The following is a 57671-nucleotide window of genomic DNA, read 5'->3' as shown; positions in this document are numbered from 1 at the left end:
ACGGCGACGGCCTCCAGGAGCGCGACCCAGGCCTCGCCCAGCGCCGCCACCGTATCCGCGTCGAAGAGGTCCGCGCGGTAGTCGACGCGGAAGTCGATTCCGCCGGGGGCGCCGTCACCGGCGTGCCGCTCGACGGCGTTGAAGAACAGGTCGAACTTCGCGGTGGCGGTGGCGTACGGCTCAAGCGTCAACGCCTCCTCCCCGAGCCGGAGTTCGGCGTCCGCGTTGTTCTGCAGCGCCAGCATCACCTGGAACAGCGGGTGGCGGCCGGGCACGCGGGCCGGGTTCAGCTCCTCCACCACCCACTCGAACGGCAGGTCCTGGTGGTCGTAGGCCGCGAGGTCCGCGGCCCGGACCCGGTCGAGCAGTTCACGGAAGGCGGGGTCGCCGGAGGTGTCGGCGCGCAGCACCAGCGTGTTGGCGAAGTGCCCGATCAGCCCGTCGAGCGCGCTGTCCCCCCGGGCGGCGACCGGCGTCCCGAGCGGGATGTCGCTGCCCGCACCGGACCGGGTGAGCAGGGCGGCGAGGGCCGCGTGCAGCACCATGAACAGGCTCGCCCCGGACTCCGCGGCGAGCCGCCGCAACGCCCCGTGCAGCCGCGCGTCGACGGCCACCGCGAGGTTGCCTCCCGCCTCACCGTCACCGGCTCCGCCACGCGGCCGGTCCACGGGCAACGCGATCTCCTCCGGCAGCCCGTCGAGCGCCCGCCGCCAGAAGCCCCTCTGCGTCTCCGTCAGCGCCGTACGGTCGAGCACCTCCCGTTGCCACAGCGCATAGTCGGCGTACTGCGCCGCGAGCGGCTCCCACTCCGGCGCCCGCCCCGCCGCGCGCGCCTCGTACGCGTGCCCCAGCTCCCGTGCCAGCGGCGCCAGCGACCAGCCGTCTCCGGCCACATGATGGAGTACGAGGACCACGACCCGCCCGCCGATCACGGCACCCCACAGCGGGGTGTCCCGCTCCAGGTCGAACCGGCGGTGGGCGGCGGCGGCCACGTGCGCCTCGATCTCGTCCCGCGGGCAGTCCACGACCGCCGGCTCGGGCCGTACGCCGCCCACTTCGGCGATCTCCTGATACGGCGTGCCGTCGACCACACGCACCCGGGTGCGCAGGATCTCGTGCCGGTCGGTGAGGTCGGCGAGCGCGGCGCGCAGCGCGGCCACGTCCGGCGCCCGCCGGGGCCGCAGCACGAGCGGCATGTTGTACGCGGCCCCGCCGCCGCCCATCCGGTCCAGGAACCACAGGCTCGACTGCGCCGCGGACAGCGGGATGCGCACGGGCCGGGGGCCGACGGTGAGCGGCGGCCGGGCGGCCGGGGCGTCGTCGAGGCGTACGGCGAGCGCGGCGGGGGTGGGCCGCTCGTACAGGTCGCGGAGCGACAGCTCGACGCCCAGGACCGTACGGACGAGCGTCGACAGGCGGGCGGCGGTCAGCGAATGCCCGCCCAGGTGGAGGAAGTTGTCGTGCGGCCCGACCCGGTCCAGGCCGAGGACACGGGCGAACAGGGCGCACAGGGCACGTTCGCGTTCGGTACGCGGTTCCTCGGCCTCCCCGGCCTCCCCGGCCTCGTGGCTCCCGGGGGAGGTGACGGCCGTCGAAGGCGCCGGGAGGGCCGCGCGGTCCAGTTTTCCGTTGACGGTGGTCGGCAGCCGGTCGAGCGTGACGAAGGCGCTCGGCACCATCGCGTCCGGCAGCAGCCCCGCCAGGTGCTCCCGCCAGACCCCGGGCCCGCCGTCGCCGAAACCCTCGGCCGGGACCACGTAGGCGGCGAGATACGGATGCCCCGGCCGGTCCTCGCGCAGCAGCACGGCGGCGGCCCGGACGCTCGCGTGGGCGACCAGCGCCGCTTCGACGCCGGCCGGTTCGATCCGTACCCCGCGCAGCTTGATCTGCTGGTCGGCCCGGCCGAGGAACTCCAGCTCGCCGCCCGCCAGGTGCCGTACGAGGTCGCCGGTCCGGTACATGCGATCACCGGCGGATCCGAACGGATCCTCGACGAACCGTTCCGCCGTCAGCTCCGGCTGCCCCAGGTATCCCAGCGCGAGCTGGTCACCGGCGAGGTACAGCTCGCCCACCGTCCCCGGCGGCACCGGTCGCAGCGCCGCGTCCAGGACATGGGTCCGGGTGTTCCACACCGGCCGCCCGATGGGCACCGTGGGGGTGGTGTCGGCCGCCGAGTGGGCCCACGCGGTGACGTCCACGGCGGCCTCGGTGGGCCCGTACAGGTTGTGCACCTCGGCGCCGGTGACCGTCACGGCCCGGGCGGCGAGTTCGGTGGGCAGCGCCTCGCCGCTGCAGATGATCCGCCGCAGCGCCGTACCCCGCCAGGGCGCGGGGTCCTGCAGACAGACCTGGAGCATCGACGGCACGAAGTGGGCGAGTGTGACGCGTTCACGCCGTACCAGCTCCGCGAGGCGCATCGGGTCCTGGTGCGCCCCGGGCGGCGCGACCACCATCACGGCACCGCTGATCAGCGGCAGGAACAGCTCCCACACGGACACGTCGAACCCGACCGGCGTCTTGTGCAGCACCCGGTCGTGCGCGCCGGTCGCGTACTCCTCCCGCATCCACAGCAGCCGGTTGCAGATCGCCCCGTGCGAGACGACCACGCCCTTGGGACGGCCCGTGGTGCCGGAGGTGTGGATGACGTAGGCGGGGTCTTCGGGACGGAGGGGACCGGTGGTCAGTTCGTCGGGGTGGAGGGGGGCATCGGAGGTGCGGGCGAGTTCGGCGAGGAGGTCGGGACTGTCGAGGTCCAGCACGCGCACCCCTTCTCCTCCCGATCCCGCCACTCCGATCGCCGCTCCGGAGCCGCCCGCCGCGATCACCGCGACCGGCCGGGTGTCCTCCAGCACCGCCGCGATCCGCCCCGCCGGATGATCGAGATCCAACGGCACATACGCCGCACCGGACTTGAGTACGGCCACGAGGGCCGTCGGCAGCCGGGCCGACCGGGGCAGCGCGACCGCGACCGTCCGCCCGCGACCGGCGCCACGGGCGATCAGGAGCCGGGCGACACGGTTCGCCTCCCCGTCCAGACGCGCGAAGTCGAGGGCGCCGGCCTCGTCCCGTACCGCCTCGGCGTCGGGCGTACGCGCCGCCTGCTCCTCCATGAGCCGTACGAGGGTGGTCACGGGCACGGGGTGCGCGGTGTCGTTCCACGCACGGAGCCGCTCCAGCTCCTCGGGGTACGCCAGATCCACCTGGTCGACGGGTACGTCGGACTGCCCGGCGAGCCGTTCGACGAACAGCGCCAACCGGTCGAGGTCCACGTCGAGTTCGATACCGGCTCCCGGCACCACGCCGAGCCCGGCGCCGAGTTCCCGCACCCGGGCGGTCACCTCGCGGAAGGTCAGCCCGGGGTCCAGGGTCAGCTGCCCGGCGCCGTCGAGCTCGATCTCCCGGGCCCCGGTGCGCCGATGCACCGCGACGGCCACCGCGGCCGTCAGTTCCTCGTCGCCGAGGGCGGTCTCCGGGCCCGCGCCGCCGAACCGGTCCCGCAGAGCTTCCATCACGTCGTCCACGCCGGGTGTCCTTCCAGAGATAGTCGTCCGACCAGAACCAAGGCGCCAAACAATACCTTCACGAACGAATTTTATGGAAGACCGCCCGTGCGACGGATTCAAGCCAGGTGCAAATTGTTGACGATTTTGTCTAACCGACCTACGGTCGGTAACCATCTCCCAGAACTATCAAGAGGAGTACGCAACGTGTCCCCTGCAACCGGCAGTGCCAAAGGCAGCGGCGCCGCGGCCAAGGAACAGGCCCTGGTCGCACTGCGCCAGGCCATCCTCGCCGGTGACATGGTGCCGGGACAGCGTCTGGTCGAGGCCGAGCTGGCCGACCAGTTCGATGTCACACGCGCCAGCGTGCGCGCCGCGCTCGTCGATCTGGCGGCGGACGGGCTGGTGGAGCGGATCCGCAACCGCGGGGCCCGGGTACGGACCGTCTCCGTGAGCGAGGCCGTCGAGATCTACGAGTGCCGCATGGTCCTCGAGGGCCTGTGCGCGGCCAAGGCCGCCGAACGGGTCACCGACGCGCAGATCGAGCAACTCTTCGCACTCGGCGACCAGTTGCGTGCCGCGGTCCAGGCGGGCGAACCCCTCAAGTACTCCGAGCTCAACCGCCAGCTCCACGACTTCGTCCGCGACATCTCCGGCCAGGACACCGCCGCCGAACTCCTCACCCGGCTCAACGCACAGATCGTCCGCCACCAGTTCCGGCTGGCCCTGCAGTCCGGCCGCCCCCAGGTCTCCCTGGGCGAACACCTCGCCCTCGTCGAGGCCATCGCCGACCGCGACCCCCAGCGCGCCGAGGCCGCCGCCCGCGGTCACGTGGCCAGCGTCATCGACGCCCTGCGCGCCATCGAGGGCCCGGGCCGCGCCTGACTCGTACTCGTACTCGCACTCCGGAGAACAAGGCGGCGACCGCGTCAAAGTCGCCGCCTCACTCGTGCGTCGCTGACTAGTTCTGGTACTCCTTGTCGGTGCCCGGCCCGCCGGACAGGAAGTCCTTGCCCGCACCGCCGTGCAGGACGTCGTTCCCGCTGTTGCCGTACAGCTTGTCGGCGCCCGTGCCGCCGTACAGGGTGTCGTTGCCCTTGCCGCCCTGGAGCAGGTCGCTGCCCGCGTTGCCGTACAGCTTGTCGTTGCCGTCGTCGCCGTACAGGGCGTTGCCGTAGTCGGTCTGCTCGGCGTTGGACTCGCTCACGCCGCCGTACAGGGTGTCGTTGCCCGCGCCGCCGTGGCAGGTGTAGCCGCAGTTCGTGAGGGTGTCGTTGCCCGGACCGCCGTACGCGCCCTCGCTGTAGACCCCGCCGCCTCCGGAGAGGTGGTCGTCGCCGCCCTGGCCGTAGAGGACGTCCGCGCCGTGGCCGGTCAGGGTGTCGTTGCCCGGGCCGCCGTAGATCCTCGCGTACCCGTTGTTGTTGGCATTGACCGTCGCGGTGTCGTCGCCGTCACCGAGGTCGACGATCAGGGAGTCGAGGTCGGACGCCTCGGAGTCGGGCTCCGTGACCGTGCAGACCGCCTTGGTGTCGTCGCCGCCGTCCGGACGGACACAGCCCGCGCCGAGGGAGATCTTGACGGTGTCGTCGAAGGTGTAGATGTAGTCGGCCAGCTGGGATGCCGGGTCGGTCGCGCCGAGCGCCCAGGAGATGGTCAGGTTGTTCTTCTGGCCTGCGGCCGCCGTGTAGTAGAGCTTTTGGCCGACGACGACCGCGGTCGCGCTCTTGGCGGTGGCGGCGTGTGCCGTCGGGGCGGTGACGGCTACGGCCACGGCGGCGGTGGCGAGCGCCAGCACTCCCGGCAGAGCGGTGATACGGCGACTGAACATGGTTCTCCTTGATGAGGCCCGAAGGGGCCCTAAGGGGCCCGATGAGGTCTGTGCGCGTGTCCGTGCGCGTGTGGTCATCTCCTTCGACCGCGGCTCCCAAGGGGTAGTTGTGGCTCTGATTGCACAACCTTTCGGGGTTCAGAGGGCGTTCACTTCTGATTGCTCTTCCCGCGATGCGGACACCTCCAGGTGTTGGCGGTAGCCCGAAAGCGACAGCGTCACGGCGACCGAGGCGGTCGCCATCACGGTCATCGCCGTCCCTGGAGAGGTCAGCTGAGCCACCGCTCCCGCCAGCGCCGCGCTCACCCCCTGCATCGTCAGCATGCCCGCGGAGTGCAGCCCCAGGGCGTGGCCGCTCAGTTCGTCCGGGGTCAGGGCCATCAGCCGTTCCTGCTGGATCAGACTCGCGCCGAAGCCCACGGAGGCGACCGCCACGGCCACCGCCGCCACGCCCACCCCCGGACGAAGGGCGAACAGCAGGTACGGGGCGGCCAGGAGCAGCAGGAAGGGGATGCCCAGGCGGCGACGGACCACCGGCGGGACGAAGCGGCCCGTCGTCACATCGCCGACGAACATGCCGAGCGCCGCGCTGGCGAAGAGCAGACCCGCCCGGTCCGGGGCGTACGACACGTACAAGGACTCGCAGCCGACGATCAGGCCGTTCGGAATCCACAGCAGCAGATACGTCGTGCGGCGCGCGGGCGAGGACCACAGCAGTCCGTTCGTGCGCCAGGTCCGCGCGATCGAGGGGCGGCCGCCGGCCCTCGGCGCCCGGCGGGACATGCCGAAACGTGCGACCAGGGCGGACGCCAGGTACAGGACCGCCGCGATCGCCAGGGTGCGCCTCGGCGAGAGCAGGGCCACCAGGACGCCGCCCGTCGCGTAACCCGTGATCTGCATGAGGCCGTTGACCATGTTGAAGACCGAACGGCCCAGCAGATAGCCGTCCTTGGACAGGATCTCGTTCAGCAGGCCCCACAGGACCCCGCCGCCGAGCGACGAGACCAGGCCGAGGAGGGCGATCAGGGCGAAGACCGCCCCGACCGGAAGACCGGGCACCGCCATCACCGCCGTACCGACCGCGAAGGACAGCGCGATGCCCGCCGTCGTCGCGCGCGGTGCCAGCCGGTCCGCCGCCGACAGCAGCGTGGTCGCGCCGACCACCTGCGCCAGCTGCGGGCCGAACATACTCACCGCGGACAGCAGGGGTGAGTCGGTCGCCTTGTAGACCAGCGTCCCGATGGCCAGACCGCCGATCGTCGAGGCCGCGGCCTTGAGCGCGGAAGTAAGGAAGAGGGGGGTGAACTCGGGGGTGCGGAAGAGGTCGGAGTAGCTGCGCATGCGCGGAGTCTCCGGGGCCGTACGAGAGGGTCGTTATTGTTTCGCGGGGAGGCGAAACCAACAGGGCAAGCACGGGCGAGGAGGGACGCGGATGGGCTGGTGGCAGGTCAACGCCGACACCCTCGCCAGCAGCCGCTTCGTACTGTCGCCGCTCGCCGAGACCTTCGCGAGCCTGAAGCTGCTGCAGACGGGGCCCGCCACCCACCCCGGTGAGCGGGCTTGGCTGCACGCCCACCTGCCCGCGTACCGGAGGCACCTCGCGGCCGATCCCGTCACCGCGCTGCTCATCCGCTCCGGGCTCGGGCGGGACTGGATCGCCGACTTCCTGACCCCCACCACGTACGGCGACGAGTCCTTCGAGGAGGAGGTCGCCCGGGTACGGGAGACGAAGCCGGCGGACGCGCACGCCCACCTCGCCGTCTCCCTCCGCGGCCCCCTGCCCGCCGAACTGGCCGACCGCGACGACCTGCCGCGGCGCGCCGCGGAGCTCCTCAGCTATGTCTGGGAGGAGTCCGTACGCCCCTACTGGGACCGGCGGCGGCGCATCCTGGAGGCCGATGTGGTCGCGCGGACCGCGCAGTTGAGCCAGGGCGGCTGGGCGGCGGCACTGGACGCGCTGCGGCCGGGGACGCGGTGGCTCGGCGGGAACCGGCTGCAGGTGAACCTCCACGAGTACCCGCCGCGCGAGATCTCCGGCGCCCAGCTCCTCTTCATACCCGTCACCCCCAAGGCCGGATGGGTGTCCTGGGATGAGCCGCACCGGTACGCCGTCGTCTACCCGTGCACGGGCGTCCTGGCCGACGTACGCGCCGCGCCGGTGCCCGAGAGCCTCGGCGCGCTTCTCGGCGCCGCCCGCGCCGGCGTCCTCGTCCTCCTCGACTCCCCCATGTCCACCAGCCAGCTGGTCGCCGTGACCGGGCAGGGGCTGGGCTCGGTCGGGCGGCATCTGAAGGTGCTGCTGGACGCGCGGCTCGTGCGGCGGCGGCGGGCGGGCCGGGCGGTGCTGTACTCGCGGACGGCGGCCGGTGAGGTACTCGTCACAGCCCAGCGCGACTCACGCGGCTGATACGGCTGACGCGACTCACGCGGCTGTCAGACAGCTGACGGGCGGCTGACAGGAATGTCGGGTAGCGGAGTTAGCATCCGCTTATGACTACTGACAACTCTGTGCTTGACGTCGAAATCGGGGCCCTCCAGGGTGGTTCCGCCGATCTCGGGCAGTACCGCGGCAAAACCGTGCTCGTCGTGAACGTGGCCTCCAAGTGCGGGCTGACCCCGCAGTACGCGGGCCTGGAGCGACTGCAGGAGCGGTACGCCGACCAGGGCTTCACCGTGCTCGGTGTGCCCTGCAACCAGTTCCTGGGGCAGGAGCCCGGCACCTCCGAGGAGATCGCCGAGTTCTGCTCCGCGACGTACGGCGTGACCTTCCCGATGACCGAGAAGGTCGAGGTGAACGGGGACGCACGGCACGAGCTGTACCGGCGGCTGGTGAACACCGCCGACGCCGAGGGCCACAGCGGCGACATCCGCTGGAACTTCGAGAAGTTCCTGATCGGACCGGCGGGAGACGTGCTGGCACGGTTCTCGCCGAAGACCGAGCCGGAGTCGGCGGAGATCGTGACGGCGCTGGAGAAGGCGCTCGCATAGCGCCGACCTTTCCCTCGGCTGGTTATCCCTCGACTGGTTGTCCCTCGGCGGGTTGTCCCTCGGCTGATTGACCTTGCCCCTGGGGCAGGGACCAGCCTCCTTTCTCGCCGGGCGGAAGGCGTCCGGCGACGGAGGATGGGCTCGTGCATCAGGAACTGCTCACCATCGGCGCGTTCGCCGCCCGCGCGCGGCTCTCGCCGAAGGCACTTCGGCTGTACGACCGGCTCGGACTGCTCGCCCCCGCGTACGTCGACGAGGTCAGCGGCTACCGCCACTACCGCGCCGACCAGGTCGACCGCGCCCGCACGGTCGCGCTGCTGCGGCAGCTCGACATGCCGCTCGCGCGGATCGCCGAGGTGGTGGAGGCGGACGGAGCGCAGGCGGCTGCGCTCCTCACCTCCTACTGGGCGGCTGCCGAGTCCCGGTTCGCTTCCCAGCGGACGCTCGCCGAGTACCTCCGTGGACGGCTGTCGGGAAGGAGTTCCGAAATGTACGGGAAGTTCGTGGTCGAGACGGTGGACGTACCGGAGCGGGTGGTGCTGACGGAGAAGCGGCACACGCTGGCGGACGAGCTGCCGATCTGGATTCCGGCCTCGCTGGGCCGGCTGGAGGACGGAGCCCGGGAGTGCGGAGGGGTGACCGGCGCCCCCTTCGTCGTCTACTACGCCGAGGTCAGCATGGAGAGCGACGGCCCCGCCGAGTCGTGTGTACCCGTCGCGGACGGGGAGGCCGCCCGGGTGTGGGCCGAGAAGCGGGGGCGGGCGTCCGGGATCGAGGTCCGCGTCGAGCCGGCCCACCGCCTCGCCTACGCCCGGATCACCAAGGCGCAGGTCGCCCATCCGCAGATCCACGCCGCGTTCGAGGCCGTCGAGGCGTGGATCGCCGAACAGGGGCTCTCGTACGACGGTCCCTGCCGCGAGGTGTACTTCGCCGACTGGGATGCGGCGGGGCCTGAGGACCCGGTGTGCGACGTGGCGTTCCCGGTGAGCTGAGCCCCCCGGGGGGGCGCGGACGCCGGCTTCCTCGCCCCCGCCGCCGCTGCAACGGGATTCCGCCCCCAGGCCCCCGACGCTGTTGGCGCATCCGCTGCGGCCGGGTAGGCGGCCGCGGGAATGTGACACTCGCCGCGCAAGTGTCACATTCTCCGGGCCACACCCCCATGGCCCCGGGGCACCGGCCGGACCGCCCACCACGCCGACCGGGATGCGCCGACAGCGCCCCAGACCCCCGGTGGGTCCTTTGGCTTCGGGTGAGTGGGGGCTGATCGCGCGGTTTCCCTCACCCTTGAAGACCCGGGGCGAGGGAAGCCGGGTCAGCGGAGTTCATCGGGGCAGGGGGTTCCCCGGGGGAGTTGGTACGGGGCCGCCAGGCGGTACGTGCCGGGGGCCGGGGCCAGGAGTTCTGTCCACTTGTCGCCGGAGGCGTTCTCCGGGGTCTCCATGACGCAGCCGTTGAGGTTCTTGTACGTCTTCGGAGTCCCGTCCGCCCGGTGCTTCGACTTCTCGGTCTCCTGCGGCGGCTTCACGCTCTTCCCCTTGGCGTCGACGAGACCTAGCCACGGGGAGTACGGGATACGGATCAGGACACGGCCCGCCTTCTTCACCTCGATGGTCAGCTCGCCCTGTTCGGCACGGTCGACGACCGCGGGCGGATCGGCCAGCGGGGTGGGGTCCGTGACCGCGAACAGCTGCCAGTTCGCGTCGCCCCAGATCTGGCGGAGATACGGCATGCCACGCTGCACCAGCTTGCGTTCGCGTTCGCCGCCGTCCCCGTCCGGTTCCCCCTTCGGCAGCACCACGTAGTGGACGGCCCAGCGCTGCAGCCACTCGTGATAGTTCGCCGAGTTGAGGGTGTCGTCGTAGAAGAGCGGGTTGCGCTCCATGTCGGCCTGCCGGTTCCAGCCCCGGGCGAGGTTCACATACGGGGCGAGCGCGGACGCCTCGCGGTGCGAGCGGGCGGGGACCACTTCCACGCGGCCCTTCTCGGCGCCCACCACCTGGAGCTGGTTCACCAGCGGGGCCAGCTCCCGCGCCCAGGACGCCGCCGGAGTCGTATGCACGATGTCGTCGACCGACTTGAAGCCGATCCACCCGACGAACCCGGCGAGGGCGACGACGGTGACGTACCACTTCCGCGACTTCGGCACGGTGAAGGGGAGCGCGGCGAGGAGCACCACGCCCGTGAACAGCATCGCCAGGCGTGAGATGTTGGAGCCGATCTGCGAGCTGATCAGCCAGACGAGGAGTACGGCGAGGCCGTACACGGCCGCCGTGATCCGGACCGTCTTCCACGCCTTGGGCACGAGCGCGAAGACCAGCCCGGAGGAGAGCAGCGGCAGCGAGGCCGAGCCGAAGGACATCGGCTGGGTGCCCGAGAAGGGGAACAGCCAGGCCGACAGCGCGACGACGATCGTCGGCGCGATACCGAGCGCGTACGCGCCGGGGCGCCGCTTCTGGAGGAAGAGGGCCACCGCGAGCAGACCGACGAACAGTCCGGCCACCGGCGACCCGGCGGTGGCGAGCGCGGCGAGCGACGCCGCGCACAGGGCCTTCGCCCAGCGTTTGTGGCGCCAGCGGTAGGGCCAGCAGAAGACCACGGCGGCCGCCCCGAGCCCGAAGGCCATGCCGAGGCCGTACGTCACCCGCCCCGACACCGCGTTGCACAAGAGCGCGAAAACACCCGCGAGGGCCGGCCACAGCGGCTCGCGCACCGCCCGGCTGCGGATCAGGATCATCGTGATCAGGCCCGCCGAGATCGTCCCGGCGATCATCATCGTCGTACGGACGCCGAGGACCGACATCAGATACGGCGACACCACGCTGTAGGACACCGGGTGCATACCGCCGTACCAGGCGAGGTTGTACGCCGAGTCCGGGTGCCGTCCGACGAACTCCGCCCACGCGTCCTGCGCCGCGAGGTCCCCACCACTGTTCGCGAACGTGAAGAACCAGATGATGTGCAGGACGCCGGCCAGAACAGTGACGAAGGCGACGGGGTGCCGGAGGGCGAAACGCTTCAGACGGGCACCGCGCGCCGTTCCGCGCGCCATGGACTCCTGGGACTCGTCGCCCGCGGATCTGCCACCCGTGGGTTTGTCGCCCATGGGTTTGTCGCCCATGGGTTTGTCGCCCTTGAGGCCGTCGAGGGCGCGTGCGGGCAGCCGTATTCGTGAGCCCGGTCCAGGATCTGGTCCAGGGCCCGGATCGGCGTCGTCGGCGTGTGTCGGCTCCGCTGTCGCCACTGCAAGGCTCCCGTGTCCCGTTTTCTCGTGCTCGGCCGGGACCCGCGGCCCGCGACCTGCCCCGATCTCGCGACGCTAGCACGCGCCCCGCCGGGGAGCGCCCGGGTGGGGCGCCCCCGACAGGGCGCGGGGCGTTCGCGCCGCGCTCACAGCGCGTTCGCGTGGCGTTCGGGGCGCTACCGGCGTACGAGGGATACGCCACCCGCCGTAAGTGCGCCCCCTCGTACGCCTGCACGCCCTTACGGCGCTCTTACTTCACTCTTACGTACGTCCGCTCAGCTCAGCTCACGCGGGTCAGCTTGGCGCCGAAGCCCGGCTCGACGAGGTCCTTCTGGAGCTCGACGGGAACCTGTACGGCGCTGCTGCTGCCGCCGTCGCCCACGGTGAGCGTGCCCACCTTGGTGCCGGCCGTCGCCGAGTGCGGCAGCTCCGCGGAGACGAAGGACAGTTTCACCTTGAGCCCGGCCCAGCCGACCGCCGTGACGTCCTTGGTGATCACGACCGGCGTACGGCCGCCGAGCCCGTCGTCCACGTACCCGACGACATCGCCCTTCTTCAGGATCGTCGCGGACTTCAGCGAAGCCTGCGCGGCGCGGATCAGCTTGTCGGCCGCGGACAGGGCGCCGCTGAGGATGGTGTTGTCGGAGCCGCCGGGGCCCTGGCTGATCACCGCGCCAACGATGGTCCTGATCTCGCCGCCGACCTCCTTGGTCGCCGCGAAGACGAGGTTGCCGCCGGCCGCGGTGGTGGTGCCGGTCTTGATCCCGATGACGTTGTTGGAGCCGACGAGGTGGTTCCAGTTGCTGTGCTTGGTGCCCTTGTAGTCGGTGTACTCCATCATCCGGGCGACCTCGCGGAAGGCAGCGTCCTTCATCGCGGCCTTCGCCAGCTTCACCTGGTCCGCGGCCGTGCTCACGGTCGTCTTCGTCAGGCCGGACGGGTCGGTGTACGTCGTGTTCTTCATCCCGAGGTCCTTGGCGGCGGCGTTCATCTTGGCGACGAAGGCCGTCTCGGAACCGGCGTCCCAACGGGCCAGCAACCGGGCCACGTTGTTCGCGGACGCGATCAGGACGCCCTCCAGGGCCTCCTTCTGCGTGATGGTGTCACCCGCGTGCACCTTGACCGTCGACTCGTCGCCCGCGACCGACTGGTCCTCGGCCTTCTGGTCCACCTTGATCTTCGCGCCGTCGCCGGACTTGATCGGGTGGTCGCGCAGGATCAGGTACGCCGTCATCACCTTGGCGACGCTCGCGATCGGCGCCGCCTTCTGCGCGCCGGACGTGCCGTAGGAACCGATGCCCTGGACGTCGAGCGCGCCCTGCCCCGCGGACGGCCACGGGATGGAGGCGTCGCCGCCTTCGAAGGTGTACGTCGAGTCGGCGGTGAGGTCGAGCTTGGGGGCGGGCAGCGGGCGCAGCGACTGTACGACCGCGAAGATGATCGCGAGCAGCGCGACCAGCGGGGTCCAGATCTTCACCCGGCGCGCGATCGTCCGCACCGGGGTCTGCGCGGGCGGCGGCGTGTTCGTCAGCTCGGCCAGGAGGTCCAGCGGTGGCTTCGGCGGAAGGGGCTGCTGGGTGGTGCGCTCGGGGCCGACCTGGGGGAGAGCGGCGGTGGCATCGGCCGGTGCCGTGCCGGAGGTTGCGGTGGTCTTCGGCTTGGGAGCCGGCTTCGGCTTCGCCGCGGGTTCGTCGAGGGGCTTGAGGGCGACGAATTTGCTGGTGCGTTCGGCTGCGGACTCGGACTTCTTGTCCGCGGTGTCCTTGTCCGCGGGCTTGTTATCCGCGGGCGACTTGGCGTCGGCAGGCTTGGCACCGCCCAGCTTGAGCATGGTGGTGGGCTGGTCCACCGCCGGGCGCCGGGGCGCCTTGAAGACGGCGGTGGGCTGGTCGACAGGGTGCGGCTTGTCGGCGTCGGCGTCGTCGTCGTCGTCCAGGGAATCCTTGGTGCCCTTGGGATCCGTGGAGTCCTTGGAGGTCGCTGAACCCTCGGAGCCCTCGGAGCCCTCGGAGCCCTCGGAGCCCTCGGAAGCGTCCCCTTGGGAGTCCTTCCGGGCGCCCTTCGAGGAGTCCTTCGGAGTGGGCTCGGAGTCGGAGTCGGCCGCCTTCGGCTCGTCGGCGGTATTCGTCTCGGCGTCCGCCTCGGGGTCGGCACCCGACTCCGACTCAGCGTCCGGCTTCGGCTCTGCATCCGTCTCGGGCCCGACGTCCGACTTCGACTCGACGTCCGACTTCGGCTCAACGTCAGACTTCGACTCTGCATCCGACTTCGGCTCAACGTCCGACTTCGACTCTGCATCCGTCTCGGACTCGACGTCCGTCTCGGACTCGACGTCCGACTTCGACTCGACCTCCGACTTCGACTCGACGTCGGCATCGGCGTCGTCCGCCACCGCGCTCTCGGCTTCAGCCTCAGCCTCGTCATCGTCATCGTCATCGGCATCGGACGCGGCCTCGGACGGGGCCTCGGACGGGGCCTCGGTGTCAGACCCAGACTCCGAAGCCGACGCCCCGTCAGCCGCCCCGTCCTCAGCCGCCGTACCCGCATCCTCGGCGTCCTCGGCGCCCTCCGCGTCCTCCGCGCCCTCGGCGTCCTCCGTGGCGCTCCCAGAGCCTTCCGGAACCTCCGGCTCCTCCTGGGCCTTCTCCTGGGCCGCGTCCTGGGACTTCCCCTCGGGGTCCCGGTCCTCGTCTTCGTCCTCGCCCGTCCCCGCCACCCAGGCGGCCACCGCCGCCCGCAGTCGCGCATCCCCGCCGGAGCCGTTGGTCCCCGACCCGTCGGAGCCATTCGTGCCGGACCCGGTCGCGGCCTTCTCTCCGGACCCGGCGGAACCTTCCGCCACCGCCCGCGTCGAGAACACGGCCGTCGCCTGATCCACCCGCACCGTGGCGGCCCGTTCACGGGCCACCGCCAGACGGGGATCGGCCGTCGCGGCCGCGGCGGCCCGGTTCGGGCCCGGAACCGCGGCCGGGGTCCCCGACGTCGCTTCTACCGACGACGCCGACGACTCGTGCTGCTTCGACCTGTCGGGGGACTCGCCCGCCACCGATGCCTCCTCCGTGCGCCAACCACCGGGCGCCCAACGAACCGTGAAACCCTTGACCCGCCGCCCGGACATCGCTGTCCGAACCATGTACCAGTGTCCTGTGTGCGGGCTTAACCCCTGCGGTAGACGAGAACGACATACCTGCCGGTTCCATCACGAACCGGTCAGGCACTCTCGACAGACCAATGTGAGAGGGGTCACCCTGTCATTCATCCACGCGGGGAGGCATGGATGGGCAGGAGCCGCAGAACACTTCCGGAAGAGCTTCTGCTGCTGGCGCTGGACCCGACCACGGGTACCACCGCACAGCCGCAGTCGCTCGACCTCGGTCTGGCCGGAGCACAGCTAGTAGAGCTGGCGCTGGCCGGACGGATAGCCCCAGACGGGGATCGTATCGCCGTGGTGCAGCCGCGGCCGACTGGAGATCCAACACTGGACTGTGCGTTGGAACTGCTTCGCCGACGCGGAGCACCCGTACGCGCGGTCAACTGGATTGGCGGACCCCGACTGGGACTTCGCCAGACCTACCTCTCGCATCTGGAGAGGTGCGGCATGGTCCATGCCGTGGCCGGCCAGATGTGCGGGGTGCTTCCGACGACTCGCTACCAAGCGACGGACACGGAGATCAGCCGGGAGATCAGGTCCCGGCTGGACAGCGCGATCCGCACCGGCGTACCGCCGGACCCGCGGACCGCGGCGCTCGCCGCGCTGGCCCATGCGGTCGGTCTCGGCAAGCACCTGTACCCGGGCAATGAGGGACGCTCGTCCCGCTCCCGGCTACGGGACCTGATCAGGCATGACCCGATGGGCGGCCTCGTGGCCCACGCGGTCATGGACGTGCAGAACGGTGTGGCCGCACAGCCACGCCGCAGCCCGGCACCGGCAGGCCGTCCGGCCACCGCCGGAGTCAGGTCCGCACCGGAACCCGCCCGCGGTGTTCCGATGCAGTCGCACCACAGTTCCATGGCGCGCGCCGTGGTCCACTGAGCCGCAGCCCCAGGGCGCCACCGGCACCGTACGCACCACCAACGCACCACCCTCAGTACCAGCACCACGAGCACCACAAGTGCCATACACCGCAGTACCAGCACCGCCGGCACGACCTCAGCGCCGCACCGCAGTCCCCAAGACCCGGTTCGGGAGCCGCTGGCTCGCGCGGGGCGGTGGGGCCGTACGTCCGGACGACGACACGGCTCCACCGCCCCGCGCGGCCGCATCTGCGGGCGCCGCGCATATGCGCGCGGTCCAGGCGGAGGTGACGTATGCGTACGCGATCCGCGCAACCCGCCCGCCGACGCTCCGAACTGGCGCGTACCCAGCGCATATCCGCCGTTTTCCAGCGGTAGAACGCACCTTGGTGGCAGTCTGCTCAACAGCAGATACGCAAAGTAGAGGCCCGCAGCCGGAGGTGCACGTCCCGTGGCGTCCAATGTCAATCCCACCGTCCGGCGGCGTCGGCTGGGCCAGGAGCTGCGTCGGCTCCGTGAGCTCAAGGGCATGACGGCCGAAGAGGTCGCCGAGCGGCTGCTGGTCTCACAGTCGAAGATCAGCCGGCTGGAGAACGGCCGGCGCAGCATCAGCCAGCGCGACGTCCGCGATCTGTGCGGGGTCTACGAGGTCGAGGACCACCGGATCGTCGACTCCCTGATGCAGATGGCCAAGGACTCGCGCCAGCAGGGCTGGTGGCACTCCTTCGGCGACATCCCGTACAGCGTCTACATCGGGCTGGAAACCGACGCGGCCTCACTGAGGGCCTTCGAGCCGCAGATCGTCCCGGGTCTGCTGCAGACCCGCCCCTACGCCGAGGCGCTCATCCAGGGGGCACTGCCCGAGACCTCGACAGCCGACATCGAGAAACGCGTCCAGGTGCGGCTGCGCCGGCAGGAACGTGTCTCCACCGAGGACAACCCGCTTCGCCTGTGGGCCGTCCTGGACGAGGCCGCCCTGCATCGCGTCGTGGGAAATCGCCAGGTGATGCGCGAGCAACTGGAGCACCTGGTCGAGATCTCCCAACTCCCCCACATCACCGTGCAGGTGCTGCCGTACGAGGTGGGGGCGCACCCCGGCCTGAACGGTCAGTACGCGATCCTCGAGTTCCCCGACGCGGCTGATTCGAGCGTCGTCTACATCGAGGGCGTCACCAGCGACCTCTACCTGGAAAAGGCCGCGGATGTCCAGAAGTACAGCGTGATGTACGAACATCTCCGGGCCCAGGCCCTGAATGTGGATCAATCGCGCCAATTCATCTCGGACGCCGCGAAAGAGTACGCGCGCTGACGGTCAAAAGCCCGTCCCGCACCCGAAGGTGCGGGAAGATACACCGCCACCGCACCAGAACGGAAGACCCAGTGGAATATGCCATCCGGTCGAGTGAATCACCGCTTCAGGCCGGGATGTTGGCGAGTAGCGTCGATCACGCCATCGAGCAACAACGTTGGCGCAAACCGCACCGCGAGTTCCGGAACGAACCCGTAGTGCGGTGACAGCAACTCAACAACTGGTCACCGGAGCAAAAATGGCAATTCTGCAGGGCATCACGGAAACGTGGACGAAGTCTTCGTACTCGGCCGGAAACGGCGCGTGCGTCGAGGTCAGGTCCGCCCTTCCGTCCGCGTTGGCCGTGCGGGACTCCAAGGTCCCCGCGGGCCCCACCCTGGCGTTCCCCGCGGACTCATGGAACGCGTTCGTGGCAGAGGTGGGCCGAGGGGCTTTCGACCCCTCCTGACACATGATCACTCACAACTTCATACGCACCACCGATAGAGCCCTCTCGACTGGCCCGCCGTCCCGGCCGAGGGGGCTCAGCCGTGGAGTCCTCACCCCCGTACCCTCAGCGGAGCTTGTCGACGTACTGGTCCGTCCCCGGCACCGTCGGGACAAACGGTGCCACCAACTCGACCACCCCCAGACCCGCTTCGGAGGCAGCGGCGTCCAGGCCCGTGAAGTGCCCTTCCCAGCACTCCCGTGGATCCGCCTCCAGGAACCACAGCAGGGTCAGCCGGGTGTCGACCCCCTCGACCTGTTTGACGTACGTCATACGGTCGCCGGGGAGCGGGGTCGGGCGGAAGATCGTGACCATCGCGGCCGGGGAGCCCGCCAGCCGCTTGGGAAGGTGTCGCGACCTCAGCCGCTCCAGCAACTCGGCCCGCCGTTCGGCGGACTCGGCGTCGATAACCTCGAGGACCAGCCCGGCATACGGGTGGTCGAGGGCGTGGAAGTCACGCGGCCCGGCGGCCCCGTCGCGGTACACCGTGGCCTCGTGATCCTGGAAGGCCGTGAAGACATGGGTCCGGTCCTGGTACACCCGGCCGTCGCGATTCAGCCGTTTGTTGATGCCGACGGTCCACCTCATGTGGTCGTCGTAGCGGCCCTCGGTGACCCAGTACGTCGAGAGGTAGCACCCGGCGGTGACCGGCTGGGCGATCGCCGACTTCTCCGGGTAGCGCAGGAGTTGGAGGTCGCGGGTGGCCACCCAGCGTCGCCCCGCGTACATCCAGGGCATGGCCATCGCTCCCGCGATGAAGTGATCATCCTCGTACCAGCGGTTGTACGCGTACTCGTGGCCCGGGTGCGGCTCGACCATGGTGATCAGGGCGTGGCCCGGGTGGACGCCGTACGGGCCGAGGGCGGCCAGTTCCGCGTACACCTCGCTACGGGTCTCCTCCGACATGACGATCCCCTTCCTCGCTCTTCCTTCCTCCGCCGGACGCCCATACTCTGACGCCCCGTCAGGCAATGCGCCAGAGCCGGGGAGGCCGCAGATGTCACTGCTCGCGGGGAAGACCGTCGTCGTCTCGGGGGTCGGGGCCGGGCTCGGCCATCAGGTCGCGGCGGCCGTCGTGCGCGACGGGGGCAACGCGGTGCTGGGGGCACGCACGGAGGCGAATCTCGCCAAATCCGCGGCCGAGCTGGACCCCGACGGCGCGCACACGGCGTACCGGGCGACGGACATCACGGACGAGGGGCAGTGCGAGGCGCTGGCGGGACTCGCGAAGGAGCGGTTCGGGCGGATCGACGCCGTTGTCCATGTGGCGGCCTGGGACAGTTATTTCGGCGGTCTGGAGGATGCGGATTTCGTCACCTGGCAGTCGGTCATCGACGTGAATCTGCTGGGCACCCTGCGGATGACCCGCGCCTGCCTGCCCGCGCTGAAGGTGTGCGGCGGCTCGGTCGTCATCATCGGGACGCAGTCCTCGGTGGCCGCGCCGAGCCAGGTGCGGCAGGCGGCGTACGCGGCGTCCAAGGGTGCGCTGACGAGTGCGATGTACTCGCTGGCGAGGGAGCTGGGCCCGCATCGCATCCGCGTGAACACCGTGCTGCCCGGCTGGATGTGGGGTCCGCCGGTCGAGGCGTACGTCCAGTTCACGGCGCACACCGAGGGCGTACCGGAGGCGGACGTCCTGAAGCGGCTCACCGAGCGGATGGCCCTGCCCGAACTGGCCACGGACGGGGATGTGGCGGACGCCGCGGTGTTCCTGGCGTCCGACCGGGCACGGGCGATCACCGGGCAGTCGCTGCTCGTGAACGCCGGCGAACTCATGCGGTAACCGTGGGGATCGCGCTCCCTTCTCGGCCGTACGGGACCCGCATCCCGTACGCCCGTGCCTTGATCCCGTACGCCCGTGACTTGTCGGTGCCATGCTGACGAAGTGCCCGCTCATGGTGTGGTCCACGTCACGAACACGACAACAGCCGTACGGGTAAAGTGGAGGCAAAATCGTTCTGCTTTCTGATCTGCGTTCATATGCATGACCACGAAGGTCTTGACCGTTCCGTCTGAACGGCGGTTCAATCCCCGAAGTCCCCGCTCCCGCACGGGGGCGCCGCCCATGTGCGTACTGGCGAAGTGCCGTCCGGTATCTGCAGGTTCACAAGGCGGACCCCTGGAGGGGGCACATGAACGGCTTCGACTGGGCCGTCCTGGTCGCGTACTTCGGCGTCATGACCGCGATCGGCTTCTGGTCCCACAAGCGTGTGGACGACGTCAGCGACTTCTTCACCGCGGGCGGCAAGATGCCGTGGTGGCTGTCCGGCATCTCGCACCACATGTCGGGCTACAGCGCGGTGATGTTCACCGGGTACGCCGGCATCGCGTACACGTACGGCATCACGTCGTACGTCACCTGGGCGCTGCCGATCGCCATCGGCGTGCTCCTCGGCGCCAAGCTCTTCGCACCGAGGCTCAACCGGCTCCGTTCCCGGCTGCACGTGGCCTCGCCGCTCGAATACCTCAAGGACCGCTACAACGTGCCGACGCAGCAGGCGCTCGCCTGGTCCGGCATCCTGCTGAAGATCGTGGACGTCGGCGCGAAGTGGGCGGCCATCGCCACCCTGCTGAGCGTCTTCACCGGGGTCACGATCACCCAGGGCATCCTCATCACGGGCAGCATCACGGCGGTGTACTGCACGATCGGCGGGCTGTGGGCGGACGCGCTCACCGAACTCGGCCAGTTCGTGATCCAGTTGCTGGCCGGACTCTCGATGCTGATCATCGTGCTGAACAAGATCTCCGATCAGGGCGGCCTGTCCAAGGCTCTCGATTCGCCGAAGCTGCACGGTCACGCGAACGGATTCGCGGGCCCGTACCTCACCGTCTTCTTCATCGCCTATCTCTTCATCAAGCTGTTCGAGTACAACGGCGGCATGTGGAACCAGGCCCAGCGCTACATGGCGACGGGCAGTGCCAAGGAGGCCACGCGCTCGGCCTTCCTGTCCGCGTCCCTCTGGTTCGTGTGGCCGGTGATCCTCTTCATCCCGATGTGGCTGTCGCCGCTGCTCGTCACCGCGAAGAAGCCGGACGGCTCGGACGCGTACGGCCTGATGACCGAACAGCTCCTCCCCCACGGGCTGTTGGGCCTGGTCGTCGTCGGATTCTTCTCCCACACGATGGCCATGTGCTCCTCGGACGCGAACGCGATCGCCGCCGTGTTCACGAGGGACGTGGTCCCGGTCCTCTCCAAGGCCGCGCGCACCTGGGACACCCGAATGGCGCTCATCGCGGGCCGCGTCACGACCGTCGCCTTCCTCGGCTTCTCCATGGCGGTGGCGACGCAGGTCAACTCCCCCACCTTCAAGGACATCATCACGGTGGTCATCAAGTGGGTGGCGGGACTCATGGGCCCGATCGCGATCCCGTTCATCCTGGGCCTGCTCCGTCCGTTCCGTAAGTCCGGCCCGACGGCGGCCCTCACCAGCTGGGCCTGCGGCCTGCTCGCGTTCTTCTTCGTCAACTACAACCTGGACTTCTCCCAGCGCACGGACGTGAAGCTGGAGTACCAGGTCTCCGTCCCGATGGCCATCTCCCTCGTCCTGTACATCCTCATCGGCTTCCTGAAGCCCGAGGACACACCGGAGCGGGACGCGATCATCGAGAAGATCAACACGGATGACGACGGTTCGACGGCCGCGACGGTGCCCGCCCAGGCGGACGACGCGTCCACCAGCCCGACGGGCGTCTGATCCCTCGTCCCTCGTCCCTCGTCCCTCGTCCATCTGCGGGAGCGCGATCTATTGAGGGTCTGGGGGCGAGAGAAGTCCTCAGGCCCGCGGATAACGGGCCAGCCAGCCCGGCGAGGACCCACCCGGCCCGTGCAGGGCCGGACCCTGCGTCATCTCCATGGCGAAGTCGTCCGCCAGAACCAGCATCGTGGGACGGCCCTCCAGCTCGGCCAGCCAGGCCGGCGGGAGGGCCGTCTCGCCGTGCAGGGCCCCCAACAACCCTCCGGTGAGCGCACCGGCCGCCCCGGAGGGCCCACTCTGGTTCACCGCGAGGCACAACCCGTGCCGGATGTCCTCCCCCACCAGCGCGCAGTACACGGCGACCGCGAGCAGCCCCTCCGCCGTACCGTCCCCGGCGAGCTCCTCGACCCGCCCCGGCGTCGGCATCCCCTGCCGTACGGCCCCCAGCGCATGCTGGAGGGCGTCCGTGACGGGCCGGTGCCCCGGACGCGCGGCGAGGATCGCCAGCGCCCGCTGCACGGCCCCGTCGAGGCTCTCCCCGCGGGCCAGCGCGTGCACGATGACGGCGTACGCGCCCGCCGAGAGGTACGCCGTGGGGTGCCCGTGCGTCTGCGCGGCGCACTCGACGGCGAGCTGCACCACGAGCTGCGGCTCCCAGCCGACGAGCAGCCCGAAGGGCGCGGAGCGGGCCACGGCCTCGGGGCCGACCTCGCCGGGGTTCTTGGGCGCGTCCAGCGTGCCCATGATGTCGTCGCCGAAGCCGACCAGACAGGAGCGGGCCGGGTCGCGACGGGCGTACAGCCACTCCTCGCGGGCCAGCCAGCCGTCCTCCTTGCGGCGCTCGTCCGGGCCCCAGTCGCTCTGGGTGGCCGCCCAGCGCCGGTACGCCCGGTGGAGATCGGTCGGCGGATGCCAGGCGCCGGTGTCACGGCGCACCTGAGCGCGTATCAGACCGTCAAGAGTGAACAGCGTGAGCTGGGTGAGATGGGTGATGGAGCCGCGCCGACCGTGCCCGAACGCGAGATCGACGAGCCCCTCCACGCCGTACGCCTCCCGGATCAGCTCCAGGGTGAGCCCGTCGAGCGGCGCCCCCAGGGCATCCCCCACGGCCGCGCCCAGCAAGGTCCCGCGCACCCGGCTACGGAAGTCCTGCTGCTCCGCACGGCCCCAGACGGCACCGGCTGTCGCACCCACCGAGACCTCCCCAGGCACCGTCCGCACGTCCGACAGCTCAGCACTGTAATCGACCGGGAACGGTCCGTTCAGGGGCACGATCGGTATACGAGTGTGGGTCGAATGAACCCGCCCGGTCAGGTTGCGACGGCTCCCTCGGCGATGTGGCCTTGGTGAGGGCCTGGATCCACTCGGTCCCCCGGTCCGGCCGATGGTCAGCCGTACCAGGTGGCGCGGTACGGACAGGAAGCTGATGAAGCCGCGCCCACCACGGAGTTCGTCAGTTCGGTCCGCCGCTGAGGCGGGCGCGCAGGGCGCCGGCCCACTCGTAGGAAGGGCGGAGCTCCAGCGCGCGGTCCAGGGCGGCGAGTGCCTCCTCACGGCGGCCCAGGTCGGCCAGCGCCGCGCCCCGGCTGGCGTGGGCCGAGGCGTACTCGGGATCGATGGTGAGCGCCTCGTCGTAGTCGGCGAGGGCTTCCTCGTGGCGGCCGGCCGCTCGGAGGGCGTCGCCACGTTCGCAGTGGCCCCAGCCCCAGTCGGGCCAGAGGGCGAGGGCCCGGTCGAGGTCGGCCAACTGGCGGTCGTGTTCGGCCAGTCCACGCCAGGCCCGGGCCCGGCGGCCCAGTGCCCAGGCGTAGTCCGGCTTGAGGTCGAGCGCGCGGCCGAAGTCGGCGAGGGCCGCATCGGGGTCTCCGGCGCGCTCGTGGGTGGCGCCTCGGGAGGCCCAGGCGAAGGCGTTGGCCGGGTCGCGTCGAATGCCTTCGCTCAGGTCCCGGACCGCCTCGCCGTCATGGCGCAGGAGGCGGTGGTGCTCGCCGCGCAGGACGATGTTGTCGGGGTTGTCCGGCTCCAGCTCCACCACGCGCTCGACGTCGGCGAGTGCGCCCTCGTGGTCGCCCAGGCCGCCGCGGGTCAGGGCCCGCCCTCGGTGGGCCCGCACCAGGTACGGGTCCAGGGCGAGGGCGCGGCCGTACTCCTCCAGGGCACGCTCGTAGGCGCCGTCCCGCGCGAGAAAGTCGGCCAGCTCCGCCCGCGCCCGCGCCCGCCAGGGCTCGTCGCCCCGTGCCCGCCCCAGCAGGAACCGGAGCACCTCGGGCTTGCCTCCCTCGTCGAGCACCCGCGTCAGGTCGCTTCCGCAGGCCCGCACGGCCTGGGCGTCCGCGTCCTGTCCCGCGTCGGCCAGCAGCCGCATCCAGCGCCTCACCAGGTCGTCCGCCTGACCACAGGCATCCACGACGTCGGTGAGGACGGCGGGAAGCGCGGAGCGGGGTGCGGCGCACAGCAGGTGGTACGACTCCGCGAGCCGCAGCTCCCGCCAGTCCTCGTCGGCCCACTCGTAGCCGTCCTCCAGCCTGGCCTCGGTCTCCTCCCGCCACCCGGCGAAGGCCGCCGCGAGCTGCTCGTGCCGCTCGGCCCACCGCCTGGGCGAGCCCTTGCGCTGGAGGCGCAGCATCGGGGCCCGTACGACGTCGTGGTACTGCATCCGGTCGCCGCGTTCGTCGACGAACGGTCGTTCCCGCAACCAGCCGTAAAGGGCGTCGAGTTCGGTGTCCGTACCGTCCACCACCGCCCGGAACACGTCCGCGTCCAGGCGCCGCGGCAGCGCACACGCCAGAGCGACCGCGCGCCGCACCGGGTCCGGCTCCCACTTCAGGAACCGCTCCACCGCCGTCGTGCTCGGGTCTCCCACGTCGTCCGGATCGGCCGGCCGGGTCTCCGCGAGGGTCGACACCAGCACCGGCAGCCCGCCCGTGAGCCGCAGCACCTCGTCGACAACCGGCTCGGCCACCACCCCCTTGCCGGCGAGCAGCCCCCGTGCCTCCGCCTCCGTGAACGGCCCGAGCGGCACGTCCGTCATGAAGTCCGCGAAGCCGCCCCAGCGGGCGGTGTCGAAGGGCCGTTGACCGGAGGTGACGATGATGACGTCGGCGGACAGAGTGCCGTAACGGTCGGTGGTGATCACCTCGTGCAGCCAGCCGTCGAGGAACGGCCCGGTGCGTTCGTAGGTGTCGAAGAACAGGACGATCCAGGGCGCCGTCGACGCCGCCTCCGACAACTCGCCCAGCAGCACCGGCGTCAGCACCCGTTCGGGTGTCAGGACCAGCTGCACGTCCTCTTGGCTGCGGAAGCGCGCGCTGAGACTCGCCCGCAACCTGTCTGCACCCTGGGCGAGTTGGCCCGCGTCCAGGGCGCCCGCGAAGGCGCCCACGCCCGGCACCATGCCAAGTCCGACCAGTCCGGCGCGTGCCACCACCAGACCGGCCGCCGAGGGCTCACCGGGTTCGGCGTCGACCAAGGCGACCGTCTCGGCCTCGTGCCGCCGCTCCCGGTGAACGGCGAGCAGCCGATCCAGTTCCTTGAACCTCCGGCCCTGCAAGCCGAGTTGGCGACTGATCGTGCTCATGGCCTCGGGCACGCTACCGACGCTCTCATCGACGTACGCCGTCAAGGCCCCGCGGTCCCGGGCGATCTGCTCGAACTCCCTCACCAGGAAGGTCTTTCCGACCCCCGCGTTGCCGTGCACATGGAAGAGGAAGCGGTGGCGTTCGTCCTCGGGCGGCAGCTCCAGGTTCCGGCGGAAGACGGCCCGTTCGTGGCTCCGCCCCACGAATCCCGCCCGTCTGCGCCGAGCGATCAACTCCTGCATCGACGGTCGTCGCGCCTGCGCCATGCGTCCGCACCCTCCCCCGGAAACCCGCCTCGCCATTCTGACTCAAGGCCGACGGGAGGGAGCGGCCAGGGCCGGGTGGGAAGCCTACGCGACGACCGCGACCCTGGTGTTCGGCTGCGTGGCGAAGGTCCACAGCACCGCGCCGTCCGCCTTGGGCATGCGGATGCCGCTGGTCTGCTTGCCGGCCGCCGCGGGGGGCGGCGAGGAGCTGTCGACCGCGTTGGAGAAGGCGACCGACAGGCCCGACTTGTTGGCGAAATAGACGATGTGCTCGATCCGCACACCGTCGGATCCGGTGGCCGCCGCCAGGGTTTTGGAGATCACGTAAGTGCCGGAGTCGGGGCTCACCGTGCCCGGCCACACCGCGAAGGTGCGGCGGACGGCCTCGCCGGTGTCGACGAGCCACACCCGCCGCTGGGCGAGCGAGTAGACGATCCGCCGTCCGGTGCCCGAGCCGTCGGGTACGGCGGCCGGCTCGGCCTTCTTGGGCGAGGCGGAGGCCCGCTGGCTCGCCGACGCGGACGGCTTCGACTTCGACTTCGCGGCGGAGGCGATCGGGTGCGTCCCTTGGTCGGCCTGCGCGGCCAGGGCGGTGACCCCCACGATCGCCGCGGCGGTCAGACCGGTGACCCAGACCCAGGAGGGAAGCCGTCGGGCAGACACGGACACGCAACTCCTCAGGCTCACACGGCTTCTGGGCCCTCCGCCGAGGGTCGGATCATCGTACTCCGAGGCGACTCGCTCCACCGCATGCTTCGGCCGTCAATCCAGTACCGGCAGCAGCTCCGGCAGATGCCCGTCCGACACGGCCGCCGCCCGCTGCCGCTCCTCCGAGACCTCCCCGTACAGGGTCGTCCGCGGCTTCGCCGGGCGGCCCGCCGCCTCCGCGACGGCGATGAGGTCCTTGACGGACTTGTACGAGCCGTACGACGAGCCCGCCATCCGGGAGATGGTCTCCTCCATCAGCGTGCCGCCGAGGTCGTTGGCGCCGGAGCGGAGCATCTCCGCCGCTCCCTCGGTGCCGAGCTTCACCCAGCTGGTCTGGATGTTGGGGATGTGCGGGTGGAGGAGGAGGCGGGCCATGGCCACCACCGCGCGGTTGTCGCGGGTGGTCGGGCCCGGGCGGGAGATGCCCGCCAGGTACACCGGCGCGTTGGTGTGGATGAACGGGAGCGTCACGAACTCCGTGAAGCCGCCGGTCCGCTGCTGGATGCGGGAGAGCGTGCGGAAGTGGCCGAGCCAGTGGCGGGGCTGGTCCACATGCCCGTACATCATGGTCGAGGAGGACCGGATGCCGAGCTCGTGCGCGGTGGTGACGACCTCGATCCAGGTCGCCGTGGGCAGCTTGCCCTTGGTCAGGACCCAGCGGACCTCGTCGTCGAGGATCTCCGCCGCCGTGCCGGGGATGGTGTCGAGGCCCGCCTCCTTCGCGGCGGTCAGCCACTCACGGATGGACATCCCCGTCCGGGTCGCGCCGTTGACGACCTCCATCGGGGAGAAGGCGTGCACGTGCATGCCGGGGACGCGCTCCTTCACCGCCTTCGCGATGTCGAAGTAGGCGGTACCCGGGAGGTCCGGGTGGATGCCACCCTGCATGCAGACCTCGACGGCCCCGAGCTCCCAGGCCTGCTGGGCGCGGTCGGCCACCTGGTCCAGCGACAGCGTGTACGCGTCGGCGTCCGTGCGGCGCTGGGCGAAGGCGCAGAAGCGGCAGCCGGTGTAGCAGACGTTGGTGAAGTTGATGTTCCGGGTGACGATGTACGTGACGTCGTCGCCGACGGCGGACTTGCGGACGTCGTCCGCGATACGGGTGAGCGCGTCAAGGGCCGGCCCGTCCGCGTGCAGCAGCGCGAGCGCCTCGTCGTCGGTGAGCTTCGTCGGGTCGTCGGCGGCCGTCGCCAGCGCGGCCCGTACGTCCGTGTCGATACGGGACGGCACCATCCCCGGCGCCGCCGCCTCCCGCAACGCCTCCCAGTCGCCGTACACGAGGTCGAAGTCGTCCCGGCGGTCGCCGGTGCGCCCCTCGGTGTCGATGGTGTGGTGCAGATCGGTGCGCCCCGACGCAGTGAAGGCCTCTTCCGGCTCCTGCCAGGGATGCCCTTCGACGACGGCGTCCTCGCGGGCCAGCCCCGTCTCCGGGTCGGCCAGCGCCCGTACGTGCGGCAGCAGCCGCGGGTCCAGCCAGGGCTCACCGCGCTGCACGAACTCGGGATACACGCACAGCCGCTCGCGCAGTGCGAAGCCGACGGCGCGCGACTGCTCGGCCAGTTGCTCGATCTGCGGCCAGGGCCGCTCGGGGTTGACGTGGTCGATGGTGAGCGGCGAGACCCCGCCCCAGTCGTCGATGCCCGCGCCGATGAGCCGCCCGTACTCGGAGTCGACGAGGTTCGGCGGGGCCTGGAGGCAGGCGGCCGGTCCCATGATGTGCCGGGCGACGGCCACCGTGGCGACCAGCTCGTCCAGTTCGGCGTCCGGCATCCCGCGCATCGCCGTGTCCGGCTTGGCGCGGAAGTTCTGGATGATCAGTTCCTGGATGCCGTGGTACGCCCGCGACACGCGCCGCAGCGCGAACAGCGACTCGGCCCGCTCCTCGTACGTCTCCCCGATCCCGATCAGCAGCCCGCTGGTGAAGGGAACGGACGACCGCCCCGCGTCTTCCAGGACCCGCAACCGTACGGCGGGCTCCTTGTCGGGCGAGCCGTAGTGCGGGCCGCCCGGCTCGCTCCACAGCCGGGTCGCGGTCGTCTCCAGCATCATGCCCATGGAGGGCGCCACCGGCTTGAGCCGCTGGAAGTCGGTCCACGACATGACACCCGGGTTGAGGTGAGGCAGCAGCCCCGTCTCCTCCAGGATGCGGATGGAGATGGCACGGACGTACGCGATCGTGTCGTCGTACCCGTGCGCGTCCAGCCACTCCCGGGCCTCGGGCCAGCGGTCCTCCGGCTTGTCGCCGAGCGTGATGAGGGCTTCCTTGCAGCCGAGTTCCGCACCGCGCCGGGCGACGTCGAGAACCTCGTCCGGCGACATGAACATCCCGTGTCCGGCCCGCCGCAACTTGCCCGGCACGGTGACGAAGGTGCAGTAGTGGCACTTGTCGCGGCACAGCCGCGTCAGCGGGATGAAGACACTCTTGGAGTACGTGATGACGCCGGGCCGGCCGGCCGCTTCCAGGCCCGCGTCCCGCACCCGCGCGGCGGACGAGGCGAGGTCGTCGAGGGCCTCGCCGCGCGCCTGGAGCAGCACCGCCGTCTCGGTCACGTCGAGGGCGACGCCGTCCCGGGCGCGTTTGAGGGCGCGACGCATGGAGTTCTCGGTCGGGCCGGTTCCGGAGGTCGCGGAAGTCGTCATCCTTCGAGCATACGATCGCGGTGATCAGGCATTACAGGGCGCGGCCATATTCCTCCGGTACGGCAGATCGTTACAGGTTGCCACTGGCGCCGCCCGGCGGGTCGGGCCCCGACAGTCGCGCCGCCTCCCCGAAAGCTGTCGATTTCCTTCCCTTGTCCCGCAGTTCACAGCGGACCACCAGGGTTGTACGTGCCATCGCGCACCACCCTGCACCGCCCTGCACCACCCATGTCACTGCCACGACACCCTGGGAGCAGCAGCATGTGCGAGGACGAGCACGGCATCGACGGCATCGACGGCATCGGCAGACGCGCACTGTTCGTGACGGGAGCGGCGGCCGCCCTTACGTTGGGAAGTGTGACCTTCGCGAGCGGCTCCGACGCGGCCGACCGTACCGAGACCCGTACGGTGTCCGGCACGCTGCCCACCAGTTCGCCGGACTTCGTGTACCTCCCGGTCGAGGTTCCGCACGGCGTGCGGGAGATCCACGTCGCGTACACCTACGAGAAGCCGTCCGTCCCGGCCGGCACCGCGGGCAACGCCCTCGACATCGGTCTCTTCGACGAGCGCGGCACGGCACTGGGCGGCGAGGGCTTCCGCGGCTGGTCGGGCGGGGCGCGCACCGAGTTCTTCGTCCGCGCGGACGACGCGACACCGGGATACATCCCGGGCGTCATCAGGCCGGGCACCTGGCACATCGCGCTGGGCCCGTACACGGTGGCGCCGCAGGGCCTGCCGTACGAGATCACGATCACGCTGACGTACGGGGAGCAGGGTGCCGTCGTGAAGCCGACGTACCCGCCGTCCCGTGCGAAGGGCCGGGGCCGGGACTGGTACCGCGGCGACTGCCACCTCCATTCCTGGTACTCGGACGGCCGCCGCACCCCCGCGGAGATCGCCGCGCTGGCGCGGGCCGCGGGCCTGGACTTCATCAACACGTCCGAACACAACACCCACTCCTCGCATCCCCACTGGGCGGACCAGGCGGGTGAAGACCTCCTGATCATGCTGGGCGAGGAGGTCACGACGCGCAACGGCCACGTGGTGGCCCTCGGTACGGACCCCGGCACCTTCGTCGACTGGCGCTACCGCGCCCGCGACAACCGCTTCGGCCGTTTCGCCCGCCAGATCCGCCGCGCGGGCGGCCTCGTCGTCCCCGCCCACCCGCACGCCACCTGTGTCGGCTGCGGCTGGAAGTTCGGCTTCGGGGAGGCGGACGTGGTGGAGGTGTGGAACGGCCCGTACACCCCCGACGACGAGGTGACCCTCGCGGACTGGGACAACACGCTGGTGGCGGCCGTCCGCTCGGGCAACCCCGACCGCTCCTGGCTCCCGGCGATGGGCAACAGCGACGCCCACCGCGACCCCGACCCGGTCGGCAGCCCGCAGACGGTCGTCCTCGCCGACGACCTGACCCGCGAGGCCGTCCAGGAGGGCCTGCGCGCGGGGCGCTCCTACGTGGCGGAGTCGAAGGTGGTGTCGCTGTCCTTCACGGCTACTGGTTCCAAGGGCGAGCACGCGGGCATCGGCGGCCGCTTGAGGGTTTCCCCCGACACCCCGGTCACCGTCCGCCTGGAGGCCACCGGCGCCCCACGCTGCACGGTCCGCTTCGTCACCGACCAGGGCGTCCTTTTCACGAGCGCCCCCTTGCCGGTCTCCGGTTCCGGAACGGTGGAGTGGAACACGACGGCGCAGTACGCGGCGTACGTACGGGCGGAGTTGCGCCACGAGACGGCGGCGGGGCCGGTACCGGGTGCGTTGGCGGCGTTCACGAACCCGATTTTCCTGGGGGACTGAAGCGGGTACCGGAGGTAGATCCGGGCCCAGCCCATAGTTCGGCTCCACCCACGTGGGCGGACGCTGCCGGCGCATCCCGGTCGGCGTGGTGGGCGGTCTGGCCGGTGCCCCGGGGGGCAGGGTGTGTGGCCCGGCGAATGTGACACTTGCGCGGCGAGTGTCACATTCCCGCGGCCGACTACCCGTCCGCAGTAGATGCGCCAACGGCGTCCCCGTGGACGGGTGGGACCGACCGCCGCGTACCCGATGCGCGGCACGTCGGGACGAAAACGGACAGCAGCGCGAAACGATCAACGGCCGAGCCTCAGACAGGGCCGTGAACGCTCCCTCACCCGCCCCCGCACCCCCGTCAGACCTCAGAACCAGCGGGGAGCCGTGGTGGCGCACGCGGTGCGGCGGGAGACCGACGCGGTGATCCGCCGGCTTCGGTTCCGGCTGTTCTCACGCCTTCCATGCCGGCTCGGAGCGGGACGCAGATGCAGTACATCGGTTGGGTCACATGACTGTCGCCCGCGCAGCGGCCCGCGCCGGAGGCTGGCCGTGCCCCCAGAAGGGGGGACCCCGTGGTCGCCTCCTGGAGGAGCACCCCCAACATGAGCCTCGTCAACGGCTTGCCCGCGCACGTGCTGTTCGTCCACTTCGTCGTCGTCATGGTCCCCCTGAGCGCGCTGGCGCTCGTGGTGGGCGCCGTCTGGCCGAAGGCGGCGCGGCGACTGGGACTGATCCTGCCCGTACTGGCGTTCGCCACCCTGGTGGCCGTGCCCCTGACGACGGAGGCCGGCGAGTGGCTGGAGCGGCACGTCGGCAGCGACCCGCTGGTACGCCGGCATGCCGCACTCGGCGACGGAATGCTGCCGTGGGCCGCCGGTCTGTTCGTGATGGCGGTGGTCGTGTGGTGGACGACCCGCCGGACGCCGGTGCCGCAAGCCGGCTCCCCGGCGGGCGCCGGGACCCGCGGCGGCGGCATGGTGCGGATCGCCGCGGCCGTACTGTCCGTCGTGGTGGCCGCCGGCGCCGTCGTCGACGTCTACCGCATCGGCGAATCCGGCGCGAGGGCCGCCTGGCACGACGGCTACTCCAAGACCGCCACGGGTGACGGCGGGAACTGACGCTCCGCCCGCTCACAGGGTCCTGATGAACGTCCACACGGCGCCGCGGAATTCGGGGTCGTGGGCGAGGAGGACCGCGACGGCGACCAGGACGAAACGTACTCAGGCCGCCACGAGATCGTGACCTGAGTACCGCTACTCCGGCGTCGTGTTGGACAGCCGGTCCAGCCACTCGCCCAGGAGGGCCGACTCTCCCGGGGTGAAGTCCGGCCTCGGGGTCTGGCGGAGGAGGGCGGCAAGGTGGGTGGCGGTGGCGGGAAGTACCTCTTCCGCCTTCGCTTCCTCGTCGCTGCCGGCCGCGGTCTCCGGCCCCATCGCCTCCGGCGTGAAGACCACCGCGTGCACCGCGTCCCGTACGCGCCGCGACAGGGTCTCGTCGGCGAACGTCGCCGGGCGGGAGACCAGCATCAGGGAGACGCCCACATTGGCAGACATGATCATCTGGGCGGCCAGTTCGGGGGCCAGGCGCAGCTTGCCCTGTTCGGCCGCGCGCTGGAGGTCCGCGGTGAGGATGCGGTGGGACTCCAGGGCCGCGGCCGGCGGGGTGCGCATCGCCGGGGAGTTCATCAGGCGGTAGAGGTTGGGGTTGCGCAGGGCGAACTCGGTGTGGGTGTCCCAGCCGTCGCGCAGGTCCTGGATCGGGTCCGTGCCGGGCCTGCGGCTGCGCTTGGTCGCCAGGTACCTCTCGTACCCGTGGTCGACCACCGCCGACAGCAGACCCTCCTTGTCACCGAAGTGGCGGTAGAGGGCCGGCGCGCCGACCCCTGCCGCCTCGCAGACCGCCCGGGTGGAGACGTCCCCGTCGGGGGAGTTCGCCACCAGCTCGGCCGCCACTTCGAGGATGCGCGCTTTCGTACTGCTCACGGACGTACTCACGGTAGCGACGTTATCCGAGGTCATACGGATGTCCGACGCGGGGAGAGAAGATCCGCGAGGCCGATCCGCGTCAGGAACTCCGCCCGGATACGGTCCGCCACCCGGCTGACCTCCTCCGAACCGTCGTTCGCGGGGTCGACGTGCACCCGGAAGGGGCGCTTCCCGTACGGGGTGTCCACCACGTCGACGATCGCGTCGGCGACGAGCGACACGTCCGCGTCGGCCGGGGCGAGCGCCGCCAGGCGGGCGGACACCTGATCCATCAGGCCCGCGTAGTGCTCCTCGTAGGCCGGGAGAACTGTCTGCTCGGAGGGGCGACCTCCCGTCGCGAAGTGGTTCGTGCCCGAGGTGAACGCGCCCGGCACCACGATCGTCGTCTCGATGCCGAAGCGGGCCAGTTCGGCGGCGTACGACACGGCGAGCGCGTCCATCGCGGCCTTGGCGGCGAAGTACGGCGCCAGGTAGGGCGGGGTGCCGCCCCGGGTGGAGGTCGAGCCGACCCACAGCACCAGGCCGTGGCCCTGGGCGCGCAGGTGCGGCAGCGCGGCCCGGTTGACCCGCTGGGTGCCCAGCACGTTCGTGTCGTAGACCGCGGCCAGTTCGGCGGGCGTGAAGGCCTCCGTCGGGCCGGTCACCATGTGTCCGGCGTTGTGGACGAGGACGTCCAGCGCACCGGCCTCCGCCAGCACCGTGGCGATGGCCGCGTCTGCCGACTCCTGGGAGAGGACGTCGAGTTCGACCGTACGGAGGTCCACCGCGTGCTCGGCGGCGTACGCCTCGGCCTCCACGACCCGGGCCGCGTTGCGCCCGCCGGTGTCCCGCAGCGCGGCGTACACCGTGTGCCCGGCGTGAGCGAGTGCGCGGGCGGACAGCGCGCCGAAGCCCGAACCGGCGCCCGTGATGACGATCGTCCTGCGCTGAACAGCGTCCATGGCTGAACCCCTGTCTGAACCCATGGCTGAACTCCTTTGAAGTCGAGGGGGTACCGAGGGGAGTTACGCGATGCCGCCGTTGGCCCTGAGCACCTGGCCGTTGATCCAGCGGCCTGCCGGGCCGGCGAGGAACGAGACCACCTCGGCGATGTCCCGGGGGGTGCCGAGGCGCTCCAGCGGCGGCTGGGCCGCCATCCGGGCGATGGTCTCCTCGTCCTTGCCGTCCAGGAAGAGGGCGGTGGCGGTCGGGCCGGGGGCCACGGCGTTGACGGTGACGTCCCGGCCGCGCAGCTCGCGGGCCACGATCAGGGTCATGGCCTCGACGGCGCCCTTGGTGGCGGCGTACGCGCTGTACCCGGGGATCGCGAGCGCCAGCACGGAGCTGGAGAAGTTGATGAGCGCGCCGCCCGCGCGCAGCCGTCGCGCCGCCTGCTGGTCGACGACGAACGTGCCGCGGATGTTGGTGCGGTGCATCCGGTCCAGGGCGTCGAGGTCGAGGTCGACCAACGGGGCCAGGGCCATCACACCGGCCGCGTGAACGACGACGTCCACCCCGCCGAACGCGGACTCGGTCGCGTCGAAGAGGGCGGCCACCTCGGTCTCGTCGGCCACGTCGGCGCGGACGGCGATGGCTTCCCCGCCGGCCTCGGTGATCGCGGCGACGGTCTTGTCGGCCTCGGCCTCGTTGCCCGCGTAGTTCACGACGACGGCGTATCCGTCGGCCGCGAGGCGCTCGGCGGTCTCCCGGCCGATTCCGCGGGATCCGCCGGTGACGACGGCCACGCGGCGGGAGGTACCTGACGTGGTGGTGCTGGGCTGCTCGCTCATGACATTGCTCCTCGATGTGGCGGGGGTAGCGGTGTTCACCACCCGACGAGAGCAACGCTAACACCATTACGGTAGCGACGCTACCCGCATTCACACTCAGCCCAGAAACGCCGCTACGGTCGACACGAACCGGTCGGCGTCGTCGAGCCAGGGACAGTGACCCGCCCCCGGCTGCACGACGAGCCGCGCGTCGGGGAACAGTCCCGCGAACTCGGCCGTCGACCCGGGCGGGCTGTTCAGGTCGAGCTCCCCGGTGAGCAGCAGGACGGGGGCCTGGCAGGTGGCGAGCGCCGCGCGGGTGGCCGGCGGATCGAAGGCGCCCTCGGCCGCGAAAAGGGCCACGGCCTCCGGGTTGCCCGGCCGGGCGGCCGCGTGGTGCCGCCGCGCCGCGGCGTCCCACCGACCCCAGAAGAAGGGGGCGATGGCCTCCCAGTCGCTGCCCGTCCCCGCGCCGATCGCCTCCAGTGCGGCGAACGCCGCCGGGAACCACGGCTCACCCTTTCGGAGCCGCGCCAGTTCGCGTCGCGTCTCCCCCGTGATCTCGATACCGACAGCCCGGCTACCGGGGCCGATCAGGGCCAGCCTGCCGACGCGCTCCGGATACCGGGCCGCGTACTGCGTCGCGATGTTCGCTCCGGCGGAATGGCCGAGCAGGTCCGGCCGAGGCAGCCCGAGGTGCGCGCGCAGCGCCTCGACGTCGTCGACCAGGCGGTCACAGCGGTAGGTGGAGGTGTCCCGGGGCAGCGCGGACCGGCCGGTACCGCGCAGATCCAGGACGGCGAGCCGGCGGTGCGCGGAGAGACCCCCGAGGTCGCCGAGGTAGCGGGAGTCCGTGGGACCGCCGGGGATGCAGACGACCGGATCGCCGTCGCCGTCCCGGCCCCCGATCACGCGGTAGGCGAGCCGGGTTCCGTCAGGTGCGGTGAAGGTGGGCATGGCGCGGATCCTGACAGCCATAACCAGGTTATACAACCGAGTTATGCCGAGGATGAGAGCCTCAACCTCGGTATATAACCGAGCTATGGCAGCCGAAGAGGACACGCGTCGAACCCCCGAGCCCCTGACCGAGGCACAGGCCGAGCGGATGTTCGCCGACATGAACGACGTCATCCGCGCAGGCGAGGAGATGCGACAGCTGCGCGCCGAGATGATCAAACTCTTCGCCGACCTCGGCTGGACCCAGGACAGGATCGCCCGCCTCACCGGCATGAGTCAGCCCGCCGTGTCCAAGCAGGTCACCAAGCACAAGGGGGACGACCCGTCACCCCCGCCGCGCCTCTCTCTCGACCAGCACGACACACCCTGGCTCGAAGGACGCCTCTGGGGCCTCGCCGAGGAGATCTCCGAAACGCTCCACGAGGCCGCCCACTGCACCCGCCACCTCAACGCCGCCGCCCGGGGCAGGAAGCACTTCACGCCCCAGAACGTCGACGAACTCCGGCGTCTGGTCGAAGCAGACCTGAGGCTGCACCAGGCCGCTCTGCCCGGCAGCTATCGGCACACGTACGACGAGATCAGCCGCGCCCTCGACACCCCCGACCCCTCAATGACCACCACCACCGAATCGCCCTCCGTACGCCGCACCCTCGCCCGTCAGATCCAGCGCGACCACCTCAGAGACCAGACCTGAACCCCCATCGGGGCCAGTTTTCCCACAGTCGCCACACTCACCACCACATCCACCGTATGATGTCCGCATGACGGTCAACATGACGATGAGCCTGCCCGACGAAGTGGCTGCCTTCGTGAAGGCCAAGGGGAACGCCTCCGCGTACACCGCGCGGATACTGCGCCGACAGATGCTCGCCGAGGAGCTGGAGAAGTCCGCGCGGATGCGGGCCGAGGCGGGCATAGTGATCACTGCCGGGGAGCCCGCCGAAAGCGAGGACGCCACGCTGGAGCGCTGGGCGCGGGTGGCGGGCAGGTGAAGCGCGGCCACGTCTACGAACTGTCGTTCGCCGGAGGTCCCGCGCACGCCCTGGTGATCTCCTCCGACGCCCTCAACACGCAGAACAAGACAGCCACTTGCGTACTCGTCTACCCGCAACAGGTGCGCGAAGCGACCCTTGTTGACATCCCGGTCAACACCCCTTCCTCGGGCACCGTCGTGCTTGGCGAGTTCCGCACCCTCTCAGCCCCTCACTTCACCAAGGAGCTGGGCCCCGTCGACGAACGGGTCATGGAGGCCGTGGAGATCGGCCTCCGAGCCGTCTTCGACCTCTAGCCCCGAATTCGGCCTCTGGCCGCCCCCGAAAAGTGTTACCCCGGCCAAACGATCGCCTGCACCTCGCTGTACGCATGCAGGGCGTACGAGCCCACATCCCGCCCGACCCCGCTCTTCTTGAAGCCGCCGAACGGTGCCTCCATGTTGCGGCCGACGGTGTTGACGCCGACCCCGCCCGCCCTCAGTGCGCGGGCGACGCGGAAGGCGCGGGCCACGTCGCCCGACCAGACGTAGTCGATCAGCCCGTAGTCGCTGTCGTTGGCGAGCGCGATGCCTTCCTCCTCGTCGTCGAAGGGGACGACCACGACGACGGGCCCGAAGATCTCCTCGCGGACCACCCGCATGTCGGGGGTGCAGTCCGCGAGGAGTGTCGGGGCGACGTAGAAGCCGCGGTCGTACGGGGGCCGGGAACCGCCCGTGACGATCCGCGCGCCCTCCTTCCGGCCGAGTTCGACATACGCCTCGACCCGGTCCCGGTGGGCCGCCGAGATGACCGGCCCGACGACCGTCCCCGGCTCCCGCGGATCACCGACCGTCAACCGCCCGGCGTAGGAGGCCAGTTGCTCGACCAGGCGGCCGTAGATCCCCTTCTGCGCGATCACCCTCGTCGGCGCCGTGCAGATCTGCCCGCTGTAGAAGGAGAACGTCGTGCCGATGCCGGACACCGCCGAGTCGACATCCGCGTCGTCGAAGACGAGCGCCGCGCCCTTTCCGCCCAGTTCCATCAGCTGCCGTTTCATCCCGCGCCCGCACACTTCGGCGATCCGCCGCCCCACCGCTGTCGAGCCGGTGAAGCTGACCATGTCCACGTCATCGCAGTCCACGGCGGCCTCGCCGACCTCCGTGCGCGAGCCGCTCACCACGTTCACGACGCCCGGCGGCACGCCCGCCTCCTCAAGCGCCTGCGCCATCCGGTACACGGAGAGCGGGTCCTGCGGGGCGGGCTTCACGACCACCGTGTTGCCCATGGCCAGGGCGGGGGCGATCTTGCCGGCCGGGTTGGCCCACGGATTGTTGTAGGACGTGATGCAGGCGACGACGCCGACGGGCTGGCGTACGGCCAGCGCGCCCATCACGGCCGCCTTCCCGAACGGGCCGGCCTCGTTGATCTGCGGCGGCAGCGGCTGCTCGACGGGCTCCACGCGCGCGTAGCGTCGGAAGCGGGCGGCGCCCACCCCCACCTGCATCCCGCGCGCGGTCCCGGTCGTGGCACCGCTCTCGGCCTGGGCGAGCTCGGCATACGGGAGGAAGTTGCGCCGGATGATGTCCGCCGCCCGGCCGAGGACCGCCGCACGCTCCTCGGGGGGCGTCCGCGACCACGGGCCGAAGGCCTCCCGGGCCGCGGCGGCGGCCGCGTGCACCTGCTTCCGCGAGGCCTCCGGCGCCGGCCCGACGACGCCCTCGGTCGCCGGGTCGATCACCTCGTAGTGCCCGCCGTCCGGCCGGATCCACGAGCCACCGATGAACAGACGTTGTTCCTCGCCCCAATGTGACACATCGCCCGCCTGTGTCACATTGCCCACTGGGTACCTGTCCCTCACCGGGTGCTCACCGTCCTGGTGTCCCGCCCGGAGCGGAGCACCCTCCCGGGGACCGCGCCGGTCACCACGTCTCCCCGGATCGACTCGACCCCGTTGACCCAGACCGCCGTGACACCGATCGCCTTGGAGTCGAGCCGCGGGCTTTCTCCCGGCAGGTCGTGCACCAGGGTGGCCTTGCCGGCGTCGATCCGCTCCGGGTCGAACAGCACGAGGTCCGCATGGAAGCCCTCCGCGATCCGCCCGCGTTCCCTCAGTCCGAAGAGCCGCGCCGGGTCGTCCGTGAGCATCTTCACGGCCCCCTCCAGCGTCGTCAGTTTCCGTCCGCGCAGACAGTCCCCGAGGAACCGGGTCGTGTACGGGGCCCCGCACATGCGGTCCAGATGGGCGCCCGCGTCCGAGCCGCCGAGCATGACGTCCGGGTGCTGCCAGGTCTCGGCGCGCAGCGACCAGGAGTCGGGGTCGTTGTCGGTGGGCATGGGCCACAGCACCGTCCGCAGGTCGTCGTGCGCGCAGATCTCGACGAGACACTCGAACGGCTCCTGGCGGCGCCTGGCCGCGATGTCCTTCACGACCTGCCCGGTGAGGCCCTCGTTCGCCGGGCTGTAGGTGTCCCCGATGACGTACCGCCCGAAGTCGGCGAGGCGGCGGAAGACGCCCGCCTCCTTGCTGTTCGCCTGCCGCAGCATCTCGGCCCGTACGGAAGGGTCGCGGAGTCGCGCGATCCGCTCCGGTACGGGCAGCGCGAGAATCGGCCCCCAGCCGGGGATCAGGTTCAGCGCGCAGAAGGTGCCCAGCGACATGTTCATGGGGGTGAGGATCGGCATGGTGAGGGCCACCACCCGGCCGCCCGCCTTCCGCGCCCGTTCGCTTGCGGTCAGCTGGCGTGGTACGCGCTCGGGGACGGCGGCGTCGATGGTCAGCACGTTCCAGTTGAGCGGGCGGCCCGCCGCCGCGCTCATCTCGACGAAGAGGTCGATCTCGTCGTCGCTGAACTGGTCGAGGCAGCCGGCGACGATCGCCTCGATCTGGGTGCCCTCGTGCTCGCCGACGGCCCGCGAGAGCGCCAGCAGTTCGGCGGGCCGGGCATGCCGGGAGGCGACCGGGCGGCCGTCGCCGTCGGAGTGGGTGGAGGACTGGGTGGTGGACAGGCCCCAGGCGCCGGCGTCCATGGCCTCGTGGAAGAGGGCGAGCATCCGCTCCAGCTGCTCCCCGGTCGGCTGCCCGCCCACCGCGTCCGCGCCCATCACATACCGCCGCAGCGCGCAGTGCCCCACCATGAAGCCCGCGTTGACGGCGATCCGCCCCTCCAGGGCGTCGAGATAGTCGCCGAAGGTGTGCCAGCTCCAGGGCGCCCCCTCCTCCAGGGCGACCAGCGACATCCCCTCGACCTTGGACATCATGCGGCGGGTGTAGTCGGCGTCCTCGGGCCTTGCCGGGTTCAGCGGGGCGAGGGTGAAGCCGCAGTTGCCGCCCGCGACCGTCGTCACGCCGTGGTTCAGGGACGGGGTCGCATAGGGGTCCCAGAAGAGCTGGGCGTCGTAGTGGGTGTGCGGGTCGACGAAACCGGGGGCGAGGACGAGACCGGAGGCGTCCTCGCTCGTACGGGACGCCTCCGTGACCGTGCCGATCGCGGCGATACGGCCGCCGCGGATGCCGACGTCCGCCGTGTACCCGGGCGCGCCCGTGCCGTCCACGACGGTCGCGCCCTTGATGACGTGGTCGAGCATGGCCGCACCCTCCTCAGGCAGCTTGGCGGAAACGGGTCGTCCGGTGCACCGGGTCCGTGTCGATCTTCGGGATCACGTGCTCGCCGATCAGCCGGATCGTCTGCAGGGTCTCCTCCTTCGGGACCCCGACCGGCAGACCGAAGGAGAGCTGGTCGGCGCCCGCCTGCTCCCACCGTTTGCACTGGGTGAGCACCTCGTCCGGGTCGCCGCAGATCAACAGCTCCTCCTCGATGAGGAGTTCGACGAACTCCGCGGTGTACTCGGGGAGCGTCTCGGGCCAGACGGGGAAGCCCTCGGGGCGCGGGAAGGTGTCGTGGTAGCGGAAGACGAGGGAGGGGAGGTAGTGCAGCCCGCCGCCCACGGCTGTCCGGATGGCCTCGTCGTGCGTCGGGGCGCAGATCGCGGTGGTCGTCACCATCACGTTGTCGTTGACAAAGGCCCCGATCGGCTCGGCGTCCACGATGGCGGTCTTGTACTGCTGGAGCACCCACTCCATGTCGGAGACCTTCTGCACGCTGAACCCGAGCACGCCGAGGCCCTTGCGGGCGGCCATGGCGTACGAGGGCGGCGACCCGGCGGCGTACCACATCGCGGGGTGCGCCTTCCCGTACGGCTTGGGGAGCACCTTGCGGGGCGGGAGCTGCCAGTGCTTGCCCTGGAACCCGACGTACTCCTCCTGGAGCCACATCTTCGGGAACTCGGCGATGGTCTCTTCCCAGATCTCCTTGGTGTAGTTCATGTCGGTGATGCCGGGGAGGAAGCCGAGGATCTCGTGGCTCCCCGCGCCCCGTCCGCTGCCGAACTCGAAGCGGTTCCCGCTGAGGTGGTCGAGCATGGCGACCTTCTCGGCGACCTTCACGGGGTGGTTGACCTGGGCGAGCGGGTTGAAGATGCCCGAGCCGAGGTGGATGCGGTCCGTGGCGTGGGCGAGATAGCCGAGGTAGACGTCGTTCGCCGAGAGGTGCGAGTACTCCTCCAGGAAGTGGTGCTCGGACGCCCAGGCGTACTTGAAGCCGGACTTGTCCGCCTGGATGACGTACTCGGTCTCCTCCATCAGCGCCTTGTGCTCCGCGAGCGGGTCGGTCTCGGCGCGCTTGCCCACGTATCCCTGTACAAAGAGCCCGAATTCCAAGGAGGTTCACCGTCCCCAGTCTGTTTCCGAACACTGTTTCTGACGTCCCGTCAGATTGGCTTGCCGCCGACTGTTGCACCACGGGTCCGCACCGTCAATAGCTGACTGTCCGTCAGATAACGCTGACCCCCGCCAGCCATCCCCCGTCGATCACGAACGGCTGCCCGGTGATGTACGAGGAGTCCTCGGAGGTCAGGAAGAGGGCGAGCCGGGCGACCTCCTCGGGCCTGCCCACCCGCCCGAGCGGCACGAGCTTGCTGTACAGCTCGTCCAGGGCCTTGGTCATCTCCTCGGGATCGGCCGCCGGGTCCAGCTGGGCCGGGTTGGACATGGGGGTGTCCACGGCCCCGGGGCAGATGGCGTTGACCCGTATCCGCTGGTGCGCCAGTTCCAGGGCGGCGACCCGGGTGAGACCGAGGACGGCGTGTTTGGTCGCCGTGTATGTGCCCACGGCCGCCATCCCGGTCATCGCGGTGTACGAGGCGGTGTTGACGATCGTGCCCCCGCCGGCCGCCGCGATCTCTCCCGCGACCGTCTTGATACCGAGGAAGCAGCCGACCTGATTGACCTGCACGACCTGCAGGAACTCGTCCAACGGGGTGTCGACGAGGGAGTTGAAGCGCAGGATGCCCGCGTTGTTGACCAGCCCGTCGATCCGCCCGTACGCGTCCTTCACGGCGGCCACGGCGGCCCCCCAGTCGGCCTCCTGCCCCACGTCCAGGTGGACGTAGAGCGCGTCCAGCTCCTTGGCCACGTCCTCGCCCCGGTCGTCCAGCACGTCCGCGAGGACGACCCTGGCGCCCTCCGCCGCGAACAGCCGCGCCTCCTGCTCACCCTGCCCGCGCGCCGCCCCGGTGACGATGACGACGCGTCCGTCCAGCTTGCCCATGCCGTATCTCCCTGAGTCCCTGAGTCCCTGAGTCCCTAGTTGAGGTGGGGCGCGACTTCGGCGCCGAACGCCGTGATCTGGTCGAGGAGTTCACTCAGCCCCCGCGCCCGGAACCGCACCTGGATCTGGTGCACCCCCATCGCCCGGTACGCCCGCAGCGACTCGGCGACGGCCTCCGGGGCCCCGGTCACGGTCCGCCGCCCGACATGCCAGCCAGGCGTGCCGACGTACAGCGGCTCGGTGATCGCCCCGACGACGAGCGGTGCGCAGATCCCCGCCTCCTCCCTGATCCGGTGCAGCGTGGCGATCTGCTCCGGCAGCCGCTCCCGCGGATCGCCCTGCGGCAGCCAGCCGTCGCCTCGCAGCGCGGCCCGGCGCACGGCGGCGGGCGAGGAGCCGCCGACCCAGACGGGCACGCGCTCCTGCGTGGGCCGGGGCCGCTGTCCGAGCCCTTCGAAGTCGTACAGCTTCCCGTGATGGACGGGGAATTCGTCCGCCCCGAGGGCGGCTCGCAGCGCGTCGACGGACTCGTCGAGCACCGCTCCGCGCCGCGCGAAGTCCGCCCCCACCGCAGCGAACTCCTCCGCCACGTGCCCGGCGCCGACCCCGAGGATCAGCCGCCCGCCGCAGAGGTGGTCGAGGGTCGCGTACTGCTTGGCCGTGACGAGCGGATGCCGCAGCCCCACGATGGCGACATGGCTGAGCAGCCGTACGCGCTCGGTCACACCCGCCAGGTAGGCGAGGGTGGCGACGGGGTCGTACCAGACCGTGCTCATGGCGCCCGCGAGGCGACGTGGGATGGCGACGTGGTCGCAGCTCGCCACGTACGCGAACCCGGAGCGGTCGGCGGCGCGGGCGATCGCGACGAGGTCGGCGGGTCCGGCGTCCGCTTCCCAGGGCTCGGCGTAGAGGGTGCTCTGGGACTGTACGGGCAGCTGCATCCCGTAGAGCAGAGGCGACGACGGGCTCAACGGGGACCACCCTGCCCGGCCCACAGCCCGTCCTGTGTGAGCCCCAGCAGCTCAATGGCGTTTCCTCGGACGATCCGCTCCACCACCTCCCCGTCCAGGTGCCCCATCTGGGCCTCGCCCACCTCGCGGGACTTGGGCCAGGTGGAGTCGGAGTGCGGGTAGTCGGTCTCGTACAGGACGTTCCCGACCCCGATGGCGTCGAGGTTGCGCAGTCCGAAAGCGTCGTCGAAGAAGCAGCCGTAGACATGGTCGGCGAAGAGCTCGGACGGCGGGCGGTGGACCTTGTCGGCGACGCCGCCCCAGCCGCGGTTCTCCTCCCAGACCACGTCGGCGCGCTCCAGGATGTAGGGAATCCAGCCGATCTGGCCCTCCGCGTACATCACCTTCAAGCGCGGGAAGCGTTCGAACTTGCCGCTCATCAGCCAGTCGACCATCGAGAAGCAGCAGTTGGCGAAGGTGATGGTGGAGCCGACGGCGGGGGGTGCGTCGGCCGAGGTCGACGGCATTTTGCTGCTGGAGCCGATGTGCATGGCGATGACCGTGCCGGTCTCGTCGCAGGCGGCGAGGAAGGGGTCCCAGGCGTCGGTGTGGACGGAGGGCAGCCCGAGGTGGGGCGGGATCTCGGAGAAGGCGACCGCGCGTACGCCGCGGGCGGCATTGCGGCGTACTTCTTCCGCCGCGAGTTCGGGGTCCCAGAGGGGGATCAGGGTGAGCGGAATGAGCCGGCCGTGGGCCGCCGGGCCGCACCACTCCTCCACCATCCAGTCGTTGTAGGCCCGCACCGCGAGAAGGCCCAGCTCACGGTCCTTGGCCTCGGTGAACGTCTGGCCGCAGAAGCGCGGGAAGGTGGGGAAGCAGAGGGCGGACCGGACGTGGTTGACGTCCATGTCGGCGAGGCGCTGGGGGACGTCGTACGAGCCGGGTCGCATCTGCTCGTACGTGATGATCTCCAGCCGTATCTCGTCCCTGTCGTATCCGACGGCGGTGTCGAGGCGGGTGAGGGGCCGGTGCAGATCTTCGTAGACCCACCAGTCGCCGATCGGGCCGTCGTCGCCGGGCCTGCCCATCACCGGGGCGAACCTGCCGCCGAGGAAGGTCATTTCCTTCAGTGGCGCGCGGACTATGCGGGGCCCGGTGTCCTGGTACTTCGCCGGGAGGCGGTCGCGCCAGACGCCGGGCGGCTCCACGGTGTGGTCGTCCACGGAGATGATCTCCGGGAACGGGGTCGTGGACGCCTGGCCGTCCTCAGTGGTCCTCGTGGTCTCCGTAGTGGTCCTCGTGGTCTCCATACGGGCCACGGTAGCGCCGATCTGACGACCCGTCAGCTACCCCGCCAGCTATCCTGTACGCCACTGGAATGGGCGCCTCTGTGCGGACATGTGCGGAGAGATTGTGAGCGCCCTGTGATTTCCCGTGTCCGTCCGGTGTACGCGCCTGTGATCGCCGTCTCGCACGGCTGACGCATCCGCCATGAACAAGGCAAACTGGCCTCGGTGTACTGACGGTTCGGCAGGGGGACAGCGATGGACGGTGTACCGCGAGTGCCGGAGCAGCGACGTGCCGAGGAATCGGCGGCGTTGCGCTTCAGCGTGCTCGGCCCGGTGCGCGCCTGGCGCGGCGAGGATTCCTTGCCCACGGGGTCCCCGCAGCAACGCGCCCTGCTGGCCGCGCTGTTGCTGCGGGAGGGCCGGACCGCCACGGCCGGCGAGCTGATCGACGCCCTGTGGGGCGAGGAGCCGCCCTCCCAGGCGCTGGCCGCCGTCCGCACGTACGCCTCCCGGCTTCGCAAGGCCCTGGACCCCGGCGTCCTGATCAGCGAGTCCGGTGGCTACGCGATCCGGCTGTCCGGGAGCGAGAGCACCCTCGACCTCGCCCAGGCCCAGGAGACCGCCGCCGACGCCGAGAAGGCGAAGCACTCCGGGGATCTGCACACCGCCCGCGATCTGCTGAACCAGGCGCTGGGCCGGTGGGACGGGGAGCCGCTGGCGAGCGTGCCGGGTCCGTACGCGGAAACGCAGCGCGCCCGCCTGGAGGAATGGCGCCTGCAACTGCTCGAATCCCGCCTCGACATGGACCTGGAACAGGGCTGTCACGCGGAGGCGGTCTCCGAGCTCACCGCCCTGACCGCGGCGCACCCCCTCCGGGAGCGGCTGCGCGAGCTGCTGATGCTGGCGCTCTACCGCAGCGGGCGGCAGGCCGAGGCCCTCGCCGTGTACGCCGACACGCGCCGCCTGCTCGCCGACGAGCTCGGTGTGGACCCGCGGGCAGGCCTGAAGGAACTCCAGCAGCGCATCCTCAAGGCCGACCCGGGCCTGGCCGAACCGTCGGCCCCGGTCGCCGAGCCCGCCGCGGCACCGGTCCGCCCGGCCCAACTCCCGGCCACGGTCACGGACTTCACCGGCCGCGCGTCCTTCGTACGGGAACTGAGTGACGTACTGGCCGCCGCCTCCTCCGACGCGGGCGAGGGCCGGGTGATGGCCGTCTCGGCGCTCGCGGGCATCGGCGGCGTGGGCAAGACGACCCTCGCCGTGCACGTGGCACACCAGGCGCGCTCGGCGTTCCCCGACGGTCAGCTGTACGTCGACCTCCAGGGCGCCGGCCAGCGGGCGGCGGAACCGGAGACGGTCCTCGGCGCGTTCCTGCGCGCCCTGGGCACGGCGGACTCGTCCATCCCCGACTCCCTGGAGGAACGCTCGGCGCTCTACCGCTCGGTCCTCGACGGCCGCCGCGTCCTCGTCCTCCTCGACAACGCCCGCGACGCCGCCCAGGTCCGCCCCCTCCTCCCCGGCACGGAGGGCTGCGCGGCCCTCGTCACGTCGCGGGTACGGATGGTGGACCTGGCGGGCGCCCATCTGGTCGACCTGGACGTGATGTCCCCGGAAGAGGCCCTCCAGCTCTTCACGAAGATCGTGGGCGAGGAGCGGGTCGCGTCCGAGCGCGAGGCGGCCCTCGACGTCGTCGCGGCCTGCGGCTTCCTCCCCCTCGCCATCCGTATCGCGGCCTCCCGGCTGGCCGCCCGCCGCACCTGGACCGTCTCGGTCCTGGCGGCGAAGCTCGGCGACGAGCGCCGCCGCCTGGACGAGCTCCAGGCCGGCGACCTCGCGGTCAAGGCCACCTTCGAACTCGGCTACGGCCAGCTGGAGCCGGCCCAGGCCCGCGCCTTCCGCCTGCTGGGCCTGGCCGACGGCCCCGACATCTCCCTGGCCGCCGCGGCAGCCGTCCTCGACCTCCCGATCGACGACACCGAAGACCTCCTGGAATCCCTCGTCGACACGTCGTTGCTGGAGTCCGCCGCCCCGGGCCGCTACCGCTACCACGACCTCGTACGCCTCTACGCGCGTGCCTGCGCGGAGCGCGACGAACAGCCACCGAGCGAGCGGGACGCGGCGATGTCGCGGTTGCTGGACTTCTACCTGGCGACGGCGGCGGGGGTGTACGCGCTCGAACGCCCCGGGGACCGGCTGGTGGATCACCTGGAGATCACCCGGCATCCGGGACTGGTCTTCGACGACCGGCACCAGGCCCAGGACTGGTTGTTCGCCGAGGCGCACACCCTCCTGGCGTTCGTCCGGCAGTGCGCGAGGAGTTCCACTCTGCGGCGTGCGGTGGACCTCCTCTGGGCGGCGAAGGACCTTGCCGAGTCGGGCGCCAACTCCAAGCAGTACGAAGACGCCGCGGTGGTCCTGCGCGACGCGGCCGAGCAGTCGGACGATCCACAGGCCCTGAGCCGTGCGCTCACGGCACTGACCAACGTCCATCTCGTGGCCGGGCGCTTCGACCAGGCGGGCGAGCAGGCCCGTCGGGCCATGGAACTGGCGGAGATCGCGAACGACCTGGCACCCAGGTGCTGGGCCGCGAACGACGGAGGCATCATCGCGCTCTATCAGGGCCGCCATGCCGACGGCGAGGCATATCTGCAACAGGCCATCGAGATCTTCCGTCTGGACGAGAACCTCGCCGGCGAAGCGAGCGCCCTGTGCAACCTCTCGCGCATCCATCTGGCCATGGGCCGCGTCATCAGCGCGGTGGAACTCGCGCAGCAGGGCATCGTCATCTACGACCGGTTGGGGCACACTCTGCGCGGCGCCAACGGCCGCTACGCGCTGGGACTCGCGCTCACCGGGCAGAAGCGCCTCGATGCCGCCGTCGACCGGTTGACCGAAGCACTGGAGGTCTTCCGTGACAGCAGACAGCGGCTGTGGGAGGGGATGACCCTCTTCAGGCTCTCGGAGGCGCACCTCGCGGGGCACAAGCCGGCAGGCGCCGCGGCCCTGGCCGAGCAGGCTCTCGCCGTCCTGCGGGGAATCGGCGGCGAATGGCGGCGCGGCAACGTACTGACCGTTCTGGGCCGTGCGCTCAGTGCCCTGAGCCAGTCCGGCCGGGCACAGGCCTGCTGGGAGGAAGCCCTGGTCATCTTCGATCAGTTGGGCTCTCCGGAGGCCGCTGAAGTACGGCTCCTGCTCAGCCCCGCGGCTGCCGCATAGGCCCGAGCCCCACGTTCATCGTTCGTTTATCGCTCCAGGGCACTCTCGAGTTGTCGATCCGTCGCGTCGGGGGGCAGACGGGTCAGCGGTGATCAACACCGCTAGGGTGAACGACCCTGATATGCCCGTCCGGCGGTCCTCGGGGGAGTTGCCGGGCGGGCATCGCCCATCACTGAACGGGAGTTGCATGTCATGAGCGAAGTCAACAAGGACTCCGTGGTCAAGCCGCTCGACAACCACGCCACGGATGTCGAGGACATTGTCACGCTCGACAACCACGCGACCGACGAGGAAATCACCACCCTCGACAACCACGCGACGGGCGTCACGGTGTCCCCGCTCGACAACCACGCGACGGACGAGAAGGCCTGAACAGACCTACTCACACGGGGTACGGCCGCGGCGGCGCGGAGGGGGAGCCGTCGCGGCCGTGGTGTGTCCGGGCATGGTTCAGGTCAGGGCGTCCGGGCGGGGGCGCAAGGCAGGCCCGCGCGCAACGGGACGCCGGCCAATCCGGGGTGCGCCTACCACCCGCGATTGACTGTGGCTGCTGCGCTTTGAGGTCCGAGGATTAGGGTCGTGGCTGATCATTGTCACTGAGGAGGGGGCTCCGAGGATGAGCGGGATAGTGACGGCAGTCAGTAGCAACGGCGAGTACTCATTCACCAAGCCGAACCGGGACAGCGTCACGCTGCTCGCCGGGCTCGGTGTGGAGGGTGACGTACATGCCGGCGTGACGGTCAAGCACCGCTCACGCGTCGCGCAGGACCCCACCCAGCCGAACCTGCGCCAGGTCCACCTCATCCATGGAGAGCTCTTCGCCGAGGTCGGTGCAGAGGGATTCAAGGTGGTGCCCGGTGACCTCGGCGAGAACATCACCACCCGTGGCATCGATCTGCTCGGCCTGCCGGTCGGCACGCTGCTGCGCATCGGCGACGATGCAGTGCTGGAGGTGACCGGCCTGCGCAATCCCTGCCTGCAGATCGACAACTTCCGGGACGGGCTGCTGAAGCAGGTTGTTGGCCGCGATGAGGCCGGGAACATCGTACGCAAGGCCGGAATCATGAGCATTGTAAAGAAGGGCGGCGCGGTGCGCTCGGGCGACACGATCAAAGCGGAGCCTCCCAGCGGGCCGCACCGGCCCCTGGAGCGGGTCTGACGTCTCTCCCTTGGGCGGGCCGTGACACTGCATCGGCCGCGCGGGTTCTTGTGCTGTGAACATCAAGCAGGCCCGCGCGGCCATGTCGCATCCTGCCTTCTGCGGCCTCTCGCGTCAGCATCTCGGCGAGTTGATCGAAGAACTCGCGCCACGCTGGGAGGCGCGTTGTGAGTCCGTTCGGCGCGAACGGCGCCGGAGCGCTCGCCGACGGCAGGCCGGGACCGGGCCGAAGTACGAACTGGTCTTCACCGACCGTGTCTTTGTGACCTCTGTCCACCCGCGAACCGGCCTGTCTCACGAGGCACTGGCTGTGATCTACGAGGTGGGCTCCTCCGCCATCGGCCGCGCGATCAGCGAGATCTGCCCGTTGCTGGCCGAGCGCGGCTTCGCGGGCGTACGGGCTACGTGGGAGTGGTGGGCGCGGGGGCAAGGACACATCCGGCTGCCACGCTGAGCCCCGCCAGAGCCCCACCCCCTCCGCAGGCATGGGACGCCGCCTTCCGGACCGCCGCCTTCCGGTGGCAGGAACAAACAGTGCGACGAGGCGCGACAGGAGAAGCAGGAGCACTACGCCTCCCCCAGTTCACACCACACCGTCTTACCCGCCGCCCCCTGTTCCACGCCCCAGTGCAGAGCTAATGCGTCGAGCAGTGCCAGGCCGCGCCCGGACTCGTCGCCGCCCGTGGCACGCAGAAGGACGGGAAGAGCGCGTGGGTCGGGGTCAGCGACCTCGACGCGGGTACGACCGTCCGCGCGAGCCACCCGTACGCGCACGGGGGTGCCCTCGCCCAGGTGCCGGATGACATTGCCGACCAGCTCCGTCACGCACAGCTGAGCGTCGGAGCAGGGAACGTCCAGGTACGTGCGTACGGCGCGGCGCAGGCCGGGGACGGACTCGGGAAGGGCGAGCAGGTGGAGCTCAAGCTGCTGCGATGCGTTCACTGTTCGGCCGCCTTCCGAAGCGCGACGGTGAGCTTGCGCGCGGTGGCGGTGTTGCAGTTGCCGAGTGCGACCAGCCCCGCCGGAGGCGCATACGCACCCGCGAAACTCGGCAGGTCCGCGTGCAGGGAGGGGAGTGCGATGCCGTGGGCGGCAAGCGCGGCGCGGAGATCGTCCACGCTGCGGTCCACGTCGTCGGCGGTGGGGGGTTGGGGGTCTCGCATGGGTACGCCTTCCTCTGCACATGCACGTTCCGTGCTGAACCAGTCACACAGTGGCGTGAAGCGGCGTACCGTAAAAGAGGTTTGAGTTGCGCACGGTAACTGGCAAACGGCGGTGATGAGTTGTGCCCTCCCGTAAGGACCCCGACGCGTCGGCGAACGTCCCCTCCTTCTACGGCGCCGAGCTGCGCTTCAAGAGGGAGCTGGCGGGCCTCACGCTCGAACAGTTGGCGGAGGGGAGCTTCCGTGGGGTCCCGTTCCTGAGCCAGATCGAGCGGGGTGAACGCCGTATGCCGCTGGATCTGGCCCGGCACGTCGACATGAAACTCGGCACGGACGGCTTTTTCGAGCGCCGTTGTGAAGATGCACGCAGGGCAAAGCAGTCGGGGCACGCGGAGTACTTCGCGGACGTGGCGGAGATGGAGCGGCATGCGGAGACGATCGAGGACTGGGCGCCGTCACTGATCCCGGGGCTGCTGCAGACCGAGGCGTATGCCACCAAGGTCGTACAGACCTCGCTGCCATGGCTGCCGCCCGAGACCGTCGAGAGGCAGGTCCGCGCCCGTATGGAGCGCGCGAAGCTCTGGGAGCGTGAGGACCGCCCGGCGTTCTGGGCGGTCCTGCACGAGGCGCTGATCCGCAATCCGCTGCTGGAACCCGAGGAGATGGCGATCCAGCTGGAGCACATCGCGCACGTGATCCGCTCCACGCAGGGCGTTTTACAGATCCTTCCGGAAACGGCGGCCGCCCACCCGTTCATGATGGGCATGGTCAGGGCCATGACCTTCCCGGACGCGCCACCCGTGGTGTATACGGAGGGCCTCCACAGCGGCCAACTCATCGACTTTCCGGCCCTCGTGAAGGACTACCGGAGGTCGTACGATCTGCTCAGGGCAGCGGCGCTTCCGCCGGACGAGTCCCTGACCCTGATCGGGCGAGCAGCGGAGGACTACCGAAATGGCACGCACAGAAGCTGACTTGAACTCCGCGCTCTGGCGTAAGAGCAGCTACAGCAACGGCAGCGGCGGCGAGTGCGTCGAGGTCGCCGTCGGCCTCCCCGGCGTTATCCCCGTCCGGGACTCAAAGCTCCAGCACGGCCCCGTACTCCTGATCACCCCCACCGCCTGGTCCACCTTCATCGCAACCCTCCCCCGCTAACTCCGGACCCCATGGGCAATTGGCAGATTTGGGCCACCCCTGCCGCCCGCTGACCGTGCAATCACCCCGCGGTAGCAGCCCGTCGTTGGCCCATTTCTGCCAATCCCCCACCTCGCCGACCGCGCCCGCCCCGGTTGTCCACAGGGGGAAGCGGGTGGGGCGTAACTCCGGGATCCTCGGGGTGTGGAGCTGAGGGGGCTGGTCGAAGGGGGTGTGTTGCTCACCTCGCGTGCTCGGGAGGCCGGGTGGGCGCGGAGGTCGCTTCTTCGGGTGCTCGGGAGAGAGGGGTGGACCCAGGTTCAGGCCGGGGCCTGGATCGAGCCGGGCCGGGATGCGGACTTCGCCACCCGGCTGCGGGCCGTGCAGCTCCTCAAGCCGCGGCTCGTCGTGAGTCACCGTTCGGCGACCGCGCTCTGGCTGATCGAGACGCTCACCCCGAGGGGCGAAGGGACCCTGGAGTTCATCGATCCCGACCTCACTCTCCGCAGCGGTGGGAAGGGCGTGCTCGTACACCGCATGCCTCTCGACGAGGGGCACGTGGTCCGGCGTGAGGGCCTGCGTGTCACGAGCGCCGACCGTACACTCGCCGACCTCCTCCGGGCCGGCCCCCGCGACGAGGCTCTCGTCGCCGTCGAATCGGCCCTGACCTGGCGGAGGGTCGGAGGCGTCCGCCGCACGCCCGTCACGACCGCCGCCCTGGTCTCCCTCGCGCTCGAAGCGCCCATGCGCGGAGCGGAAGGCGGCCGCCGACGGCTGAAGCTCGCCGATCCGAACTCCGGCTCCCCCGCCGAGACCGTCGCGCGCCTGCGCATGCACGACGCCGGCCTTCACCCCGAGAGCCAGGCCGAACTCCGTACGCCCGACGGCCGCCGCCGCTACCTGGACTTCCTGTTCCGAGTGGAGGGGCTGGCCGTCGAGATCGAGGGCTACGCGTACCACGGCTCACGCGAGTCGCACCGCCAGGATGTCGTCCGCTTCAACCAGGTCCTCCAGTGCCCGGAGGTGCGTCTCCTTCTCCGCTACACCGCCGCGGATGTCTTCCTCCGTCCCGCGATCGTGATCGAGGATGTCCGCGCCGCCCTCTCCCGGCTCCGCGAGCGCGAGCGCGAGCGTGACTCAGGGACCCTCGCGCCGTAGCTTCAGAAGCTCCCGCACCGCAACTCCCCCTTCACCACCTTCCCGCTCGCGTTCCGCGGTAGTTCCCGTACGAACTCCACCACTCGCGGCACCTTGTAGTTCGCCATCTCGCGCCGCGACCAGGCGATGAGGTCGTCGGAGGTGAGGACGGAACCCTCCCGCCGTACGACATACGCCTTGCCTACCTCGCCCAGTCGGCCGTCCGGTACGCCGATGACCGCCACGTCCGCGATGTCCGGGTGGAGGCCGAGGAGCTGTTCTATCTCGGCGGGGTAGGCATTGAAGCCGCCGACGATGAACATGTCCTTAATCCGGTCGGTGATGCGGAGGTTGCCTGCCGGGTCCAGGACGCCCACGTCGCCGGTGCGCAGCCAGCCGTCCGGGGTCAGGACGCGGGCGGTTTCCTCGGCGTCCTCGAAGTAGCCCCGCATCACGTTGAAGCCGCGGACCAGCACCTCGCCCGGGGTGCCCGAGGGTGCCTCGACGCGTACCTCCACACCTGGGATGGCGCGGCCCGAGGTCGACGCGATCACGGACGGCGGGTCGCCCCGGCGGCACATCGTCACGAATCCGCTGGCCTCCGAGAGCCCGTACGCCGTCAGGACCGTCTCCACGCCCAGTTCGGTGCGCAGGCGTTCCACCAGGCGGAGGGGAACCACGGCCGCTCCCGTGACCACCAGACGCAGGGTCGACAGGTCGTACGACGCCCGCGCCGGGTGGTCGAGGAGAGACTGGTGGAGGGTCGGCGGGCCCGGCAGGACCGTGACGCGCTCGGACGCGATGTTCGCCAGCACCGTGTCCACGTCGAACACCGGCTGCGGGATCATCGTCGCGCCCCGCATCAGACAGGCGAGCACCCCGGCCTTGTAGCCGAAGGTGTGGAAGAAGGGGTTCACGATCAGGTAGCAGTCCTCCCGTCGCAGACCGGCCAGCTCGGACCACACCTCGTAGGCCCGCAGACTCTGCGCGTGCGTGATCACCGCGCCTTTGGGTCGGCCCGTCGTGCCCGAGGTGAAGACGATGTCCGACGGCGCCGATCCCGGCACGGCCGCCGCCCGTTCCCGCACCTGAGCCGCCCCGACGCCCTCCCCGTCCGCAAGGAAGTCCTTCCAGGTGCGGAAGTCGGCGGGGGCGTCGTCCGCCAGTACCACCACCTGCTCGAGGTGCGGCAGTCCGGGGAGGGGGCCGTTTCCGGCACCTTCCCCCTCCCCCGCCGCCCGTCGCAGGGACGCCACGTACGACGTCCCCAGGAACGTCCCCGTCACGAACAGCAGCCTCGCCCGGCTCCGGGACAGGACGTACGCCGCCTCGGCGCCCTTGAAGCGGGTGTTCAGCGGGACGAGGACCGCACCCGCGGACACCGCGCCGAGCGCGGAGACGATCCAGTCCAGGGTGTTCGGCGCCCAGACGGCCACCCGGTCGCCCGGACGCACCCCGTTCGCGACACAGGCGGCCGCCGCGCGTTCCACTCGGGCGCCCAGCTCGGCGTAGGAGATCCGCGTACGGCCCTCGACGACCGCCTCGCGGTCCGCGAAGCGTTCCGTCGCCGAGCGGATCAGTCCCGGGATGCTGCCCCACTCCAAGTCACCGCGCACGGCGGGCCTCCCCATGACCGACGACAGCTGACTGACTACCTGACCACTACCCGACCATCCGAGTACCTGACTACCCGTCAGATTAGCTGTAGCCTGACGCACTGTCAGCCGTCTTGGCTCCACAGGGAGGTGCGCCCATGGCCGCGACCGGGATCAAAGACGCCACCGCCGTCGTCGGCATCGGTCAGACCCCCTTCGCCAGACAACTCTCCGAGTCCGAGAAGGCCTTGGCCTGCCGCGCGATCCTCGCCGCCCTCGACGACGCCGGAATCGCGCCCGCGGAGGTCGACGGGCTCGCCTCCTACACCATGGAGGAGACCGACGAGGTGGAGGTCGCGAAGGCGGTCGGTCTCGGTGACCTCACCTTCTTCAGCAAGGTGGGCTACGGGGGCGGCGGTTCCTGCGCCACCGTCGCGCATCTCGCCGCCGCCGTCGCCACCGGGCAGGCGACGGTGGGCGTGGCCTGGCGGTCACGGAAACGGGGCAGCGGGCCGAGGCCGTGGAAGAACACGACTGCCCAACTCCCCACCCCCGCCCAGTGGACCCGCCCCTTCGGGCTGCTCAGACCCGCCGACGAGATCGGCATGCTCGCGCGCCGCTACATGCACGAGTACGGCGCCACCCGCGACCACCTCTTCAACGTCGCCCTCGCCTGCCGCAACCGCGCCAACCAGAACCCGGCCGCGATGATGTACGAACGCCCGCTCACCCGCGAGATGTACATGACCTCCCGGTGGATCAGCGAGCCCCTCTGCCTTTTCGACAACTGCCTGGAGACGGACGGCGCGTTGGCGTGCGTGGTCGTGTCCGCCGAGCGTGCGCGGGACTGTCGGCGGCGGCCCGTGTACGTCCACTCCGCCGCCCAGGGCCTGCCCGCCCAGCACCACGGCATGGTCAACTACTGGACCGACGACCCCCTCACCGGCCCCGCCTGGACCGCCGCCCGGCACCTGTGGAAGCACGCCGACTTCACGCCGGACGACGTCGACGTGGCCCAGATCTACGATGCCTTCACGCCCCTCATCCCGCTCTCCCTGGAGGGGTACGGCTTCTGCGGCCGGGGCGAGGGCGCGGCCTTCACGGAGGGCGGCGCGCTGGAGAGCGGGGGCCGGCTGCCCCTCAACACCGGCGGGGGCGGGCTGAGCGAGGCGTACGTCCACGGGTTCAACCTCATCAACGAGGGCGTGAAGCAGTTGCGGGGCACGAGTACCGCCCAGGTCCCCGGGGCCGCCACCTGCCTGGTCACGGCGGGAGAGGGCGTCCCCACCTCCGCCCTCCTCCTGAGGAACTGAGGACGACCTGAGGAAGGACCTGAGGACCTGAGGACCTGAGGACCTGAGGACCCTGAAGAACTGAGGAGCCCACGGTGAACGACCCCCTTCTCTCCCCCGTCCCCGACGACGACGGCGCCCCCTTCTGGGGCTACGCCGCCCAGGGCGAGCTCCGCGTCCAGGCGTGCGCCGACTGCGGCGAGCTGCGCTTCCCGCCCCGCCCCTGCTGCCCCCACTGCCAGTCCTTCGGCAGCGAGTGGCGGCGGATGAGCGGGCAGGGCCGCGTCTGGTCGTACGTCGTCCCGCACCCCCCGCTGCTACCGGCCTACGCGGCGCAGTCCCCGTACAACGCGATCGTCGTCGAACTGGCCGAGGCCCCGCACATCCGCCTGGTCGGCAATCTGGTGACGGGGCCCGGGGCAGCCCTGAACTCGCTCGCCGCTGAACGGATTCGGATCGGGGCGCGGGTACGGGTGGTGTTCAGCGGGGAGGGGCTGCCGCAATGGGTCCTGGAGGGCCGGTCGTGAACGGCGGCACGCTCCGGGTCTCGACCGACAAGGACACGGGCGTCGCGGTCCTCACCCTGAACCGCCCGGAGAAACTGAACGCCATCGACGAGCCGCTGGCGGCCGAACTCGCCGCCACCTGGCGGGCGTTCCGCTTCGACGACTCGGTACGGGCCGTCGTCCTCACCGGAGCGGGCGAACGGGCCTTCTCCACCGGCCTCGACCGCACCGCCGAAACCCCCCAGCCCACCTCCCCCTTCATGGTCGACGACCCGCTCCTCACCATCGGCCCGAAGGCCAACGACCTCTGGAAGCCCGTCATCGCCGCCGTGCGGGGCATGGCGTGCGGAGGCGCCTTCTACCTGCTGGGGGAGGCCGAGTTCATCGTCGCCGACGAGAGCGCGACCTTCTTCGATCCGCACACGACGTACGGCATGGTCAGCGCGTACGAGTCGGTGTACGCGGCGCATCGGATGCCGTACGGGGAGGCGGCGCGGACGGCGCTCATGGGGGGCGCCGAGCGGATGTCCGCGCGACGGGCGTACGACGTGGGGCTGGTGTCCGAACTCACCCCGCCCGGGGGCGCGTTGGAGGCCGCCGTCCGCTGCGCCACGGTCATCGCCGGTTACCCGCCGGAAGGCGTCCAGGGCACGGTCCGTGCCCTGTGGACCGCCCACGAGGCGTCCCGCGCCCAGGCCTTCTCCCAGGCGCCGCACCTCATCTCACTCGGCAATCTGCCGCCGGCCCGCCAGGCGGAGCTGTTCTCCGCGCGGCGCCCGAACGGGTTCCGGCTGCGCTGAACCGGGCCGGGGGCGCGGCCGAAGAACCGGTCACCCCTACGCCGTGCGTGCCGTCCCCGTGCCCTTCTCCGCGTCCAGCGCGTACACGCACCGGTCCTTGCTGCACGCGTACACCACCCCGTCCTTGACCACCGGCGCACCGGTGATCTCCCCACCCGTCGCCAGCTTCCAGCGGAGCCGGCCGTCGTCCGCCTTCAGGGTGTAGAGGAGATGGTCCGTCGAGCCGAAGTGGATGCGGCCCTCGGCGACCGCGGGCGCGCCCACGAGGTCTCCCCCGGCCTGGAAGCGCCACTTCGGGGTGCCGGTGACGGCGTCGAGGGTGTACAGCCCCTTGCCGCTGCCCACGTGGACGTGACCGGCCGCGACCAGCACCGGTTCGACCGACGAGCGGGCCTCCGTCGCGATGCGCCAGCGGTCACGGCCGTCCGTCGCGTCGAGGGCGTAGACCGTGCCGAGGTAGTCGGCGAGGTACACGCCGCCGCCCGTGACCGCGGGGCCGGGGACGAAGGCCGGCGGGCAGAGGAAGACCGCCGGGGCCTCGAAGTGCCAGCGGACGTGTCCGCTCGCGACGTCGACGGCGAGGACGCGGGTGCCCGCGGAGATGTAGACGTAGCCGTCGGGAGCGGACGTGATCCGTACCGGTACGCCCCCGCACGACGCCGCGTCGCCGATCGGGTACGACCAGCGCTCCTCACCCGTTCGGGCCTCCAGGGCACGCAGCCGGGCGTCCTTCCAGACGTACACCGTGCCGTCGTGGACGGCGGGCCCGGCCTCCGGGGACTCGAAGTCGGTCTGGGCGCCGGTGATCTCCCAGAGTTTCTGGCCGTTGGAGGCCTCCCAGGCCTGGACGCCGCCACCGCGCGTACCGGTGATGACCGTGCCGCGGTCGGCCTTCAGGGAGTACACCCAGGCGTCCGTGGACAGACGCCAGAGGTCCGCGCCCTCCCGTGCGTTCAGGGCGAACAGCGTGGGCCCGTCGGAAGCGTGGATACGGCCGTCCGCGACCGCCATCGACCACGCCACGTCCCGCGTCTTGAAGCGGCGCCGGCCGGTCGCGACGTCCAGGGCGTGTACCTCGAAGGAGGTGACGTAGACCAGGTCGCCCGCGACCGAGGGCGTACCCCAGACATCGTTGGACATGCGGAAGCGCCACGGCCGCCAGCCGGACGTGGAGTCCGGGACGGGGGGCGGCGGTGCGACCGCGGGGGCGGGGTCTGCGCCGTTGACACCGACGCGCGGGCGGGACCAGGAGGCGGCGAGGCCCGCCTCCGGAGGAGGTGCCTTCACGGCGGCGGCACGGGCGTCGGCGACGCGCGGCCCGGGGCCGATGGGCACCTGGGCGCCCGCGAGCCGTACGGGACCGGTGTCGGGCGCCCCGACGGGCACCGGAGCGTGCGAGGGCGGCGGGGGGAGAGCCGGGCGTCCGCCCCCGCTGCTCCGCCCGCCGGAGGACTGCGGCTTCACCGCCGGACGGCCCCCGCGGCGCGCCTCGATCAGGCCCACCGCCCGCTCGGGCAGCCACGCCGACGCCGTACCGCTGTCGTCGGAGCCGGAGCCGAAGAGGTGCGGAGCCAGTTGCGCCTGGAGGTCGGCGGGGTTGGGGCGGCCGGTCGCCTCCATCTGCATGCAGGACTCGATGAGCGGCCGCAGCTCGTCCGGGAGGCCCTCCAGGTCCGGGCCCTCGCGCAGCAGCATGAAGACCGTCTCGACGGGGTTGGCGCCGTGGAAGGGCGCGTGCCCCGTGGCGGCGAAGACGAGCATCGAGCCGAGCGAGAAGACATCGCTCGCGCCGGTCACACTGCGCGAGTCCTTCGCCTGTTCGGGGGACATGTAGGCCGGGGTGCCGACGGCGACGTTCGTCATCGTCAAACGGGTGTTCGATACGCCCGACGCGATACCGAAGTCGATGACCCGCGGTCCGTCCTCGACGACGAGGACATTCGAGGGCTTCAGGTCGCGGTGGACGAGCCCGGCGCCATGGATCGACTGCAGCGCCTCCGCGACGCCCGCCGCCAGCCAGCGCACCGCCTGGGCCGGCATCGGCCCGCACTCGTTCACTATTTCCTCGAGGGAAGGCGCCGGGACGTACGCGGTGGCCAGCCACGGCACGGCGGCCCG

The 57671-nt window shown here is 70.8% G+C and carries 49 protein-coding genes (2 of these 49 running past the window's edge); 24 read left to right on the top strand and 25 right to left on the bottom strand.

Features of this window, described 5'->3' with window-relative positions:
- Positions 1-3521: the 5' end (the start) of an amino acid adenylation domain-containing protein gene (locus tag OG747_RS25370; RefSeq protein WP_405881656.1), read on the bottom strand. Its footprint begins 4243 nt before the window's first position; the window shows 3521 of its 7764 coding nt (coding positions 1-3521); the start codon lies at positions 3519-3521; its stop codon lies off the left edge, out of view.
- A gap of 186 nt (positions 3522-3707) precedes the next feature.
- Between OG747_RS25370 and OG747_RS25365 the strand changes: the two genes are divergently transcribed.
- Positions 3708-4385 (top strand): GntR family transcriptional regulator, encoded by a 678-nt coding sequence (locus tag OG747_RS25365; protein ID WP_405881655.1) that lies wholly within the window; start codon positions 3708-3710, stop codon positions 4383-4385.
- Positions 4386-4461: 76 nt separating this feature from the next.
- Here OG747_RS25365 and OG747_RS25360 read toward each other — a convergent pair whose 3' ends face one another.
- Positions 4462-5331, bottom strand: coding sequence for a calcium-binding protein (locus tag OG747_RS25360; protein ID WP_405881654.1), 870 nt, complete (start codon positions 5329-5331; stop codon positions 4462-4464).
- 138 nt (positions 5332-5469) lie between these two features.
- Positions 5470-6672 (bottom strand): MFS transporter, encoded by a 1203-nt coding sequence (locus tag OG747_RS25355; protein ID WP_405881653.1) that lies wholly within the window; start codon positions 6670-6672, stop codon positions 5470-5472.
- Positions 6673-6763: 91 nt separating this feature from the next.
- Here OG747_RS25355 and OG747_RS25350 point away from each other — a divergent pair, with 91 nt between their 5' ends.
- From OG747_RS25350 to OG747_RS25340, 3 genes are all read left to right on the top strand, one after another.
- Positions 6764-7738 carry an ArsR family transcriptional regulator gene (locus OG747_RS25350; RefSeq protein ID WP_405881652.1) on the top strand — a complete coding sequence of 325 codons (975 nt, stop codon included), beginning with the start codon at positions 6764-6766 and terminating at the stop codon, positions 7736-7738.
- Positions 7739-7821: 83 nt separating this feature from the next.
- Positions 7822-8319: a glutathione peroxidase gene (locus OG747_RS25345; protein ID WP_405881651.1), complete on the top strand. Its 498-nt coding sequence runs from the start codon at positions 7822-7824 to the stop codon at positions 8317-8319.
- Positions 8320-8462: 143 nt separating this feature from the next.
- A complete protein-coding gene (locus OG747_RS25340) occupies positions 8463-9311 on the top strand; it encodes a MerR family transcriptional regulator (protein WP_405881650.1) in 849 nt (282 codons plus the stop codon).
- 320 nt (positions 9312-9631) lie between these two features.
- Here the strand turns inward: OG747_RS25340 and OG747_RS25335 are convergent, their stop codons facing one another.
- On the bottom strand, positions 9632-11560 hold the full coding sequence (locus OG747_RS25335) for an MFS transporter (protein WP_405881649.1): 1929 nt from the start codon (positions 11558-11560) through the stop codon (positions 9632-9634).
- Between the two features lie 280 nt (positions 11561-11840).
- Positions 11841-14606, bottom strand: coding sequence for a D-alanyl-D-alanine carboxypeptidase (locus tag OG747_RS25330; RefSeq protein WP_405881647.1), 2766 nt, complete (start codon positions 14604-14606; stop codon positions 11841-11843).
- Positions 14607-14837: 231 nt separating this feature from the next.
- Between OG747_RS25330 and OG747_RS25325 the strand changes: the two genes are divergently transcribed.
- The 3 genes from OG747_RS25325 to OG747_RS25315 all read left to right on the top strand — a co-directional run bounded on the left by OG747_RS25325 (position 14838) and on the right by OG747_RS25315 (position 17331).
- Positions 14838-15593, top strand: a complete 756-nt coding sequence (locus tag OG747_RS25325) for a GPP34 family phosphoprotein (protein ID WP_405881646.1) — start codon at positions 14838-14840, stop codon at positions 15591-15593.
- A 432-nt stretch (positions 15594-16025) separates the two neighbouring features.
- Complete coding sequence (locus OG747_RS25320; protein WP_405881645.1) at positions 16026-16883, top strand: helix-turn-helix domain-containing protein; 858 nt, start codon at positions 16026-16028, stop codon at positions 16881-16883.
- Positions 16884-17121: 238 nt separating this feature from the next.
- Complete coding sequence (locus OG747_RS25315; protein WP_405881644.1) at positions 17122-17331, top strand: DUF397 domain-containing protein; 210 nt, start codon at positions 17122-17124, stop codon at positions 17329-17331.
- A 105-nt stretch (positions 17332-17436) separates the two neighbouring features.
- Here the strand turns inward: OG747_RS25315 and OG747_RS25310 are convergent, their stop codons facing one another.
- Entirely contained in the window at positions 17437-18276 is an 840-nt protein-coding gene (locus tag OG747_RS25310) for a hypothetical protein (RefSeq protein ID WP_405881643.1), read from the bottom strand.
- Positions 18277-18367: 91 nt separating this feature from the next.
- Here OG747_RS25310 and OG747_RS25305 point away from each other — a divergent pair, with 91 nt between their 5' ends.
- Positions 18368-19153, top strand: a complete 786-nt coding sequence (locus OG747_RS25305; RefSeq protein WP_405881642.1) for an SDR family oxidoreductase — start codon at positions 18368-18370, stop codon at positions 19151-19153.
- 349 nt (positions 19154-19502) lie between these two features.
- A complete protein-coding gene (locus tag OG747_RS25300) occupies positions 19503-21065 on the top strand; it encodes a sodium:solute symporter family protein (RefSeq protein WP_405881641.1) in 1563 nt (520 codons plus the stop codon).
- Between the two features lie 78 nt (positions 21066-21143).
- Here OG747_RS25300 and OG747_RS25295 read toward each other — a convergent pair whose 3' ends face one another.
- The 5 genes from OG747_RS25295 to OG747_RS25275 all read right to left on the bottom strand — a co-directional run bounded on the left by OG747_RS25295 (position 21144) and on the right by OG747_RS25275 (position 28453).
- Positions 21144-22259 carry an ADP-ribosylglycohydrolase family protein gene (locus OG747_RS25295; RefSeq protein WP_405881640.1) on the bottom strand — a complete coding sequence of 372 codons (1116 nt, stop codon included), beginning with the start codon at positions 22257-22259 and terminating at the stop codon, positions 21144-21146.
- A gap of 259 nt (positions 22260-22518) precedes the next feature.
- Positions 22519-24909, bottom strand: coding sequence for a tetratricopeptide repeat protein (locus OG747_RS25290; RefSeq protein WP_405881639.1), 2391 nt, complete (start codon positions 24907-24909; stop codon positions 22519-22521).
- Between the two features lie 84 nt (positions 24910-24993).
- A complete protein-coding gene (locus OG747_RS25285; protein WP_405881638.1) occupies positions 24994-25578 on the bottom strand; it encodes a hypothetical protein in 585 nt (194 codons plus the stop codon).
- A gap of 93 nt (positions 25579-25671) precedes the next feature.
- Positions 25672-28257, bottom strand: a complete 2586-nt coding sequence (locus OG747_RS25280; protein WP_405881637.1) for a bifunctional FO biosynthesis protein CofGH — start codon at positions 28255-28257, stop codon at positions 25672-25674.
- Between the two features lie 70 nt (positions 28258-28327).
- Positions 28328-28453 (bottom strand): hypothetical protein, encoded by a 126-nt coding sequence (locus tag OG747_RS25275; protein ID WP_405881636.1) that lies wholly within the window; start codon positions 28451-28453, stop codon positions 28328-28330.
- Between the two features lie 65 nt (positions 28454-28518).
- Here OG747_RS25275 and OG747_RS25270 point away from each other — a divergent pair, with 65 nt between their 5' ends.
- The gene (locus OG747_RS25270) at positions 28519-30054 is read left to right on the top strand and encodes a CehA/McbA family metallohydrolase (protein ID WP_405881635.1); all 1536 of its coding nucleotides are present in this window, start codon (positions 28519-28521) and stop codon (positions 30052-30054) included.
- Positions 30055-30647: 593 nt separating this feature from the next.
- The gene (locus tag OG747_RS25265) at positions 30648-31163 is read left to right on the top strand and encodes a DUF2231 domain-containing protein (RefSeq protein ID WP_405881634.1); all 516 of its coding nucleotides are present in this window, start codon (positions 30648-30650) and stop codon (positions 31161-31163) included.
- 135 nt (positions 31164-31298) lie between these two features.
- Here OG747_RS25265 and OG747_RS25260 read toward each other — a convergent pair whose 3' ends face one another.
- The 4 genes from OG747_RS25260 to OG747_RS25245 form a co-directional block, all read right to left on the bottom strand.
- Positions 31299-32063, bottom strand: coding sequence for a TetR/AcrR family transcriptional regulator (locus OG747_RS25260; protein WP_405881633.1), 765 nt, complete (start codon positions 32061-32063; stop codon positions 31299-31301).
- Positions 32060-32995: an SDR family NAD(P)-dependent oxidoreductase gene (locus OG747_RS25255; RefSeq protein WP_405881632.1), complete on the bottom strand. Its 936-nt coding sequence runs from the start codon at positions 32993-32995 to the stop codon at positions 32060-32062. Before OG747_RS25255 ends, OG747_RS25260 begins: the two co-directional genes overlap by 4 nt.
- 39 nt (positions 32996-33034) lie before the next feature.
- Complete coding sequence (locus OG747_RS25250; RefSeq protein ID WP_405881631.1) at positions 33035-33799, bottom strand: SDR family oxidoreductase; 765 nt, start codon at positions 33797-33799, stop codon at positions 33035-33037.
- A gap of 96 nt (positions 33800-33895) precedes the next feature.
- Positions 33896-34735 (bottom strand): alpha/beta fold hydrolase, encoded by an 840-nt coding sequence (locus OG747_RS25245; protein WP_405885661.1) that lies wholly within the window; start codon positions 34733-34735, stop codon positions 33896-33898.
- Between the two features lie 85 nt (positions 34736-34820).
- On the opposite strand from OG747_RS25245, the gene OG747_RS25240 reads away from it, so the two are divergent.
- The 3 genes from OG747_RS25240 (at position 34821) to OG747_RS25230 (ending at position 36023) form a co-directional block, all read left to right on the top strand.
- Positions 34821-35429 carry a helix-turn-helix domain-containing protein gene (locus OG747_RS25240; RefSeq protein ID WP_405881630.1) on the top strand — a complete coding sequence of 203 codons (609 nt, stop codon included), beginning with the start codon at positions 34821-34823 and terminating at the stop codon, positions 35427-35429.
- 67 nt (positions 35430-35496) lie between these two features.
- Complete coding sequence (locus OG747_RS25235) at positions 35497-35727, top strand: hypothetical protein (protein ID WP_405881629.1); 231 nt, start codon at positions 35497-35499, stop codon at positions 35725-35727.
- Entirely contained in the window at positions 35724-36023 is a 300-nt protein-coding gene (locus tag OG747_RS25230; RefSeq protein WP_405881628.1) for a type II toxin-antitoxin system PemK/MazF family toxin, read from the top strand. The genes OG747_RS25235 and OG747_RS25230 overlap by 4 nt, the downstream gene beginning before the upstream one ends.
- A 35-nt stretch (positions 36024-36058) precedes the next feature.
- Here the strand turns inward: OG747_RS25230 and OG747_RS25225 are convergent, their stop codons facing one another.
- The 6 genes from OG747_RS25225 to OG747_RS25200 all read right to left on the bottom strand — a co-directional run bounded on the left by OG747_RS25225 (position 36059) and on the right by OG747_RS25200 (position 43572).
- The gene (locus OG747_RS25225; RefSeq protein WP_405881627.1) at positions 36059-37546 is read right to left on the bottom strand and encodes an aldehyde dehydrogenase family protein; all 1488 of its coding nucleotides are present in this window, start codon (positions 37544-37546) and stop codon (positions 36059-36061) included.
- A gap of 14 nt (positions 37547-37560) precedes the next feature.
- A complete protein-coding gene (locus OG747_RS25220; protein WP_405881626.1) occupies positions 37561-39291 on the bottom strand; it encodes an amidohydrolase family protein in 1731 nt (576 codons plus the stop codon).
- 13 nt (positions 39292-39304) lie between these two features.
- Entirely contained in the window at positions 39305-40423 is a 1119-nt protein-coding gene (locus tag OG747_RS25215) for an LLM class flavin-dependent oxidoreductase (RefSeq protein ID WP_405881625.1), read from the bottom strand.
- Positions 40424-40535: 112 nt separating this feature from the next.
- Positions 40536-41312 carry an SDR family NAD(P)-dependent oxidoreductase gene (locus OG747_RS25210; protein WP_405881624.1) on the bottom strand — a complete coding sequence of 259 codons (777 nt, stop codon included), beginning with the start codon at positions 41310-41312 and terminating at the stop codon, positions 40536-40538.
- A gap of 35 nt (positions 41313-41347) precedes the next feature.
- Entirely contained in the window at positions 41348-42253 is a 906-nt protein-coding gene (locus OG747_RS25205) for a TIGR03619 family F420-dependent LLM class oxidoreductase (protein ID WP_405881623.1), read from the bottom strand.
- Positions 42254-42279: 26 nt separating this feature from the next.
- Positions 42280-43572: an amidohydrolase family protein gene (locus OG747_RS25200; RefSeq protein WP_405881622.1), complete on the bottom strand. Its 1293-nt coding sequence runs from the start codon at positions 43570-43572 to the stop codon at positions 42280-42282.
- 234 nt (positions 43573-43806) lie between these two features.
- Between OG747_RS25200 and OG747_RS25195 the strand changes: the two genes are divergently transcribed.
- The 4 genes from OG747_RS25195 (at position 43807) to OG747_RS25180 (ending at position 48380) form a co-directional block, all read left to right on the top strand.
- Positions 43807-46767 (top strand): AfsR/SARP family transcriptional regulator, encoded by a 2961-nt coding sequence (locus tag OG747_RS25195; RefSeq protein ID WP_405881621.1) that lies wholly within the window; start codon positions 43807-43809, stop codon positions 46765-46767.
- A gap of 192 nt (positions 46768-46959) precedes the next feature.
- On the top strand, positions 46960-47139 hold the full coding sequence (locus OG747_RS25190; RefSeq protein WP_405881619.1) for a hypothetical protein: 180 nt from the start codon (positions 46960-46962) through the stop codon (positions 47137-47139).
- Between the two features lie 244 nt (positions 47140-47383).
- On the top strand, positions 47384-47926 hold the full coding sequence (locus OG747_RS25185; protein ID WP_405881618.1) for an MOSC domain-containing protein: 543 nt from the start codon (positions 47384-47386) through the stop codon (positions 47924-47926).
- A gap of 55 nt (positions 47927-47981) precedes the next feature.
- Positions 47982-48380, top strand: coding sequence for a transposase family protein (locus tag OG747_RS25180; protein ID WP_405881617.1), 399 nt, complete (start codon positions 47982-47984; stop codon positions 48378-48380).
- A 113-nt stretch (positions 48381-48493) separates the two neighbouring features.
- Here the strand turns inward: OG747_RS25180 and OG747_RS25175 are convergent, their stop codons facing one another.
- Both OG747_RS25175 and OG747_RS25170 read right to left on the bottom strand, forming a co-directional pair.
- Positions 48494-48868: an ATP-binding protein gene (locus tag OG747_RS25175; RefSeq protein WP_405881616.1), complete on the bottom strand. Its 375-nt coding sequence runs from the start codon at positions 48866-48868 to the stop codon at positions 48494-48496.
- A complete protein-coding gene (locus OG747_RS25170; RefSeq protein ID WP_405881615.1) occupies positions 48865-49089 on the bottom strand; it encodes a hypothetical protein in 225 nt (74 codons plus the stop codon). Before OG747_RS25170 ends, OG747_RS25175 begins: the two co-directional genes overlap by 4 nt.
- A 122-nt stretch (positions 49090-49211) precedes the next feature.
- Here OG747_RS25170 and OG747_RS25165 point away from each other — a divergent pair, with 122 nt between their 5' ends.
- The 3 genes from OG747_RS25165 (at position 49212) to OG747_RS25155 (ending at position 51381) form a co-directional block, all read left to right on the top strand.
- A complete protein-coding gene (locus tag OG747_RS25165; protein WP_405881614.1) occupies positions 49212-50063 on the top strand; it encodes a helix-turn-helix domain-containing protein in 852 nt (283 codons plus the stop codon).
- Positions 50044-50244, top strand: coding sequence for a DUF397 domain-containing protein (locus tag OG747_RS25160; RefSeq protein WP_405881613.1), 201 nt, complete (start codon positions 50044-50046; stop codon positions 50242-50244). The genes OG747_RS25165 and OG747_RS25160 overlap by 20 nt, the downstream gene beginning before the upstream one ends.
- Before the next feature lie 270 nt (positions 50245-50514).
- Positions 50515-51381 (top strand): hypothetical protein, encoded by an 867-nt coding sequence (locus OG747_RS25155; protein WP_405881612.1) that lies wholly within the window; start codon positions 50515-50517, stop codon positions 51379-51381.
- 2 nt (positions 51382-51383) lie between these two features.
- Here the strand turns inward: OG747_RS25155 and OG747_RS25150 are convergent, their stop codons facing one another.
- Positions 51384-52976: a FadD3 family acyl-CoA ligase gene (locus tag OG747_RS25150; RefSeq protein WP_405881611.1), complete on the bottom strand. Its 1593-nt coding sequence runs from the start codon at positions 52974-52976 to the stop codon at positions 51384-51386.
- A gap of 137 nt (positions 52977-53113) precedes the next feature.
- Between OG747_RS25150 and OG747_RS25145 the strand changes: the two genes are divergently transcribed.
- From OG747_RS25145 to OG747_RS25135, 3 genes are all read left to right on the top strand, one after another.
- Positions 53114-54268: a lipid-transfer protein gene (locus OG747_RS25145; RefSeq protein ID WP_405881610.1), complete on the top strand. Its 1155-nt coding sequence runs from the start codon at positions 53114-53116 to the stop codon at positions 54266-54268.
- A gap of 74 nt (positions 54269-54342) precedes the next feature.
- Positions 54343-54774: a Zn-ribbon domain-containing OB-fold protein gene (locus OG747_RS25140; RefSeq protein ID WP_405881608.1), complete on the top strand. Its 432-nt coding sequence runs from the start codon at positions 54343-54345 to the stop codon at positions 54772-54774.
- Positions 54750-55553, top strand: a complete 804-nt coding sequence (locus OG747_RS25135) for an enoyl-CoA hydratase/isomerase family protein (RefSeq protein ID WP_405881607.1) — start codon at positions 54750-54752, stop codon at positions 55551-55553. Before OG747_RS25140 ends, OG747_RS25135 begins: the two co-directional genes overlap by 25 nt.
- A gap of 36 nt (positions 55554-55589) precedes the next feature.
- On the opposite strand, the gene OG747_RS25130 is transcribed toward OG747_RS25135, so the two are convergent.
- On the bottom strand, positions 55590-57671 hold the 3' portion of the coding sequence (locus OG747_RS25130; RefSeq protein ID WP_405881606.1) for a PQQ-binding-like beta-propeller repeat protein. It continues 249 nt past the right edge of the window; the window shows 2082 of its 2331 coding nt (coding positions 250-2331); its start codon lies beyond the right edge, outside the window — the gene reads right to left on this strand; its stop codon occupies positions 55590-55592.

The organism is Streptomyces sp. NBC_01384 (genome assembly GCF_045040035.1).
In the GTDB taxonomy this organism is placed as follows: domain Bacteria; phylum Actinomycetota; class Actinomycetes; order Streptomycetales; family Streptomycetaceae; genus Streptomyces.
Note: the sequence above shows the minus strand (reverse complement) of the source record. Positions and strands in the feature narration are given on the sequence as shown.

Coding starts and splice junctions, on each gene's coding strand:
- OG747_RS25195 (WP_405881621.1), top strand. CDS start 43,807: ATGGACGGTGTACCGCGAGTGCCGGAGCAGCGACGTGCCGAGGAATCG.
- OG747_RS25275 (WP_405881636.1), bottom strand. CDS start 28,453: ATGGCACGTACAACCCTGGTGGTCCGCTGTGAACTGCGGGACAAGGGA.
- OG747_RS25185 (WP_405881618.1), top strand. CDS start 47,384: ATGAGCGGGATAGTGACGGCAGTCAGTAGCAACGGCGAGTACTCATTC.
- OG747_RS25310 (WP_405881643.1), bottom strand. CDS start 18,276: ATGTCGGAGGAGACCCGTAGCGAGGTGTACGCGGAACTGGCCGCCCTC.
- OG747_RS25210 (WP_405881624.1), bottom strand. CDS start 41,312: ATGGGCAAGCTGGACGGACGCGTCGTCATCGTCACCGGGGCGGCGCGC.
- OG747_RS25355 (WP_405881653.1), bottom strand. CDS start 6,672: ATGCGCAGCTACTCCGACCTCTTCCGCACCCCCGAGTTCACCCCCCTC.
- OG747_RS25170 (WP_405881615.1), bottom strand. CDS start 49,089: ATGCGAGACCCCCAACCCCCCACCGCCGACGACGTGGACCGCAGCGTG.
- OG747_RS25145 (WP_405881610.1), top strand. CDS start 53,114: ATGGCCGCGACCGGGATCAAAGACGCCACCGCCGTCGTCGGCATCGGT.
- OG747_RS25305 (WP_405881642.1), top strand. CDS start 18,368: ATGTCACTGCTCGCGGGGAAGACCGTCGTCGTCTCGGGGGTCGGGGCC.
- OG747_RS25345 (WP_405881651.1), top strand. CDS start 7,822: ATGACTACTGACAACTCTGTGCTTGACGTCGAAATCGGGGCCCTCCAG.
- OG747_RS25255 (WP_405881632.1), bottom strand. CDS start 32,995: ATGGGTTCAGACAGGGGTTCAGCCATGGACGCTGTTCAGCGCAGGACG.
- OG747_RS25315 (WP_405881644.1), top strand. CDS start 17,122: ATGGCAATTCTGCAGGGCATCACGGAAACGTGGACGAAGTCTTCGTAC.
- OG747_RS25280 (WP_405881637.1), bottom strand. CDS start 28,257: ATGACGACTTCCGCGACCTCCGGAACCGGCCCGACCGAGAACTCCATG.
- OG747_RS25235 (WP_405881629.1), top strand. CDS start 35,497: ATGACGGTCAACATGACGATGAGCCTGCCCGACGAAGTGGCTGCCTTC.
- OG747_RS25325 (WP_405881646.1), top strand. CDS start 14,838: ATGGGCAGGAGCCGCAGAACACTTCCGGAAGAGCTTCTGCTGCTGGCG.
- OG747_RS25160 (WP_405881613.1), top strand. CDS start 50,044: ATGGCACGCACAGAAGCTGACTTGAACTCCGCGCTCTGGCGTAAGAGC.
- OG747_RS25265 (WP_405881634.1), top strand. CDS start 30,648: ATGAGCCTCGTCAACGGCTTGCCCGCGCACGTGCTGTTCGTCCACTTC.
- OG747_RS25205 (WP_405881623.1), bottom strand. CDS start 42,253: ATGCAGCTGCCCGTACAGTCCCAGAGCACCCTCTACGCCGAGCCCTGG.
- OG747_RS25190 (WP_405881619.1), top strand. CDS start 46,960: ATGAGCGAAGTCAACAAGGACTCCGTGGTCAAGCCGCTCGACAACCAC.
- OG747_RS25260 (WP_405881633.1), bottom strand. CDS start 32,063: ATGACCTCGGATAACGTCGCTACCGTGAGTACGTCCGTGAGCAGTACG.
- OG747_RS25240 (WP_405881630.1), top strand. CDS start 34,821: ATGGCAGCCGAAGAGGACACGCGTCGAACCCCCGAGCCCCTGACCGAG.
- OG747_RS25220 (WP_405881626.1), bottom strand. CDS start 39,291: ATGCTCGACCACGTCATCAAGGGCGCGACCGTCGTGGACGGCACGGGC.
- OG747_RS25200 (WP_405881622.1), bottom strand. CDS start 43,572: ATGGAGACCACGAGGACCACTACGGAGACCACGAGGACCACTGAGGAC.
- OG747_RS25135 (WP_405881607.1), top strand. CDS start 54,750: ATGGGTCCTGGAGGGCCGGTCGTGAACGGCGGCACGCTCCGGGTCTCG.
- OG747_RS25290 (WP_405881639.1), bottom strand. CDS start 24,909: ATGGCGCAGGCGCGACGACCGTCGATGCAGGAGTTGATCGCTCGGCGC.
- OG747_RS25270 (WP_405881635.1), top strand. CDS start 28,519: ATGTGCGAGGACGAGCACGGCATCGACGGCATCGACGGCATCGGCAGA.
- OG747_RS25350 (WP_405881652.1), top strand. CDS start 6,764: ATGGGCTGGTGGCAGGTCAACGCCGACACCCTCGCCAGCAGCCGCTTC.
- OG747_RS25360 (WP_405881654.1), bottom strand. CDS start 5,331: ATGTTCAGTCGCCGTATCACCGCTCTGCCGGGAGTGCTGGCGCTCGCC.
- OG747_RS25250 (WP_405881631.1), bottom strand. CDS start 33,799: ATGAGCGAGCAGCCCAGCACCACCACGTCAGGTACCTCCCGCCGCGTG.
- OG747_RS25245 (WP_405885661.1), bottom strand. CDS start 34,735: ATGCCCACCTTCACCGCACCTGACGGAACCCGGCTCGCCTACCGCGTG.
- OG747_RS25300 (WP_405881641.1), top strand. CDS start 19,503: ATGAACGGCTTCGACTGGGCCGTCCTGGTCGCGTACTTCGGCGTCATG.